General features: G+C 39.3%; 44 protein-coding genes and 1 riboswitch. Of the genes, 43 read left to right on the top strand and 1 reads right to left on the bottom strand.

From position 1 onward, the window contains the following. The 25 genes from HMPREF1116_RS11110 to HMPREF1116_RS10995 form a co-directional block, all read left to right on the top strand. Positions 1–673 (top strand): 4-hydroxy-tetrahydrodipicolinate synthase family protein (locus HMPREF1116_RS11110; RefSeq protein WP_000304975.1); only part of this gene is annotated, 673 nt, incomplete at its 5' end. Between the two features lie 107 nt (positions 674–780). After that, positions 781–1,638, top strand: coding sequence for a DNA-processing protein DprA (gene dprA, locus HMPREF1116_RS11105; protein WP_025171313.1), 858 nt, complete (start codon positions 781–783; stop codon positions 1,636–1,638). Positions 1,639–1,756: 118 nt separating this feature from the next. Beyond that, positions 1,757–3,844 carry a type I DNA topoisomerase gene (gene topA, locus HMPREF1116_RS11100; RefSeq protein WP_000179677.1) on the top strand — a complete coding sequence of 696 codons (2,088 nt, stop codon included), beginning with the start codon at positions 1,757–1,759 and terminating at the stop codon, positions 3,842–3,844. Between the two features lie 256 nt (positions 3,845–4,100). Beyond that, positions 4,101–4,460 carry a YbaN family protein gene (locus tag HMPREF1116_RS11090; RefSeq protein WP_001220354.1) on the top strand — a complete coding sequence of 120 codons (360 nt, stop codon included), beginning with the start codon at positions 4,101–4,103 and terminating at the stop codon, positions 4,458–4,460. A gap of 92 nt (positions 4,461–4,552) precedes the next feature. Beyond that, positions 4,553–5,185, top strand: a complete 633-nt coding sequence (locus HMPREF1116_RS11085; RefSeq protein ID WP_000638817.1) for a copper homeostasis protein CutC — start codon at positions 4,553–4,555, stop codon at positions 5,183–5,185. A gap of 43 nt (positions 5,186–5,228) precedes the next feature. After that, on the top strand, positions 5,229–5,885 hold the full coding sequence (locus HMPREF1116_RS11080) for an MmcQ/YjbR family DNA-binding protein (RefSeq protein WP_000461554.1): 657 nt from the start codon (positions 5,229–5,231) through the stop codon (positions 5,883–5,885). Positions 5,886–6,199: 314 nt separating this feature from the next. Then, positions 6,200–7,762 (top strand): 2-isopropylmalate synthase, encoded by a 1,563-nt coding sequence (locus tag HMPREF1116_RS11075; RefSeq protein WP_001261090.1) that lies wholly within the window; start codon positions 6,200–6,202, stop codon positions 7,760–7,762. A gap of 11 nt (positions 7,763–7,773) precedes the next feature. Continuing rightward, positions 7,774–8,811: a 3-isopropylmalate dehydrogenase gene (leuB, locus tag HMPREF1116_RS11070; RefSeq protein WP_000162517.1), complete on the top strand. Its 1,038-nt coding sequence runs from the start codon at positions 7,774–7,776 to the stop codon at positions 8,809–8,811. Continuing rightward, a complete protein-coding gene (locus tag HMPREF1116_RS0102500; protein WP_000772900.1) occupies positions 8,808–9,077 on the top strand; it encodes a DUF1294 domain-containing protein in 270 nt (89 codons plus the stop codon). Before leuB ends, HMPREF1116_RS0102500 begins: the two co-directional genes overlap by 4 nt. A 3-nt stretch (positions 9,078–9,080) precedes the next feature. Continuing rightward, positions 9,081–10,463, top strand: coding sequence for a 3-isopropylmalate dehydratase large subunit (gene leuC, locus HMPREF1116_RS11065; RefSeq protein ID WP_000907589.1), 1,383 nt, complete (start codon positions 9,081–9,083; stop codon positions 10,461–10,463). 9 nt (positions 10,464–10,472) lie between these two features. Continuing rightward, the gene (gene leuD, locus HMPREF1116_RS11060) at positions 10,473–11,066 is read left to right on the top strand and encodes a 3-isopropylmalate dehydratase small subunit (protein WP_000410647.1); all 594 of its coding nucleotides are present in this window, start codon (positions 10,473–10,475) and stop codon (positions 11,064–11,066) included. Between the two features lie 27 nt (positions 11,067–11,093). Continuing rightward, on the top strand, positions 11,094–11,873 hold the full coding sequence (locus HMPREF1116_RS11055) for an L-threonylcarbamoyladenylate synthase (protein ID WP_000160518.1): 780 nt from the start codon (positions 11,094–11,096) through the stop codon (positions 11,871–11,873). Positions 11,874–12,166: 293 nt separating this feature from the next. Continuing rightward, the gene (guaC, locus tag HMPREF1116_RS0102490) at positions 12,167–13,150 is read left to right on the top strand and encodes a GMP reductase (RefSeq protein WP_000931194.1); all 984 of its coding nucleotides are present in this window, start codon (positions 12,167–12,169) and stop codon (positions 13,148–13,150) included. Further along, a riboswitch (purine riboswitch) is annotated at positions 13,143–13,239 on the top strand. Its footprint overlaps the gene before it by 8 nt. 76 nt (positions 13,240–13,315) lie before the next feature. After that, entirely contained in the window at positions 13,316–13,897 is a 582-nt protein-coding gene (locus HMPREF1116_RS11050) for a xanthine phosphoribosyltransferase (protein WP_000770426.1), read from the top strand. After that, complete coding sequence (locus tag HMPREF1116_RS11045) at positions 13,897–15,156, top strand: nucleobase:cation symporter-2 family protein (RefSeq protein WP_000813114.1); 1,260 nt, start codon at positions 13,897–13,899, stop codon at positions 15,154–15,156. Before HMPREF1116_RS11050 ends, HMPREF1116_RS11045 begins: the two co-directional genes overlap by 1 nt. A 93-nt stretch (positions 15,157–15,249) precedes the next feature. Further along, on the top strand, positions 15,250–17,208 hold the full coding sequence (gene ligA / locus HMPREF1116_RS11040; RefSeq protein ID WP_007556036.1) for an NAD-dependent DNA ligase LigA: 1,959 nt from the start codon (positions 15,250–15,252) through the stop codon (positions 17,206–17,208). A gap of 3 nt (positions 17,209–17,211) precedes the next feature. Then, positions 17,212–18,162: a diacylglycerol kinase family lipid kinase gene (locus tag HMPREF1116_RS11035; RefSeq protein ID WP_000656851.1), complete on the top strand. Its 951-nt coding sequence runs from the start codon at positions 17,212–17,214 to the stop codon at positions 18,160–18,162. Positions 18,163–18,194: 32 nt separating this feature from the next. After that, entirely contained in the window at positions 18,195–20,477 is a 2,283-nt protein-coding gene (pulA, locus tag HMPREF1116_RS11030; RefSeq protein ID WP_000283094.1) for a type I pullulanase, read from the top strand. 232 nt (positions 20,478–20,709) lie between these two features. Further along, positions 20,710–21,750 (top strand): DMP19 family protein, encoded by a 1,041-nt coding sequence (locus tag HMPREF1116_RS11025; protein WP_000353921.1) that lies wholly within the window; start codon positions 20,710–20,712, stop codon positions 21,748–21,750. A 374-nt stretch (positions 21,751–22,124) separates the two neighbouring features. Next, complete coding sequence (gene glgB / locus HMPREF1116_RS11020; RefSeq protein WP_000357093.1) at positions 22,125–24,053, top strand: 1,4-alpha-glucan branching protein GlgB; 1,929 nt, start codon at positions 22,125–22,127, stop codon at positions 24,051–24,053. Next, entirely contained in the window at positions 24,043–25,185 is a 1,143-nt protein-coding gene (locus tag HMPREF1116_RS11015; RefSeq protein ID WP_000787265.1) for a glucose-1-phosphate adenylyltransferase, read from the top strand. Before glgB ends, HMPREF1116_RS11015 begins: the two co-directional genes overlap by 11 nt. Then, positions 25,175–26,314 (top strand): glucose-1-phosphate adenylyltransferase subunit GlgD, encoded by a 1,140-nt coding sequence (glgD, locus tag HMPREF1116_RS11010; RefSeq protein ID WP_000687058.1) that lies wholly within the window; start codon positions 25,175–25,177, stop codon positions 26,312–26,314. The genes HMPREF1116_RS11015 and glgD overlap by 11 nt, the downstream gene beginning before the upstream one ends. Next, positions 26,311–27,744, top strand: a complete 1,434-nt coding sequence (glgA, locus tag HMPREF1116_RS11005) for a glycogen synthase GlgA (protein WP_000697310.1) — start codon at positions 26,311–26,313, stop codon at positions 27,742–27,744. The genes glgD and glgA overlap by 4 nt, the downstream gene beginning before the upstream one ends. A gap of 62 nt (positions 27,745–27,806) precedes the next feature. Further along, complete coding sequence (gene serB / locus HMPREF1116_RS11000; RefSeq protein WP_000721284.1) at positions 27,807–28,448, top strand: phosphoserine phosphatase SerB; 642 nt, start codon at positions 27,807–27,809, stop codon at positions 28,446–28,448. 16 nt (positions 28,449–28,464) lie between these two features. Next, positions 28,465–29,580, top strand: coding sequence for a glycerate kinase (locus HMPREF1116_RS10995; protein WP_000706321.1), 1,116 nt, complete (start codon positions 28,465–28,467; stop codon positions 29,578–29,580). On the opposite strand, the gene HMPREF1116_RS10990 is transcribed toward HMPREF1116_RS10995, so the two are convergent. After that, a complete protein-coding gene (locus tag HMPREF1116_RS10990) occupies positions 29,577–30,023 on the bottom strand; it encodes a DUF1694 domain-containing protein (RefSeq protein ID WP_000133025.1) in 447 nt (148 codons plus the stop codon). The genes HMPREF1116_RS10995 and HMPREF1116_RS10990 overlap by 4 nt on opposite strands. Positions 30,024–30,187: 164 nt before the next feature. Here HMPREF1116_RS10990 and eno point away from each other — a divergent pair, with 164 nt between their 5' ends. From eno to lacD, 18 genes are all read left to right on the top strand, one after another. Further along, entirely contained in the window at positions 30,188–31,492 is a 1,305-nt protein-coding gene (eno, locus tag HMPREF1116_RS10985) for a surface-displayed alpha-enolase (RefSeq protein ID WP_000022825.1), read from the top strand. A gap of 250 nt (positions 31,493–31,742) precedes the next feature. Next, on the top strand, positions 31,743–33,083 hold the full coding sequence (gene xseA / locus HMPREF1116_RS10980; protein WP_000417499.1) for an exodeoxyribonuclease VII large subunit: 1,341 nt from the start codon (positions 31,743–31,745) through the stop codon (positions 33,081–33,083). Further along, positions 33,061–33,273 carry an exodeoxyribonuclease VII small subunit gene (locus HMPREF1116_RS10975; RefSeq protein WP_000043228.1) on the top strand — a complete coding sequence of 71 codons (213 nt, stop codon included), beginning with the start codon at positions 33,061–33,063 and terminating at the stop codon, positions 33,271–33,273. Before xseA ends, HMPREF1116_RS10975 begins: the two co-directional genes overlap by 23 nt. Continuing rightward, a complete protein-coding gene (locus HMPREF1116_RS10970; protein ID WP_001041145.1) occupies positions 33,270–34,145 on the top strand; it encodes a polyprenyl synthetase family protein in 876 nt (291 codons plus the stop codon). The genes HMPREF1116_RS10975 and HMPREF1116_RS10970 overlap by 4 nt, the downstream gene beginning before the upstream one ends. After that, the gene (locus HMPREF1116_RS10965; protein WP_001041049.1) at positions 34,138–34,953 is read left to right on the top strand and encodes a TlyA family RNA methyltransferase; all 816 of its coding nucleotides are present in this window, start codon (positions 34,138–34,140) and stop codon (positions 34,951–34,953) included. The genes HMPREF1116_RS10970 and HMPREF1116_RS10965 overlap by 8 nt, the downstream gene beginning before the upstream one ends. After that, entirely contained in the window at positions 34,946–35,377 is a 432-nt protein-coding gene (locus HMPREF1116_RS10960) for an arginine repressor (RefSeq protein ID WP_001034387.1), read from the top strand. The genes HMPREF1116_RS10965 and HMPREF1116_RS10960 overlap by 8 nt, the downstream gene beginning before the upstream one ends. Before the next feature lie 6 nt (positions 35,378–35,383). Further along, positions 35,384–37,051: a DNA repair protein RecN gene (recN, locus tag HMPREF1116_RS10955; RefSeq protein ID WP_000923623.1), complete on the top strand. Its 1,668-nt coding sequence runs from the start codon at positions 35,384–35,386 to the stop codon at positions 37,049–37,051. Next, a complete protein-coding gene (locus tag HMPREF1116_RS10950; RefSeq protein ID WP_000133328.1) occupies positions 37,052–37,780 on the top strand; it encodes a metallophosphoesterase family protein in 729 nt (242 codons plus the stop codon). Positions 37,781–37,858: 78 nt separating this feature from the next. Next, positions 37,859–39,682, top strand: coding sequence for a translation elongation factor 4 (gene lepA, locus HMPREF1116_RS10945; RefSeq protein ID WP_001047197.1), 1,824 nt, complete (start codon positions 37,859–37,861; stop codon positions 39,680–39,682). A 197-nt stretch (positions 39,683–39,879) separates the two neighbouring features. Next, a complete protein-coding gene (locus tag HMPREF1116_RS10940) occupies positions 39,880–40,488 on the top strand; it encodes a hypothetical protein (RefSeq protein WP_000720934.1) in 609 nt (202 codons plus the stop codon). A 199-nt stretch (positions 40,489–40,687) separates the two neighbouring features. Beyond that, positions 40,688–41,164, top strand: coding sequence for a PTS sugar transporter subunit IIA (locus HMPREF1116_RS10935; RefSeq protein WP_000521965.1), 477 nt, complete (start codon positions 40,688–40,690; stop codon positions 41,162–41,164). A gap of 39 nt (positions 41,165–41,203) precedes the next feature. After that, positions 41,204–41,509, top strand: a complete 306-nt coding sequence (locus HMPREF1116_RS10930) for a PTS sugar transporter subunit IIB (protein WP_000590576.1) — start codon at positions 41,204–41,206, stop codon at positions 41,507–41,509. A gap of 44 nt (positions 41,510–41,553) precedes the next feature. Beyond that, the gene (locus HMPREF1116_RS10925; RefSeq protein WP_000351356.1) at positions 41,554–43,029 is read left to right on the top strand and encodes a PTS galactitol transporter subunit IIC; all 1,476 of its coding nucleotides are present in this window, start codon (positions 41,554–41,556) and stop codon (positions 43,027–43,029) included. Positions 43,030–43,131: 102 nt separating this feature from the next. Next, a complete protein-coding gene (locus tag HMPREF1116_RS12035; protein WP_000571452.1) occupies positions 43,132–44,025 on the top strand; it encodes an aldose 1-epimerase family protein in 894 nt (297 codons plus the stop codon). 256 nt (positions 44,026–44,281) lie between these two features. Then, on the top strand, positions 44,282–44,707 hold the full coding sequence (gene lacA, locus HMPREF1116_RS10915) for a galactose-6-phosphate isomerase subunit LacA (RefSeq protein WP_000029280.1): 426 nt from the start codon (positions 44,282–44,284) through the stop codon (positions 44,705–44,707). 148 nt (positions 44,708–44,855) lie between these two features. Beyond that, a complete protein-coding gene (gene lacB, locus HMPREF1116_RS10910) occupies positions 44,856–45,371 on the top strand; it encodes a galactose-6-phosphate isomerase subunit LacB (RefSeq protein ID WP_001216925.1) in 516 nt (171 codons plus the stop codon). Positions 45,372–45,381: 10 nt separating this feature from the next. After that, positions 45,382–46,311, top strand: coding sequence for a tagatose-6-phosphate kinase (locus HMPREF1116_RS10905; RefSeq protein ID WP_000604296.1), 930 nt, complete (start codon positions 45,382–45,384; stop codon positions 46,309–46,311). A gap of 1 nt (position 46,312) precedes the next feature. Beyond that, positions 46,313–47,299 (top strand): tagatose-bisphosphate aldolase, encoded by a 987-nt coding sequence (gene lacD / locus HMPREF1116_RS10900; RefSeq protein ID WP_000244537.1) that lies wholly within the window; start codon positions 46,313–46,315, stop codon positions 47,297–47,299. Positions 47,300–47,464: the final 165 nt, after the last annotated feature.

Raw genomic sequence — 47,464 nt, 5'->3', positions numbered from 1 at the left:
ACGTGACTCTATTGAGTTCGTCAAAGAGGTAGCAGAGTTTGGCGGTTTTGCGGCTGGTCTTGCGATTGTTCCTTACTATAACAAACCATCCCAAGAAGGTATGTATCAACACTTTAAAGCTATTGCAGATGCTTCTGATTTACCCATTATCATCTATAACATTCCAGGTCGTGTAGTTGTAGAAATGACTCCAGATACCTTACTTCGTTTGGCGGAACATCCAAATATCATTGGTGTTAAGGAATGTACCAGTCTTGCCAATATGGCTTACTTGATTGAGCATAAACCAGAAGAATTTTTGGTTTATACTGGTGAAGATGGAGATGCCTTCCATGCTATGAACCTTGGTGCAGACGGAGTTATCTCTGTTGCTTCCCATACAAATGGAGATGAGATGCATGAAATGTTTACTGCAATCGAAGAAAGTGATATGAAGAAAGCGGCAGCTATTCAACGTAAATTTATTCCTAAAGTCAATGCTCTCTTCTCTTACCCAAGTCCAGCACCTGTTAAGGCGGTACTCAACTATATGGGATTCGAAGCTGGGCCAACTCGTCTACCTTTGGTTCCTGCGCCTGAAGAGGATGCTAAACGCATTATCAAGGTTGTTATTGATGGGGATTACGAAGCAACTAAGGCAACTGTCACTGGAGTCCTTCGTCCTGATTACTAAGATAACTAATATAAAAAAACTTCCTAAACAAGTAAAATTGTTGGGAAGTTTTTTTCTTTTTCTACGAATAAATAGATAGAGAGAAAAACAAGGAGTCTATCATGAAAATTAAGATTGATAATTTTGAGATTTATAAGTTGAAACAAGCAGGTCTGAGTAATCAACAGGTTTTAAAGGTACTTCAATATGGAGAAATCTATGATCAAGAATTAACCCTAGAAACGATAGCAGAAGCATCAGAGTGTCGAAACCCAGTGGTTTTTATGGAACGTTATCATAAACTCACCTTCGAAAGTATGGAGAGATTAAGAAGTGACTTTGAAAAATTTCCCTCTTTTTCCATCCTAGACGATGTCTATCCCTTTGCTCTCAGTGAAATCTATGATGCTCCAGTATTGTTATTTTATAAGGGCGATTTAAATCTCTTAAAATTGCCTAAGATTGCGGTTGTAGGCAGTCGCTCTTGTAGTCAAACAGGAACAAAATCGGTCCGTAAGGTTATTGAAGAACTGGAGAATGAGCTGGTGATTGTGAGTGGGCTTGCTAGAGGGATTGATACTGCAGCGCATATGTCAATTCTTCAAGGTGGTGGAAAAACCATTGCAGTCATTGGGACTGGCTTGGATGTTTACTATCCACGTTCTAATAAACGACTGCAGGACTACATCGGTGAATATCATTTGCTACTGAGTGAATATGGATCGGGTGAAGAACCCTTGAAATATCACTTTCCAGCAAGAAATCGAATTATTGCTGGCCTATGTATGGGTGTTATCGTTGCTGAGGCAAAGATGAGATCGGGTAGTTTGATTACCTGTGAGCGAGCTATGGAAGAAGGAAGAGATGTCTTTGCTATTCCAGGTAGCATTTTAGATGGTCGTTCAGATGGTTGTCATCACTTGGTTCAAGAAGGTGCAAAACTTGTTTCAAGTGGTCAGGATGTGCTAGCAGAATTTGAATTTTAAGAACTAGTAAGGCTTTATTGTTTAAACTTTTCTTCTATATATAGGAGTTAAGTCTTGACAGGTTTTTAAAAATGGTTTACACTTTATAAAGTTTATTACTTTGAAAAGGTGTGATACTGTGGCTACGGCAACAAAGAAAAAAAAATCAACAGTTAAAAAAAATCTAGTAATCGTGGAGTCGCCTGCAAAGGCTAAAACGATTGAAAAATACCTGGGTAGAAATTATAAGGTTTTAGCCAGTGTTGGTCATATTCGTGATTTGAAAAAATCCAGTATGTCAGTCGATGTAGAAAATAATTATGAACCCCAATATATCAATATTCGTGGGAAAGGTCCTCTGATCAATGACTTGAAAAAAGAAGCGAAAAAAGCCAATAAAGTCTTTCTCGCAAGTGACCCGGACCGCGAAGGAGAAGCAATTTCTTGGCATTTAGCTCATATTCTTAATCTAGATGAAAATGATGCTAACCGTGTTGTTTTCAACGAGATTACCAAGGATGCGGTAAAAAATGCCTTTAAAGAACCTCGTAAGATTGATATGGATTTGGTGGATGCCCAACAAGCCCGTCGTGTCTTGGACCGCTTGGTAGGTTATTCTATTTCACCAATTTTATGGAAAAAGGTCAAGAAGGGCTTGTCAGCTGGCCGTGTTCAGTCTGTTGCGCTCAAGTTAATCATTGACCGTGAAAATGAGATCAATGCTTTTCAACCAGAAGAATATTGGACTATTGATGGAGTCTTCAAAAAGGGCACTAAGCAATTCCAAGCATCCTTCTATGGAATGAATGGCAAGAAGATGAAATTGGCTACCAATGAAGAGGTCAAAGAAGTCTTGTCTCACCTGACCAGCAAAGACTTTAGAGTGGATCAGGTGGATAAAAAAGAACGCAAACGAAACGCTCCACTCCCTTATACTACCTCAACTATGCAGATGGATGCAGCTAATAAAATTAATTTCCGTACTCGAAAGACCATGATGGTTGCCCAGCAACTCTATGAAGGGATTAATATTGGTACGGGCGTCCAAGGTTTGATCACCTATATGCGTACAGACTCGACTCGTATCAGTCCAGTTGCTCAAAATGAAGCTGCAAACTACATTAACGAACGTTTTGGCAGTAAGTATTCTAAGCATGGCAGCAAGGTAAAGAATGCGACTGGTGCACAGGATGCCCATGAGGCTATCCGCCCATCAAGTGTCTTTAACACGCCAGAAAAAATTGCTAAGTATTTGGATAAAGACCAACTTAAGCTTTATACCCTTATCTGGAATCGCTTTGTAGCGAGTCAGATGACGGGTGCTATCTTTGATACCATGGCTGTGAAGCTCTCTCAAAATGGAGTTCAATTTGCAGCGAATGGTAGTCAGGTTAAATTTGATGGTTACTTGGCTATTTACAATGATTCAGATAAGAATAAGATGTTGCCGGATATGGCAGTTGGTGATGTCGTCAAGCAGGTCAATAGTAAACCTGAGCAGCACTTCACTCAACCACCAGCTCGATATTCGGAAGCAACACTGATTAAGACCTTGGAAGAAAATGGTGTTGGACGTCCATCAACTTATGCACCCACTATTGAAACCATTCAAAAGCGTTATTATGTGCGTTTGGCAGCCAAGCGTTTTGAACCGACAGAATTGGGAGAAATTGTCAATAAACTGATTGTTGAATACTTCCCAGATATCGTCAATGTAACCTTTACAGCTGAAATGGAAGGTAAACTGGATGATGTCGAAGTTGGAAAAGAGCAGTGGCAACGAGTCATTGATGAATTTTACAAACCCTTCTCTAAAGAGGTTGCCAAAGCCGAAGAGGAAATGGAAAAAATCCAAATCAAGGATGAGCCAGCAGGATTTGATTGTGAAGAGTGTGGCAGTCCGATGGTCATTAAACTTGGTCGTTTTGGTAAGTTCTATGCTTGTAGCAATTTCCCAGATTGCCGTCATACACAAGCTATCGTGAAAGAGATTGGTGTTGAGTGTCCAAGCTGTCATCAAGGTAAGATTATTGAACGAAAAACTAAGCGTAATCGTATCTTTTATGGTTGCAATCGCTATCCAGAGTGTGAGTTCACTTCTTGGGACAAGCCTGTTGGACGAGATTGTCCAAAATGTGGCAACTTCCTCATGGAGAAAAAAGTCCGTGGTGGCGGTAAGCAGATCGTTTGTAGCAATGGTGATTACGAAGAAGAAAAAATCAAATAAAAAAATGAGTCCTGAAAGTAAATTTCAGGCTCTTTTGATTAGTGCTTGACAAAATTCATCATTGTATGCGAAACTAGAAGAAGATTATTTTATACTCAATGAAAATCAAAGAGCAAACTAGGAAGCTAGCCGCAGGCTGCTCAAAGCACTGCTTTGAGGTTGTAGATAGAACTGACGAAGTCAGTAACATATATACGGTAAGGCGACGCTGACGTGGTTTGAAGAGATTTTCGAAGAGTATTAACTAGGAGAAGTTATGCGTATTATCTATCTGATTATTGGATTTCTGTCATTAGCTCTGGCTATTGTTGGAGTTGTCTTGCCCTTGTTGCCCACGACTCCTTTTCTTTTGTTGTCTATTGCTTGTTTTTCCAGAAGTTCCAAGCGTTTTGAAGATTGGCTTTATCATACCAAACTTTATCAGACTTACGTGGCGGACTTTCGTGAGACCAAGTCTATTGCGCGTGAACGTAAGAAAAAAATTATTGTATCGATTTATATCTTAATGGGAATTTCCATTTATTTCGCTCCGCTTTTGCCAGTAAAAATTGCTTTAGGATGTTTAACAATATTTATAACCTATTATCTCTTTAAGGTGATTCCAGATAAAGAATAGCTAAAAAAGTAATGATTTTCCTTGATAAAAAGTAGGGGTTACTTAAAACAATATGATATAATAATATCAAATAAATCGTCAAGGAGTATCAAATGATTTACGAATTTTGTGCTGAAAATGTAACCTTGCTTGAAAAGGCTATGCAGGCTGGAGCTCGCCGTATTGAGCTCTGTGATAATTTAGCTGTTGGTGGAACGACACCAAGTTATGGAGTAACTAAGGCAGCTGTTGAGCTGGCAACTAACTACGATACGACTATTATGACTATGATTCGTCCACGTGGTGGCGACTTTGTTTACAATGACCTCGAGATTTCTATTATGCTCGAGGATATTCGTCTAACTGCTCAGGCAGGTAGCCAAGGGGTCGTCTTCGGTGCTTTAACAGCAGATAAGAAATTGGATATGGCCAACCTTGAAAAGTTGATCGCTGCATCTAAAGATATGGAGATTGTCTTCCATATGGCTTTTGATGACTTAAGTGACCAAGATCAACTTGAAGCTATTGATTGGCTTAGTCAAGCTGGAGTGACACGTATCTTGACGAGAGCTGGTGTATCTGGAGATTCGTTAGAGAAACGATTTGCTCATTATCATAGAATTCTAGAACACGCTGCAGGAAAAATTGAAATTTTACCTGGTGGAGGGATTGACATGGATAACCGTCAAACCTTTATTGACCAACTGGGTGTGACACAATTACATGGAACTAAGGTCGTCTTTTAATAAATAGAAAGGAACTGCTAGCTTTTGGTAGTAGTTTTCGCTTATGTTTGAAATTTTTAAAGCTTATCAGTTTAATAGTAAAAAGGCTAAAGAGTATGGATTTGTAGAAAATCAAGGCGTATGGAACCATAGTTCGACTATCTTGCACGGAGATTTTCTCATGATGGTTACAGTTGAGGATGGAGACTTAAGTTTTCAAGTTTATGACCAAGAAACTGGCGATCTTTATCCTCAAGTTCATATGACCAGTATGAGAGGTACGTTTGTTGGAACTGTTCGAGAGGCTTGTTTAGAAGTTCTTTATGACATTCGAAAGGCCTGTTTTGACGTGCAGGGATTTCTCTGTCCTCAGACCAAGAGAATCATGGCACTCGTTCAAGAAAAGTATGGAAATCAATTGGAATATCTATGGGAGAAATCCCCTGATACAGCTGTTTTGCGCCATGAGGGCAATCAAAAGTGGTATGCTGTTTTGATGAAAATCTCTTGGGATAAGCTTGAAAAGGGCAGAGAAGGACTAGTGGAAGCAGTCAATCTCAAACATGATCAAGTATCTGATTTGTTGGTAAAAAAAGGGATTTATCCAGCCTTTCATATGAACAAGCGCTATTGGATAAGTGTGCCACTTGATGACAGTTTATCAGATGAAGAGCTGCTAGAATTGATCGAAAAAAGTTGGAACTTGACCTTGAAAAAGTAATTAGATTTACTTGATTTTTCAAATACTTTCAATTAGCAAAATATTCTTTACTGAAGAAATTTTCAGAAAATATTGGATTTTTTCTTGACATGTGTTTTTTCCTATGCTAAAATACTAAACAAGATATCAAACGAAGGAGAAAGTCAAACATGAAAACAGCTAAGTTTAATCAATTTGCTTTGTTGTTGAGGTACTCGGACTAGTGCAAAAGCATTAGTCCTGTTTGGCTTACCAAGCGGGAGTAAATCAACATCTCGCTTGGAACTCCGAGCGAGATGTTTTTTTAAAACCGAATTTAGAAAAGGGGAAATCTTATGAGAACAGTTGAATTTCTAGATACTAGCCTTCGAGATGGTGAGCAGACACCAGGTGTTAATTTTTCGATCAAGGAAAAGATTGCCATTGCAAGACAACTGGAAAAATGGGGAATTTCGGCAATTGAAGCTGGTTTTCCAGCAGCTAGTCCAGACTCATTTACTGCAGTTCAGGAAATCGCAAAAGTCTTGAAGAAAACAGCGGTGACTGGTTTAGCTCGCTCTGTTAAATCAGACATTGACGCTTGTTATGAAGCACTGAAGGAAGCTAAGTATCCACAAATCCATGTTTTTATCGCTACTAGTCCTATTCATCGTGAATTTAAGTTGAATAAAAGCAAAGAGGAAATATTGGAAGCTATTAAAGAGCATGTTTCCTATGCATGTAGTAAATTTGAAGTGGTAGAATTCTCTCCTGAAGATGCGACTAGAACTGAGCTGGATTTCCTCTTACAAGTCGTTCAAACAGCGGTAGACGCAGGTGCAACCTATATCAATATTCCTGACACGGTTGGTTTTACCACACCAGAGGAATATGGGAATATCTTCAAGTATCTGATTGATAATGTTAAAACCGACCGTCAGATTATCTATTCACCTCACTGTCACGATGACCTTGGAATGGCAGTTGCAAATAGCCTTGCTGCTGTTAAGAATGGTGCGGGGCGTGTTGAAGGAACCATTAACGGTATTGGAGAACGAGCTGGGAATGCTGCTTTAGAAGAAATAGCGGTGGCCCTCAATATTCGCCAAGATTATTACCAAGCAGAGACAAGTATCGTCCTAAATGAAACAATTAATACGTCCGAAATGGTCTCTCGCTTCTCAGGAATTCCAGTTCCAAAAAACAAGGCGGTTGTTGGAGGAAATGCCTTCTCTCACGAATCAGGTATTCACCAAGACGGTGTTCTTAAAAATCCTCTCACTTATGAAATCATTACACCTGAATTGGTTGGTGCCAAGAGCAATAGTCTTCCGCTTGGTAAATTGTCTGGTCGCCATGCCTTTGTTGAAAAACTGAGAGAGCTAGCCCTAGACTTTACAGACGAAGATATCAAGCCACTCTTTGCTAAGTTCAAGGCCTTGGCAGATAAAAAGCAAGAAATCACAGATGCTGATATTCGAGCTCTGGTAGCTGGTACCATGGTTGAAAATCCAGAAGGCTTCCACTTTGATGACTTGCAACTTCAAACCCATTCTGAAAATGATATTGAAGCGACAGTTAGATTAGCTAATTTTGATGGTGAGAAAGTTGAATTTAATGCGACAGGTCAAGGTTCTGTTGAAGCTATTTTCAACGCTATTGATAAATTCTTTAATCAATCTGTTCGCTTGGTATCCTATACGATTGATGCGGTAACTGATGGGATTGATGCCCAGGCACGTGTATTGGTAACTGTTGAAAACAGAGATACAGAGACTATCTTTAACGCAGCTGGACTTGATTTCGATGTGTTGAAGGCTTCGGCTATTGCCTACATTAATGCCAATACCTTTGTTCAAAAAGAGAATACTGGTGAGATGGGAACAACAGTTTCCTATCGCGACATGCCTACCGTATAAAGGAGAAAGCTATGACAAAGAAAATAGTGGCCCTAGCAGGTGATGGTATCGGCCCAGAAATCATGGAAGCTGGTTTAGAAGTTCTAGCATCTATATCTGAAAAAACAGGCTTTGACTACGAGATAGACAGACGACCTTTTGGAGGGGCTGGTATTGATGCTGCAGGACATCCCTTGCCAGACGAAACGCTCAAGGCTTCTAGAGAAGCGGATGCTATTCTACTCGCTGCAATCGGTAGTCCTCAGTATGATGATGCTCCAGTTCGACCCGAACAAGGGCTTCTGGCCCTTCGAAAGGAACTTAATCTCTATGCCAATATTCGTCCGGTTAAAATCTTTGAGAGTCTCAAGCATTTGTCACCTCTGAAGCCAGAACGAATAACTGGTGTTGACTTTGTAGTAGTACGTGAGTTGACAGGAGGAATTTACTTTGGTGATCATATTCTTGAAGAAAAAAAAGCGCGTGATATCAACGATTATAGTTATGAGGAAGTAGAACGAATTATTCGTAAGGCATTTGAAATTGCAAGAAGTCGGAGAAAAGTTGTTACCAGTATCGATAAGCAAAATGTTTTGGCAACATCAAAACTATGGCGGAGAGTTGCTGATGAAGTCGCAAAAGATTTTCCAGATGTAACTTTGGAACACCAGTTGGTCGACTCAGCTGCCATGCTCATGATTACAAATCCAGCTAAGTTTGATGTTATCGTGACAGAGAATCTTTTCGGAGATATCTTATCTGATGAATCAAGCGTTCTATCTGGTACACTCGGGGTTATGCCATCAGCCAGCCACTCTGAAGATGGTCCGAGTCTTTATGAACCGATTCACGGTTCAGCACCTGATATTGCTGGACAAGGCATTGCCAATCCTATTTCCATGATTTTATCAGTCGCTATGATGTTGCGAGATAGCTTTGGACGTTATGAGGATGCGCAGCGTATCGAACATGTTGTAGAAGAAACTTTAGCTGCTGGAATTTTAACAAGAGATATAGGAGGACAGGCTTCGACTAAGGAAATGACAGAAGCCATTATCGCAAGACTATGAAACTAAACGAAGGAATTACTTTTGCCCTCCTGATTTGGAATCTCATCATTTTCTTGATATATGGCATTGATAAATCTAAAGCCAAAAGAGGTGATTGGCGAATCCCAGAAAAATATTTATTATCATTTGCATTTTTTTGTGGTGGTTTTGGGGCCTGGTTGGCAGGACTCACTTTTCATCACAAGACTAGAAAATGGTATTTTAAAACAGTTTGGTTTCTAGGAATGGTGACCACGTTAGTAGCTTTATATTTTGTATGGAGGTAATGAATGGCAGGAAAATCAATTATTGATAAATTATGGGACCTCCATGTGATCACAGGAGAAGAGGGACAACCTCAGCTTATGTATGTGGATCAACACTATATTCACGAGGTGACCAGTCCTCAGGCTTTTCAAGGATTGCGAGACGCAGGACGCAGATTGAGACGACCAGACTTGACATTTGGGACCTTTGACCACAATGTACCGACAGTTAATATCTACGATATTCGAGATGTGATATCCAAGGCTCAAATTGATAAGTTGGCAGAAAATGTTGAGGAATTCGGGATTGAACATGCGGCCCATGGTTCTGAAAAACAGGGCATCGTTCACATGGTTGGTCCAGAAACAGGACGAACACAACCAGGAAAATTCATCGTCTGTGGTGATAGCCATACAGCAACCCATGGAGCCTTTGGAGCGATTGCATTTGGAATTGGAACTAGTGAGGTTGAACATGTCTTTGCAACTCAAACCATTTGGCAGGTCAAACCCAAGAAAATGTTGGTGGAATTCACAGGAGTTCCTCAAAAAGGAGTCTATTCCAAGGATTTCATTTTAGCCTTGATTGCTAAGTACGGTGTTGCTTGTGGTGTTGGCTACGTGGTGGAGTATCGAGGTCAGGCTATTGATGCTTTGAGCATGGAAGAGCGAATGACCATCTGCAATATGTCTATCGAGTTTGGATCCAAGATGGGAATTATGAATCCAGACCAAACCACCTATGACTATCTTAAGGGGCGCGAGTGTGTTCCAAAGGATTTTGACGCAGCAGTTGCTGACTGGAAAAGGCTGGTTAGTGATAACGATGCCGTCTATGACAAGGTTATCCGTATGGATGTTTCAGAATTGGCTCCTATGGTGACCTGGGGCACCAATCCAGCTATGGGTGTTGACTTTGATAGTAGCTTCCCAGAAATAAAGGATATGAATGATGAACGTGCTTATCATTACATGGATTTACAACCAGGTCAGAAACCAGCAGATATCCAACTAGGCTATGTCTTTATTGGTTCTTGTACCAATGCTCGACTTAGCGATTTGCAACTGGCAGCGCGATTTGTCGAAGGGAAGAAAATTGCTCCCAACCTGACAGCAATCGTGGTACCTGGTTCTCGACCAGTCAAGCGAGCTGCTGAAAAGTTGGGCTTGGATAAGGTTTTCCAAGATGCAGGCTTTGAGTGGAGAGACCCAGGTTGCTCCATGTGCCTAGGAATGAATCCTGACAAGGTACCAGATGGTGTTCACTGCGCCTCAACTAGCAATCGTAACTTTGAAGATAGACAGGGATTTGGAGCGAAGACCCATCTTTGTAGTCCAGCAATGGCAGCTGCGGCAGCTATCGAGGGACGTTTCGTAGATGTTCGGAAAATGCCTGAAGCCCAGTAAGGAGAGGATATGGAAAAATTTACAGTTTATACAGGAACAACGGTTCCTCTTATGAATGATAATATTGATACCGACCAAATCCTACCCAAGCAGTTTCTCAAGTTAATTGATAAGAAAGGATTTGGTAAGTACCTCATGTATGCTTGGCGTTATCTGGATGATCGGTATACTGAGGACCCAGACTTTGTCTTTAACCGACCTGAATATCGCAAGGCGACTATCCTCATCTCAGGGGATAACTTTGGGGCTGGATCTTCTAGAGAGCACGCAGCATGGGCACTAGCAGACTACGGTTTTAAGGTCGTGATTGCAGGATCTTTTGGAGATATTCATTACAATAATGAACTCAATAATGGTATGTTGCCTATTATTCAACCTAGGGAAGTTAGAGAAAAACTCGCCCAGCTCCAACCAACTGACCAAGTGACGGTTGACTTGGAACAACAAAAAATCATCTCACCTATTGGAGAATTCTCCTTTGAAATCGATAGCGAATGGAAACACAAGCTCTTAAATGGTTTGGATGATATCGGTATTACCTTGCAGTATGAAGACTTGATTGCTGCATATGAAAAACAACGCCCAGCCTATTGGCAGGATTAGAATAAATATAGAAAAGGAAATAGAACTATGACAAAACACATTCAATGGAACGGAACACTTTCACAAGAAGGCTATGAAATCTTAAAAGGTGAGGGCGGATGTATCGTTTGCCCTACAAAAGTTGGTTACATCATCATGACTAGCGACAAGGCAGGACTTGAGCGCAAGTTTGAAGCCAAAGAACGTAATCGTAATAAACCAGGAGTAGTTCTCTGTGGTAGCATGGATGAGCTTCGCGCTTTAGCGCAGCTAAATCCTGAAATCGAAGCCTTCTATCAAAAACATTGGGATGAAGACATTCTTCTTGGTTGTATCCTTCCATGGAAACCAGAAGCCTTTGAAAAATTGAAAGCTTACGGTGATGGTCGTGAAGAACTCATGACCGATGTGCGTGGAACTAGCTGTTTTGTTATCAAGTTTGGGAAAGCTGGTGAACAATTAGCTGCCAAACTTTGGGAAGAAGGCAAAATGGTATATGCTTCATCTGCAAACCCTTCAGGAAAAGGAAATCGAGGTAAGATTGAAGGAATCGGTGAACGTATCGAAGGAGCAGTGGATCTTGTTATTGAAGCAGACGACTATGTTGCATCTATCCAGCCAGATAAAACAGTTGAAACACGCTATGAACAGGGCGTGATGGTGTCTATGGTCGATAAAGACGGCAAACTCATTCCAGAACAAGGTGGAGCACGTTCAACTTCTCCGGCACCAGTTGTGATTCGTAAAGGGCTTGACATTGATAAAATCATGATGCACCTGTCAGATACCTTTAACTCATGGGATTATCGTCAAGGTGAGTATTATTAAAATAAGAAATAAGTCTAGTGTTAAGAGGTGAGAAAGCCTCTACGCTGGGCTTTTTTTAATCTTCAAAAACATTTTATAGAAGGTATCATTAAGGCAGTGAAATTTCAGACATAAGGTATCTAAATGTCTACTTATTATCTAAATCAAGAATTATAAACACGAACATTATTTGTTTTCGGTCATTACAATTGACAAAACACGGACATTATTGTAAACTTGTTAGAGTAATTGTCTGGAAAAGACGAGGCTATTCCTAACTTTAGGAAGGTCTAAACAAGAGAAATGAGAGAAATATGTTAAACGAATTTCCGATCTTTGACTATGAAGATATTCAGCTAATCCCTAACAAGTGTGTTCTTAAAAGTCGTGCAGAGGCTGACACGCAGGTAACTTTAGGGAAGCATACCTTTAAATTACCAGTTGTTCCTTCCAATATGCAAACAATCCTAGATGAAAATGTTGCTGAACAACTTGCTAAGGGTGGATATTTCTATATTATGCATCGTTTTGATGAAGAAGGACGCATTCCTTTTGTCAAACGTATGCACGATCAGGGCTTGATTGCTTCAATCTCGGTAGGTGTTAAAGACTACGAGTATGATTTTGTGAGTCAATTAAAGGCTGATGCACCAGAGTACATCACCATTGATATTGCTCATGGTCATGCAGACAGCGTGATTTCAATGATTCAGCACATCAAGAAAGAATTACCTGATACTTTTGTCATCGCTGGTAATGTTGGTACTCCAGAAGCCGTGCGTGAACTTGAAAATGCTGGTGCAGATGCTACTAAGGTCGGAATCGGTCCAGGTAAGGTATGTATTACTAAGGTAAAAACTGGTTTTGGTACTGGTGGTTGGCAGTTAGCAGCCCTTCGCTGGTGTGCTAAAGCTGCGCGTAAACCGATTATTGCCGATGGTGGTATCCGTACACATGGTGATATTGCCAAGTCAATCCGCTTTGGTGCGAGCATGGTCATGATTGGTTCACTGTTTGCAGGGCATATCGAAAGTCCTGGTAAAACAGTTGAAGTTGATGGTAAACAATTTAAAGAATACTATGGTTCAGCCTCAGAATACCAAAAAGGTGCTTATAAGAATGTCGAAGGTAAGAAAATTCTTCTTCCTGCCAAAGGACATTTGCAAGATACCTTAACAGAGATGGAACAAGATTTGCAAAGTTCGATTTCTTATGCTGGAGGTCGAAAGGTAGCTGATCTTCGTCACGTTGACTATGTCATTGTGAAAAACTCTATCTGGAATGGTGACGCTCACTAATATTACTATTACTTATTTATGCCACGAATTGGCGTGGCGTTTCTACAAGGTACCGTAAATACCTAACAATGAGTAAGCTGCAGAGATAAAAGGATAGGTGTTAAATCTATTTCTTTGTTTCCTAGAGGCTTACTTGGTAAGTCTCTTTTTATTTCGGAGGTTATTGTGAAATTATTAGAAGAACGAATTTTAAAGGACGGAAACGTCCTTGGTGAGAATATTCTTAAGGTGGATTCCTTCTTGACCCACCAAGTTGATTATTCCTTGATGCGCGAGGTTGGTCGTACCTTTGCAGAGCATTTTAAAAATGCTGGTATTACCAAAGTCGTGACCATTGAAGCGTCAGGAATTGCCCCAGCCCTTTATGTGGCTGAACAGTTAGATGTACCTATGATTTTTGCTAAGAAGGCAAAAAATATTACGATGAATGAAGGAATTTTGACTGCTGAGGTTTATTCTTTCACTAAACAAGTAACTAGTACCGTATCTATTGCAGGTAAGTTCTTATCTCCTCAAGATAAAGTATTGATTATTGATGATTTTTTGGCTAATGGTCAAGCAGCTAAAGGTTTGATTCAGATCATTGAACAGGCTGGTGCTACAGTTGAAGCTATCGGAATTGTGATTGAAAAATCCTTCCAAGATGGTCGTGAACTGCTAGAAAAATCAGGTCATCAAGTAGTATCACTCGCGCGATTAGAGCGTTTTGAAAATGGAAAAGTTATCTTTAAGGAGGCAGATATCTAATGAAACAACAGGAAAACCACTCACAGGCAGCCGTTCTTGGTTTGCAACACTTGCTAGCCATGTACTCAGGTTCAATCCTGGTACCAATCATGATTGCAAGTGCTTTAGGGTATTCAGCTCAACAGTTGACCTATCTTATCTCAACAGATATCTTTATGTGTGGGGTTGCAACTCTCTTACAATTGCAACTCAATAAACATTTTGGTGTTGGTTTGCCTATTGTTCTTGGGGTAGCCTTCCAGTCTGTTGCTCCTCTTATCATGATCGGTCAGAGTCATGGTAGTGGTGCTATGTTTGGAGCTTTGATTGCTTCAGGGATTTATGTTATCCTGATTTCTGGTATCTTCTCTAAGGTTGCCAATCTTTTCCCTGCTATCGTAACCGGTTCTGTTATCACAACTATCGGATTGACCTTGATTCCAGTTGCCATCGGAAATATGGGAAATAACGTTGAAAAACCTACTGGACAAAGTTTAGCTTTGGCAATGATTACAGTTCTCATTATTCTTTTGGTTAATATCTTTACCAAAGGATTTATCAAATCTATTTCCATTTTGATCGGTTTGATTGCCGGTACCATTATTGCTGCAACTATGGGCTTGGTTGACTTCTCTCCAGTAGCAGAAGCTCCACTCGTTCATATCCCAACTCCATTCTACTTCGGTGCTCCACAATTTGAGATTTCTTCTATTGTAATGATGTGTATCATCGCTACTGTATCTATGGTAGAATCAACTGGTGTGTATCTTGCCCTTTCTGATATTACTAAAGATCCAATCGATAGCACTCGTCTTCGTAATGGTTATCGCGCTGAAGGTCTCGCTGTTCTGCTTGGTGGACTTTTCAACACCTTCCCATATACAGGATTTTCACAAAACGTTGGTTTGGTGAAACTTTCAGGTATTCGTACTCGTTTGCCAATCTACTACGCAGCTGGTTTCCTTATCTTACTTGGTCTCTTGCCTAAGTTTGGTGCCTTGGCTCAGATTATTCCTAGCCCTGTTCTTGGTGGAGCTATGCTCGTCATGTTTGGTTTTGTATCTCTCCAAGGGATGCAAATCTTGGCGCGTGTAGACTTTGAGCACAATGAACACAACTTCCTCATTGCAGCGGTTTCTATCTCTGCTGGGGTGGGGTTGAACGGAAGCAATCTCTTCAATACTTTACCGACTGAATTACAAATGTTCTTTTCAAATGGTATTGTTATTGCAAGTACAGTAGCCATCGTCTTGAATGCTATTTTGAATCGTAAAAAATAAAAATAAATGAGAAGTGATAGAAATATCCTTCTCGTTTTCTTTTTTAGAGCTTGAGTATTGTTTATAGAGTCCTTTTTATGGTAAAATGGTTCTATGAATGAAAGAATGAAAGATCTCGTTGAACTGCTCAATCGCTATGCGACAGAGTATTATACAAGTGATAATCCATCTGTATCTGATAGTGAGTATGACCGTCTTTATCGTGAACTGGTAGAGTTAGAAAAAGCTCATCCTGACCAAGTCTTACCAGAAAGTCCGACACATCGTGTTGGTGGAAAGATTCTTGATGGATTTGAGAAATATAGTCATCAGTATCCTCTTTATAGTTTGCAGGATGCTTTTTCACGTGAAGAACTAGACGCCTTTGATGCGCGTGTTCGTAAAGAATTGGATGATGTTACTTATATTTGTGAGTTGAAGATTGATGGTTTATCGATTTCCTTGACTTATGAGCAGGGAATTTTTGTTGCTGGAGCAACTCGAGGTGATGGCTCCATTGGTGAAAACATCACTGAAAATCTTAAACGGGTGAAAGACATTCCTTTATCATTATCTGAAAAAATAGATATAACAGTTCGTGGTGAATGTTATATGCCGAGAGCTTCTTTTGACCAGGTCAATAAATCTCGTCAAGAAAATGGGGAGCCCGAATTTGCTAATCCACGAAATGCAGCTGCAGGAACCCTTCGCCAGTTAGATACAGGAGTAGTAGCCAAACGTAATCTTGCAACTTTCCTTTATCAGGAAGCTAGTCCTTCAACTCGGGATAGTCAAGAGAAGGTTTTGAAACATTTAGAACAATTAGGCTTTGTTGTTAATCAAAGACGTCTATTAGCTCATAGTATGGACGAGGTTTGGGCGTTTATTCAAGAAATTAGTCAAGAAAGAGATCAGTTGCCTTATGATATCGATGGAGTTGTGATTAAGGTCAATGATCTAGCTGGTCAGGAGCAACTAGGATTTACAGTCAAAGCACCCAAATGGGCAGTAGCATATAAATTCCCAGCAGAAGAAAAAGAAGCGAAACTTCTTTCTGTTGACTGGACTGTTGGCCGTACTGGAGTTGTGACTCCGACTGCTAATCTTACTCCAGTGCAACTTGCAGGTACAACTGTAAGTCGTGCAACCCTTCATAATGTTGACTATATCGCTGAAAAGGATATCCGTAAGGATGACACAGTCATTGTCTATAAGGCAGGGGATATCATTCCAGCTGTTCTACGAGTGGTAGAATCCAAGCGAGTGTCAGAGGAAAGACTAGATATTCCAACAAACTGTCCAAGTTGTGACAGTAAGCTTTTGCATTTTGATGATGAGGTTGCCCTTCGTTGTATTAATCCACGTTGTCCAGCTCAGATCAAGGAAGGCTTGACGCACTTCGCATCGCGTGATGCTATGAATATTTCTGGCCTTGGTCCATCTATCGTTGAGAAACTATTTGCTGTCAATTTGGTTAAGGATGTTGCAGATATTTATCGCTTGACTGTGGAAGATTTGCTTTTGCTAGATGGTATCAAGGAAAAATCTGCTCAAAAGCTCTACCAGGCTATTCAAGCATCCAAAGAAAATTCTGCTGAAAAACTCTTGTTTGGTTTAGGGATTCGCCATGTAGGAAGTAAGGCAAGTCAGTTGCTTTTACAAAACTTCCACTCAATCGAATCACTAGCACAAGCCAATCCTGAAGAAATTGCAAGTATCGAAAGTTTGGGAAGTGTCATTGCTCAAAGCCTACAGACCTATTTTGCTACAGAGGGTTCTGAAATCCTTTTAAGGGAATTGAAAGAATCAGGTGTTAATCTAGACTACAAAGGACAGACAGTTGCAGCAAATGCAGCCTTGTCTGGTCTAACTGTCGTATTGACAGGAAAGCTAGAGCGTCTTAATCGCTCAGAAGCTAAAAATAAATTAGAAAGTCTAGGAGCCAAGGTTACTGGTAGTGTGTCGAAAAAAACAGATCTTGTTGTAGCAGGAGCAGATGCAGGAAGCAAGCTCCAAAAAGCACAAGAACTGGGAATAGAGATTCGTGATGAAGCTTGGATTGAGAGTTTGTAAGCTATGAAAGAAGAAAAAAAACGCGCACGTCTCATTTATAATCCGACCTCAGGCCAGGAAATAATCAAGCAAAATATCGCAGAAGTTCTAGAAGTATTAGAGAGCATAGGCTATGAAACCAGTGCTTTTCAGACCAAACCTGAACACCTGTCAGCCCAGAAAGAAGCAGAAAGAGCTGCAAAAGCTGGCTTTGATTTGGTTTTAGTAGCGGGTGGTGATGGCACTATCAATGAAGTGGTTAATGGAATTGCACCGCTGGAACATCGTCCAAAGATAGCCATCATTCCTACTGGAACTACCAATGACTATGCAAGAGCATTGAAAATCCCTATGGGGGATCCAGTTGCTGCAGCGAAGATCATTGCAAAAAATGAAACCAAGCAAATTGATATTGGTCGTGCCTTTGGCGATAAGTATTTCATCAATATTGCTGCGGCAGGAGCTCTTACAGAGTTAACCTTTAGTGTTCCGAGTGAACTTAAGACGCGTCTGGGTTATCTGGCCTATGTTGCTAAAGGCATCGAGATGTTCCCAAAATCCAAAGCCCGTCCTGTTCGTATTTACCATGATTGGGGCATTTTTACAGGAGAAGTTTCTCTTGTCTTTGTTGCCTTGACCAATTCTATTGGTGGATTTGAGCAATTTGCACCTGATACCAAACTGGATGATGGTAATTTCACGCTTATTCTCGTAAAGACGGATAAAATACTAGATATGTTGAGTCTGCTAGTTCAAGCCATGAACGGAGGCCAACACATATCAGATGTCAATGTTGAATATCTGAAAACTAGTAAACTCCGAATTGAAACTTTGGATCAGGAAGAGCCGTTTATGCTTAATCTTGATGGAGAATACGGTGGTGACACACCAGTAGATTTGGAAGTGTGCCATAATCACATTGAGTTTTTTGTGAATTGTGAGGCGATTGATCAAGAAATTATTAGTAACATATAAAATCAAATTTAATTTAGAAATTAGGGAGAACTATGTACAATTATCCTGTACTTATTCATTATCATCGTAAGGATGAAGCCTACGAGGTTTGCAGTTTCAGTAAAAAAACAGTAGATTCAGTAGAGCTTATCAAAGAAGAAGAATATTTTGGAGCTAAATTTTCACTGACTCAATCGAGTGAAGTAGCACTTGAAACCATGACTTTTAGCGTTGAAAAAGACGGTGTCAGCAAAGAGTATCCTATTCGCTTCAATTACTATCCACTTTTGACAGAGGTTTGGATTTTGGATGGAGACGATACCGTTTATTATTCTGAAAATCCAGCCATTGCCAGTCCACACTATAAGGACCAAAATCCTTTTGCCTTTGACAAGGCAATCAATAGTGCTAGTTTTGACCACCACTGGGGTTATCAAGGAGAGTTGGGATGTCAAGTTTCTGAAACTGAAACAAGATTTAGCCTATGGGCACCAACCGCTACATCTGTCCAAGTAGTAGTCTATGAATCTGCAAGTAACGACGCACCTATCCTTAAAACCTTTGAAATGGAGCGAGGAAATAGTTACTCTTATAGTCACAAGTATAATACCATTGGTGTTTGGAGTTTATCAGTTCCAGAAAGCTTAGCAGGTCGTGCTTACCACTACCAAATTGACTTTCCTCATCACCAGTCATTAACTCGTGATCCATATACAATAGCGACAAGTCCTGATGGAAAACGTTCAGCCATTGTCTCAAACCAAGATCGTCAGGTCGAAGGTTTTGAGGTTAAGCATGGTACAGAAGCAACTTGGCGTTTGGAAAATCCTTGCCAAGCAGTCATTTATGAAATGCACATCCGTGATTTGACTAAGTCTGAAACATCTGGTGTTGCGCCAGAATTAAGAGGAACCTTCTTAGGTGCAGCGCAAACTGGAACAGTTAACCAATATGGTCAATCCACTGCGTTTGATTACATCAAAGAACTTGGTGTCAATTATGTTCAGCTGCAACCAATTGCTGACCGTCATAAAGAATACGACGCAGATGGAAATGTAACTTATAACTGGGGATATGATCCACAAAACTATAATGCTCCAGAAACTAGTATGTCTACAAATCCAAATGATCCAGGTCAAGCTATCCGTGATTTGAAAGCCATGGTCCAAGCTTATCACGATGCTGGTATCGGTGTTATTATGGATGTTGTTTACAATCATACCTTCTCAACGGTGGATGCACCATTCCAAACAACGGTTCCCGATTATTATTATCGAATGAACCATGACGGAACCTACCAAAATGGAACAGGAGTCGGTAACGAAACTGCCAGTGAGCATGAAATGTTCCGTAAATATATGATTGATTCTCTTCTCTACTGGGTAAAAGAATTCAATATTGACGGTTTCCGGTTTGATTTGATGGGAATCCATGATGTCAAAACTATGCAGATGATTCGTTGGGCTATGGACGAAGTCGATCCTAAAATCATCCTTTATGGAGAAGGATGGGATATGGGAACTGGTCTTGCTCCTTATGATAAGGCTAAGAAAGACAATGCCTACCAGTTACCAAACATTGGATTCTTTAATGATAATCAACGTGATGCGGTCAAAGGTTGTGAAGTCTATGGCTCTATCAAATCTGGCTTCGTCAGTGGAGCAGGTACTGAGCCGATCCTCGCAAAGGCTATTCTTGGAAGTCGAGAGCTCGGTTCTTATCTCAGTCCAAACCAGGTTCTTAACTATGTAGAAGCCCACGATAACTACAATTTGCATGATTTACTTAGAACCCTTCATCCATCGGAGAGCGAAAAACGTATCATGAAGAAAGTAGAAACAGCGACAGCCATGAACTTTCTCATGCAAGGGATGGCCTTCATGGAGCTGGGGCAAGAGTTTGGTCGTACCAAGCTTGTAGCTACAGGAGAAAATGGTGAGTTAACTCATGCAGATCGTGAGCGAGCAATGAATAGTTACAATGCGCCTGATAGCGTCAACCAAGTCAACTGGGATTTGATCAATGAGCGTCAAGATAGCATCGAGTTTGTACGTCAGATTATCAGTCTTAAAACACAAACTAGTGCCTTTTCATACCCTACCTATGAAGAAGTCTACCGTCATGTCTTTGTTCACACAGCCATTGAAAATAGTGGTTGGATTGTCTATGAGATTCATGGTGGCGAAGAGCACTTCTTGGTTGTATTCAATGCTAAAGGGGCTTCCTATTACTATGAAAATGCAGGAAACCTAGAAATGTTAGTAACCAATAGCCGTTCTAACCAAGAAAATGCCATTGACGATGTCAGTGTGGCAGTTATGAATGTTTTATCGTAAGTCTTAGATTGAAGATTGACACAATGAAGTGTAGGGCAAAACTATTTTACAGAGTCCAATAAATGAACAAAAGTATTTCAAAGACTCATTTCTACTAAAATGTGAGGTCGGGATTTTTTATCTCGGCCTATACTTCTAGAAAGTTTATCTTGGAGACGATAGAAAAAGCAGAAGTTTCATTACAAATTGAATTAAAATTATAAAAGTTCATTAGTTTTAGTGGGAGATACCTATGGATATCAATATAATTACGCTGGAAACATTTATCACATTAAATGAATCGGAGAAAGTTCAGTGTCTTAAAGACATTAAGCATAACTTCCAATTCGAGAAAGTAATAGAAATTCTTTTAGAGCTTGGCTTAGAAAATTTAAGTGGACTAGTCCTTAGTGAACTAGCCAAAGTCTATAATAATTGGAGTCAATTCGAAGAAGCCAAAAGAGTTTTAGAGATGGTTTCTGAAGAAGATAGGGATGCTATTTGGTATTATCGAAATGGTTTTACCCATTGGCGTTTATCTAGTGATCCGAACAAGGACTTTGAAACTGAAGCTAATCAGGCTCTAGATTTATTAGAAAATGCTATCAAAAATGTTTCTTCCCCAACAAGTTCAGTCATTGAATGGTGTATTGAGTTGGTTAAAGTAGGTTCTCTAAAGGAAGTTTTTGAAGGCAAGCCAACAGACTATCCCCTGCTACAGAAATACTATTTTGAAGATGTTAATGAAACAAATCAAGAAATGAAAACTGCACAGAATAAGAAATTATACAAGAATATTAAGATAGAAGATGTTCAAAATGCAGAAGACTCTTGGGATATTATTAAACCAGTATACGAAACTGTTAACATCTATAACACCTATAAAGACTATCTCGATTCTGCAAAAATCTTTACTTTAGAACAAAGATACCTTCTGGCAATTATCTGGTATTTTATCGAAGTAAACAATGGAGGTCACTATCAATTTTTCGATAATTCGACAGGGATTGTCTGGAAAGATACTTTAAAGGGCTTCGAACTATTTGGAATGAAGGAGCATGCTGCTAATTTCAAAAATCTCCTTGCATACTTTGGTGGAACTATCTCCTTTGTTAGAGAAGAAAGATCGGAGCTGCTAGCACAGATGGAAGAAGAGTATGGCGATGATTTTTATGAGAAATTGGATGAAGCAGATAATTTTGTCTATGATTATGATGGAAATGAGAATGAGCTAAGTTTTATCAAAAAATATCCAGAGAAATTCATTTTTCATGGAAGTGCAGATAAATTGTAAAGAATAGTAAATAAAGAAAGAGCAGATTGGAAGATCTGCTCTATTTTTTGGGAGAAATCCCTTGTTTCTGAATAGTTGCAATCTAAATTGAATGTTATAAACTCAATATTTACGGATTTTCAATGTATTTTTCAAAAATATAAGGCTAAAAATTGCTTAAATCCGAATATTTTGTTACTATTATATAAAAATGTAAGAAAATGAAAAGAGGCGAAGATAAATTGGAAAATTAAAATGATTTTCCCAGGACGCATCAGAGAATTATTTTCAGATTTTCAAAATAATTTTTAAAAATATAGTAATTTACTTGAAACTTCTCTTAAAAGGTAGTATAATAAAACAAAGAAAACGCTTTCAATTAAAAGGGGGATTCAATGGATAAATTTGAGGCTTTAAGAACTTTTACTAGTGGCGAAAATTTCCATCTTCAACACTATTTAGGAGCTCATCGTGAAGAAAGAAACGGTGAGTATGGCTATACTTTCCGTGTCTGGGCGCCAAATGCGCAAGCTGTCCATTTAGTTGGTGATTTTACTAACTGGGTTGAAAATCAAATCCCCATGGTTCGTAATGAATCTGGAGTTTGGGAAGTTTTTACAACTTTAGCTCAAGAGGGACATATTTATAAATATCATATTACTCGTGCTAATGGTCATCAGCTCATGAAGATTGATCCCTTGGCAGTACGCTATGAGGCTCGTCCTGGAACAGGAGCAGTTTTAACAGAAATTTCTGAGAAAAAATGGAAGGACGGTCTCTGGTTAGCTCGCAGAAAACGTTGGGGCTTTTTCGAGAGACCGGTCAATATCTATGAGGCACATGCAGGATCTTGGAAGAGAAATCCTGATGGAACACCTTATAGCTTTGCTCAACTCAAAGAAGAGCTTATTCCTTATCTCGTTGAGATGAACTATACTCACATCGAGTTTATGCCTTTGATGGCTCACCCTCTTGGATTGAGTTGGGGCTATCAGCTCATGGGTTACTTTGCTTTAGAACATGCTTATGGACGTCCAGAAGAGTTTCAAGACTTCGTTGAGGAATGTCATATCAACAATATCGGAGTAATTGTGGACTGGGTACCTGGACACTTTACAATCAATGACGACGCTTTGGCATACTACGACGGTACACCAACTTTTGAATACCAAGATCATAATAAGGCTAACAACTACGGTTGGGGAGCACTCAACTTCGACCTCGGTAAAAATGAAGTCCAATCTTTCTTGATATCTAGCATTAAGTTCTGGATTGATTTCTATCACCTAGATGGTATTCGTGTAGATGCTGTAAGTAATATTCTCTATCTAGATTATGACAATGCTCCATGGACACCAAATAAAGACGGTGGCAATCTCAACTATGAAGGATATTATTTCCTACAACGTTTGAATGATGTTATTAAGCTAGCGCATCCGGATGTTATGATGATTGCAGAGGAGTCTTCTTCAGGTACCAAGATTACTGGTATGAAGGAAATGGGTGGACTTGGATTTGACTACAAGTGGAACATGGGTTGGATGAATGATATCCTACGTTTCTACGAAGAAGATCCAATTTACCGCAAGTATGACTTTAATCTTGTGACCTTCAGCTTCATGTATGTCTTTAATGAAAATTATCTCCTACCATTCTCACATGATGAGGTTGTCCACGGTAAGAAGAGTATGATGCATAAGATGTGGGGTGATCGTTACAATCAGTTCGCTGGTTTGAGAAACCTCTACACTTATCAAATTTGTCACCCTGGTAAGAAATTACTCTTCATGGGTAGCGAATTCGGTCAATTCTTAGAGTGGAAATCAGAAGAGCAATTAGAGTGGTCTAACCTAGAAGATCCAATGAATGCCAAGATGAAATACTTTACATCACAGTTGAATCAACTTTATAAAGACCACCGTTGTCTTTGGGAAATTGATACAAGTTACGATGGTATTGAAATCATTGATGCGGATAATAGAGATCAGAGTGTTCTTTCCTTTATCCGTAAGGGCAAGAAAGGCGAGATGCTAGTCTGTGTCTTCAATATGGCACCGGTTGAACGACCTGATTTCACAATCGGTCTTCCTGTTGCAGGTATTTATGAAGAAATTTGGAATACAGAGTTAGAACAATGGGGTGGTGTGTGGAAAGAGCATAACCAAACTGTTCAAACTCAAAAAGGATTGTGGAAGGATTATGAGCAGACTTTGACATTTACCTTGCCAGCTATGGGAGCAAGTATTTGGAAAATCAAACGTCGCATAAAACCTACTAAGAAAGTCGCTAATAAAACTCAAAAAGGAGTAGAAAATGAAGAATGAAATGCTAGCTTTAATCCTTGCTGGTGGGCAAGGAACTCGTCTCGGTAAACTCACTCAAAGCATTGCTAAACCTGCCGTGCAATTTGGTGGGCGCTACCGTATCATTGACTTTGCTCTTTCAAACTGTGCCAACTCTGGTATCCATAATGTTGGGGTTATTACACAGTATCAACCACTAGCTCTCAACAGCCACATTGGTAATGGTTCTAGTTGGGGTCTAGACGGTATTGACACAGGTGTTTCTATCCTTCAACCCTACTCTGCAAGTGAAGGAAACCGTTGGTTTGAAGGTACAAGTCATGCCATTTACCAAAATATCGACTATATCGACAGCATCAATCCTAAGTATGTTTTGATCCTTTCAGGTGACCACATCTACAAGATGGACTATGATGATATGCTCCAATCACACAAGGACAATAATGCCAGTTTGACAGTAGCTGTCTTGGATGTTCCACTTAAAGAAGCTAGCCGTTTTGGTATCATGAATACAGATGCTAATAATCGTATTGTTGAATTCGAAGAAAAACCTGCCCAACCAAAATCAACTAAGGCATCAATGGGGATTTATATCTTTGACTGGAAACGTCTTCGTAACATGCTAGTTGCTGCTGAGAAGGCCAACCTAGACATGTCAGACTTCGGTAAAAATGTTATTCCAAACTATCTTGAAACTGGTGAAAGTGTCTATGCTTATGAATTCAATGGATACTGGAAGGACGTTGGTACTATCGAATCACTCTGGGAAGCAAATATGGAATACATCTCTCCAGAGAATGCTCTAGATAGTCGTAACCGTCAATGGAAAATTTATTCTCGTAACCTTATCGCTCCACCAAACTTTATTGGAGAACATGCTCATGTAGAAGACTCTCTTGTAGTGGATGGCTGTTACGTAAATGGTACAGTAAAACACTCTATCCTTTCTACAGCTGCTCAAGTTCGTAAGGGAGCAGAAGTTGTTGATTCTGTCATCATGAGTGGAGCAGTTATCGGTAGAGGAGCTAAAATTACACGTGCAATCATCGGTGAAGGAGCAGTCATTGCCGATGGTGTAGAAATTGATGGTACAGAAGAAGTACAAGTAGTCGGATATAATGAAGTAGTGGGGGTAGCAACAGATGAAGATTGATAAATATTCAGCGATTTTAGGAAATACCGTTGGTTTCCATGATATGTCAACCTTGACAAGTAACCGTCCAGTGGCAACTTTACCATTTGGAGGAAAGTATCGTTTGATTGACTTCCCACTCTCAAGTTTAGCAAATGCTGGTGTTCGTAGTGTCTTTGGAATCTTCCAACAAGATAATATCAGCTCAGTTTTCGACCACATTCGTTCAGGTCGTGAGTGGGGCTTGAATACACTACTTAGTCACTACTATTTAGGTATTTACAATACACGTGTAGAAAGTAGCACAGTCGGTAAAGAGTACTATCAACAACTTTTAACTTACCTAAAACGTTCAGGTTCAGACCAAACCGTTTCCTTGAACTGTGATGTTTTAGTGAATATCGATCTCAATCAAGTTTTCCATTTGCATAATACAACAAAATCACCAATTACAGTTGTTTATAAGAAATTGCCTAAGAAGGTCATTTCAGAAGTAAATGCAATCCTTGATATTGATGAAACTGACCACGTACTTTCACACAAACTCTTTGATAAAAAATCAAATCAAGATTACTACAACATGTCAACAGATATCTTTGTTGTAGATACTCAATGGTTGATTAAACGTTTAGAAGAAGAAGCTCAAAAAGAATATCCAGAAAAATTACGTTATGTTCTTCGTGATTTAGCAGCTAAAGAAGGTGCTTTTGCATATGAATACACAGGATACCTAGCAAATATTCATTCAGTAGAAACATACTACCAAGCTAATTTAGATATGCTTGATCAGCATAAATTCTACTCTTTGTTCTCGCCAAATCAAAAGATTCACACTAAAGTTAAAAACGAAGAGCCTACTTACTATGCACCGGGTTCAAAAGTAAACACTTCTCAATTTGCTTCTGGTAGTATCGTTGAAGGCGAAGTGATTAAATCTGTTATTTCGCGTAATGTTCGTATCAATAAAGACAGCTTGGTTAAAGAATCTCTTATCTTCCCTCGTGTTGTCGTTGGAAAAGGTGCACAAGTTGAGTATGCAATTGTTGATAAGGGTGCTGAAATAGCTGAGGGAGTTGTTATTCGAGGTACAGCAGAAAACCCTGTTGTCATCAAAAAAGGCGAAAAAGTAACAGAGGATGTCCTTTCATGAAAATTTTATTTGTAGCAGCAGAGGGCGCTCCCTTTTCAAAAACAGGTGGATTGGGAGACGTTATCGGAGCACTTCCAAAATCATTAGTAAAAGCTGGGCATGAGGTTGCTGTTATCTTACCCTACTATGACATGGTAGAAGCTAAGTTTGGTAATCAGATTGAAGATGTCCTTCAATTCGAAGTCTATGTTGGTTGGCGCAGACAATTTTGTGGAATTAAGAAAACTGTTTTAAACGGTGTTACCTTCTACTTTATCGACAATCAATATTATTTCTTCCGTGGGCATGTTTATGGAGATTTCGATGATGGTGAACGTTTTGCCTTCTTCCAACTTGCTGCCCTTGAAGCTATGGAGCGTATTGGATTTATCCCTGATGTCCTCCACGCTCATGACTACCATACAGCAATGATTCCTTTCTTGTTGAAGGAAAAGTACAGATGGATTCAAGCCTACCAAGGAATCAAGACTGTTTTGACCATTCATAACTTGGAATTTCAAGGTCAATTCTCTGAAAGTATGCTTTGGGACTTGTTTAGAGTTGGATTTGAGCGCTACGCTGATGGAACAGTTCGTTGGAATGATTGTCTTAACTGGATGAAGGCAGGTATTCTCTATGCAGATCGTGTATCAACCGTGTCACCGAGTTATGCTTATGAGATCATGACTACAGAGTTTGGTTGCGGTATTGATCAAATTCTTCGTATGGAATCTGGTAAGGTTTCAGGTATTGTTAATGGTATAGATACAGATTTGTACAACCCAGAGACGGATGCTTTACTTGACTATCATTTTAATAAAAATGATCTGTCAGGAAAGGCTCAAAATAAAGCAAAACTTCAAGAAAAAGTTGGTCTTCCAGTACGTTCTGATGTACCAATGATTGGTATTGTATCTCGCTTAACTCGTCAAAAAGGTTTTGATGTGGTAGTTGAGAGCTTGCATCGAATACTTCAAGAGGATATTCAAATCGTTCTTTTGGGAACTGGAGATCCAGGATTTGAACAAGCCTTCTCTTGGTTTAGTCAAGTATTCCCAGAAAAACTTTCTGCCAATATCACTTTCGATGTGAAATTAGCTCAAGAGATCTATGCAGCATGTGATATTTTCCTCATGCCAAGTCGCTTTGAACCGTGTGGACTTTCACAAATGATGGCCATGAGATATGGAACCCTTCCTTTGGTAAATGAGGTTGGTGGTCTTAGAGATACTGTTCAAGCCTTTAATCCAATTGATGGAACAGGTACAGGCTTTAGTTTTAATAACCTAACTCCATACTGGCTCAACTGGGCCTTGCAAACAGCTCTGGATGTTTATCATAACCATCCTGATGTTTGGAAGAACATGCAAGTTCAAGCTATGGAATGTGATTTCTCTTGGGATACAGCCTGCAAGTCATATCTTGATTTGTATCATAGCTTAGCAAACTAAATAGTTAAAATCGTATGATACCTTCATACGATTTTTTGAGATTCTGAAAGTAAGGCAATTATATGAAAAAAATTAAAGGACTCTGTGTACTGGATGTTGATGGGACACTGATAGAAGAGGAAGTTATTGATTTGTTGGGGAAAGAAGCAGAATGTGAAGAAGAAGTAGCTCTACTGACTGCCCAAGCTATGAGAGGAGAACTTGATTTTGAAGAAAGCCTGAGAAAACGTGTTTCTTTATTACAAGGACTATCTGTAGATACTTTTGATAAGATTTATCATGAACTACACCTTAGTAAAAATGCTGCGCAATTTATTAACACTCTACAAAAAAATCAGATAGAAGTGGGTTTAGTTTCGGGTGGATTTACACCTGTTGTTGAAAGATTAGCAAAAGATTTAGGGATTTCATTATTCGCTGCTAATCAACTGGAAATCAGAGATGGTTATTTAACTGGAAATCTTGTTAGTCCTATTATCAGCAGAGAAGTTAAAAAAGAAACCCTAGTAAGATGGGCTGATGAATTAGAGGTACCAATTGATAGAACAATTGCTATTGGAGATGGAGCTAATGATTTAGCAATGTTGAAGAGAGCTGGAATCGGAATTGGCTTCTGTGCTAAAGAAATCGTGAAAGAGGAAATTCCCCTTCAAATTGAAGAAAGAGATTTAACAAAAGTATTGAAGCTGATAGATTTCCTTTGATTAGAAAGATGAGTGTATGAAAATTGTTATAGCACCAGACTCTTTTAAGGAGAGTCTCCCTGCAAGTGAAGTAGCTAAAGCTATTAAACGAGGCCTTAAAAAGGCTCTACCTGAATCGAAATGTTTGCTCTTACCTGTTGGCGATGGAGGGGAAGGAACAGTGGATGCCATTAAAAATTCACTTGGTCTTGTAGAAAAAACTGCTTTAGTGACAGGTCCCTTTGGAGATGAGGTTCAAATGACATATGTTCAAAAAGGAGAACTTGCTCTGTTCGAGGTAGCTGATTTAGTAGGTCTTGCTAAAATTCCTATTGAAAAACGAAATCCACTGAAGATTCAAACAAAGGGGATTGGTCAACTGATCCTATATTTAATCGAACAAGGAATGAAAGAAATCTATATAGGAGTTGGTGGGACATCCAGTAACGATGGTGGTATTGGAATTGCCTCAGGACTCGGATATCAGTTTTATGATGAAAACGGGATGGAACTTGAGGCTTGTGGCCAGTCCTTATTTGAAATTAGTAAGACTTTGGACAAAAATGTCGTTACCATCCCTGCTGATGTGCGTATCAAAATCTTAGCAGATGTGACCAATCCACTCTGTGGAACTCACGGTGCTACCTATACATTTGGAAAGCAAAAAGGATTAAATCCAGCTCAATTTCAAAAAGTTGATGATGCTATTGAAAACTTTTACCACAAAGTTGCACCTGAAATGTTAAAATTGGATGGTGCTGGAGCAGGTGGCGGTATTGCAGCTGGCTTGTGTGCCTTTGCTGGAGCAGAGATTGTATCTGGTATTCAAACCTGTCTAGATATAATCAATTTTGATAAAAATGTTGCAGATGCAGATCTAGTTATTGTTGGTGAAGGTAGGTTAGATTCTCAAAGTTTATCTGGTAAGGCGCCAATTGGAGTAGCAAAAAGAACACCAGATGGTGTTCCAGTTATTGCTATTTGTGGTAGTTTAGCTGAGGATTTACCTCCTTTACCATTTGAGAATGTCATAGCTGCTTTTTCAATATTAGAAAAAAGCGAACCATTAGAAGATAGTTTAAAAAATGCAGCTATCTATTTAGAAGATACAGCTGCAAACATTGGTCAAATTTTAGCTTTGAAGAAAAATTAACCAAACCACTTTTTCCAAAGAGAAGTAGGAGCTTTTTTCATCTCTTTTTCCTGCCATAAGTCTGAAAAGGCCTTTCTGAGGTCTTTTTCACTTGTTTGAACAGGGGCATCGCGATGGATAACTAGGCCAAAAGGAGAAGAGTTATGATCTTCAGAAACGATGGTCGCTTGGCAGTCAGCATCTTTGGATTGTTTTAGATAAAAAACTTGTTTATCAAACTCTACCTGAGGAGAAATTTTGACAAATAGAGGTTGAGTCTCTTTTCTAAAGGTTTCTAAAATTGTTAAAAATCCATTTTTAAATTTATCATCATCAGCTGTTTCAAGGTCTGCATAGCCAAGGACACGTTCTTCAAAGGTACCGAGGAAACGTCTCTGTTCATCTGGATTTAGTTTAAGACCACCATGGGCCTTTTCTAGGATTTGTTTAGATACATCAGTCATAAAAATAGTATATCATAAAATAAAGGAGAAAACAGATGAAAGAAAGCGATTACTTTATAAACTTAAGGAAAATTTGCACAAAGATAACGTTTTTCCTTGAAAAAGGAGTCTTTTTAAGGTATCATAGAGGTGTAAAAAATTTAACTCAATAAGGAGAGTAAAAAATGTCAATTATTACTGATGTTTACGCTCGCGAAGTCCTAGACTCACGCGGTAACCCAACACTTGAAGTAGAAGTTTACACTGAATCAGGTGCTTTCGGACGTGGTATGGTTCCATCAGGAGCTTCTACTGGTGAACACGAAGCAGTTGAACTTCGTGATGGTGACAAATCTCGTTACGGTGGTCTTGGTACACAAAAAGCTGTTGACAACGTAAACAACATCATCGCTGAAGCAATCATCGGCTACGATGTACGTGACCAACAAGCTATCGACCGTGCTATGATCGCACTTGACGGAACTCCTAACAAAGGTAAATTGGGTGCTAACGCAATCCTTGGTGTGTCTATCGCTGTAGCTCGTGCTGCTGCTGACTACCTTGAAATCCCACTTTACAGCTACCTTGGTGGATTTAACACTAAAGTTCTTCCAACTCCAATGATGAACATCATCAACGGTGGTTCTCACTCAGATGCTCCAATCGCTTTCCAAGAATTCATGATCGTACCTGCTGGTGCACCAACATTCAAAGAAGCTCTTCGTTGGGGTGCTGAAATCTTCCACGCTCTTAAGAAAATCCTTAAATCTCGTGGTCTTGAAACAGCCGTAGGTGACGAAGGTGGATTCGCTCCTCGTTTCGAAGGAACTGAAGACGGTGTTGAAACTATCCTTGCTGCTATCGAAGCTGCTGGTTATGTTCCAGGTAAAGACGTATTTATCGGATTTGACTGTGCATCATCAGAATTCTACGATAAAGAACGTAAAGTTTACGACTACACTAAATTCGAAGGTGAAGGAGCTGCTGTTCGTACTTCTGCAGAACAAATCGACTACCTTGAAGAATTGGTAAACAAATACCCAATCATCACTATCGAAGATGGTATGGACGAAAACGACTGGGATGGATGGAAAGCTCTTACTGAACGTCTTGGTGGTAAAGTTCAATTGGTTGGTGACGACTTCTTCGTAACAAACACTGCTTACCTTGAAAGAGGTATCGCTGAAGGCGCTGCTAACTCAATCCTTATCAAAGTTAACCAAATCGGTACTCTTACTGAAACATTCGACGCTATCGAAATGGCTAAAGAAGCTGGTTACACTGCCGTTGTATCACACCGTTCAGGTGAAACTGAAGATTCAACAATCGCTGATATCGCAGTTGCAACTAACGCAGGACAAATCAAGACTGGTTCACTTTCACGTACAGACCGTATCGCTAAATACAACCAATTGCTTCGTATCGAAGATCAACTTGGTGAAGTAGCTGAATACCGTGGATTGAAATCATTCTACAACCTTAAGAAATAAAATAGTTCAGTGAACTATTTTATCCCGAACCTTGAAACTCAAAAGTTCGGTCGTTGATTTAACAACGTTTTAAGCCCCTCGGATTTTATCCGAAGGGTTTTTTTTCTGTTCGAGGGGCAAAAATATTAAGAAATAATTTCGCACATAAATTCCCTGTATTTTCACTATTCTAGGTGGAAATTAAAGATTTTTAAGCATATTTTTGGTATAATAATACCTAGGAAAAACTAGAGAAAAGAAGGAGGTAGAGATGGAAAAGTATTTATCGGTTACAACTTTGACCAAGTATTTAAAAATGAAATTCGATAAAGACCCCTACTTGGAACGGGTATATTTAACTGGTCAAGTCTCTAACTTCCGTAAGCGTCCAACCCATCAGTATTTTTCTCTTAAAGATGACCGAGCGGTTATTCAGGCGACAATTTGGTCGGGGGTCTACCAACGTTTGGGATTTGACTTGGAAGAAGGGATGAAGATCAATGTGGTTGGTCGTGTCCAAGTCTATGAGCCAAGTGGAAGTTATTCGATTATCATTGAAAAAGCTGAACCAGATGGTGTCGGTGCCTTAGCTATCCAATTTGAACAACTTAAGAAGAAACTGGCAGAAGAAGGTTTGTTTCAAGAGCGATTTAAACAATCTTTACCACAATTTTCAAAAAAAATAGGTGTGGTGACCAGCCGTAGTGGAGCTGTTATCCAGGATATCATTACAACTGTAAGCAGACGCTTCCCTGGTGTGGAAATTGTCTTATATCCTACTAAAGTTCAAGGTGAGGGTGCTGCAAAGGAGATTGCTCGTAATATAACTCGAGCCAATGAACGTGAGGATTTAGATGTTCTGATTATTGGTCGTGGGGGAGGTTCCATTGAAGATCTTTGGGCCTTTAACGAAGAAATTGTAGTTCGAGCAATTTTTGAATCTCGTTTACCGATTATTTCGAGTGTAGGTCATGAAACAGATGTCACCTTGGCTGATTTTGTTGCTGACAAGAGAGCAGCAACACCGACAGCAGCGGCTGAACTTGCGACACCAGTAACTAAGTTAGATCTTTTGACCTATCTTCAGAATCAAGAAAAACGCATGACTACAGCGGTTAAGCATAGTTTGTCAAAGAAACAAGAAGCATTGAGAATCCTCAGTCAATCGGTCATCTTCAGACAACCAGAGCGTTTATATGACGGTTATCTACAACGCTTGGATCAGTTACAGCTGCGACTGAAGCAAGGATTGAATGCTGAATTGGTTCGTAATCAACAAAAGGTGCAAGAACAAGTCCACCGTTTGGAACAATTATCACCAATTATTAAAATCCAGCGTTATCAGGATCATATCCAGCAATTAAAGAAACTTCTGCGTAGCCAGATGGCTGTGACCTATGATGCAAAAGTAGCAGAAGTAAAACGCCTATCAGAAGCTCTCCTTATGCTAGATACTAGTCGAATTGTAGCCAGAGGTTATGCAATTGTCAAAAAAGGAGAAGTCGTAGTCGCTTCTGCGAAAGTTTTGAAAGAAAATGACCAAGTATCACTGTTGATGCGGGACGGTCAAGTAGAATTAGAGGTAAGAGATGTCAAAACAAAAGAAATTTGAGGAAAATCTAGCAGAACTTGAAACGATTGTTCAAAGTTTGGAAAATGGGGAAATTGCTCTAGAAGATGCTATTTCGGCTTTTCAAAAGGGAATGCTCTTGTCAAAAGAATTGCAGGCAACACTTGATAAGGCTGAAAAGACCTTGGTCAAGGTGATGCAAGAAGATGGAACAGAAAGTGAACTGGTATGAACAAGCAGGAAAAACTAGCTTTGGTCGAGTCAGCTCTTGAAGACTTTTATGGCAACCAACAATTTGCGTCCAGTTTAAGAGAAGCGGTTCTCTATTCCGTCCATGCTGGTGGTAAAAGGATTCGTCCTTATTTGCTTTTAGAAGTTTTGGACTCCTTGCAAGTGCCTATCACTCAGGAACATGCTCAAGTTGCAGCGGCACTAGAAATGATTCATACAGGAAGTTTGATCCATGATGATCTTCCTGCTATGGATAATGATGATTTTCGTCGGGGGCGTTTGACCAACCATAAGGTGTATGGTGAAGCTCTAGCCATTTTAGCAGGGGATGCGCTTTTTTTGGATCCCTATGCTTTAATTGCTCAAACTGATTTGCCTAGTCAAACCAAGGTTGATTTAATAGCTAATTTATCCCTTGCTTCTGGAAGTATGGGAATGGTAGCTGGTCAAGTGTTAGATATGGAAGGCGAAGGAAAACACTTGAATTTAGAGGAACTTCAGACTATCCATGCTAATAAGACAGGTAAACTTTTAGCCTTTCCTTTCCAAGCGGCTGGAATCATTGCTGGATTGGATGAAAATCTTCAGAAACAGCTTAAAACAGTTGGCGAGTTGATTGGGCTTGCTTTCCAAGTGAGAGATGATGTGCTTGATGTTACCGCTAGCTTTGAGGAAATTGGAAAAACACCCCAGAAAGACTTGCAGGCCGAAAAGTCAACCTATCCTGCCTTGTTAGGATTAGATCAGGCGATAGCGTTTTGCAATCAAACTTTGGATCAAGCTACTGCGAAACTAGAAGAGATTAGTCAAGTTGTGAGTTTTGATAAGGAGCCAATTGTGAAAATAGTAGAAAGTTTGAGAATCAATGGCTAAGGAAAGAGTAGATGTACTAGCTTACAAACAAGGTTTATTTGAAACGAGAGAACAAGCCAAACGAGGTGTTATGGCAGGTTTGGTAGTCGCTGTTTTAAATGGCGAACGATTTGATAAACCAGGAGAAAAAATTCCTGATGATACAGAGTTGAAACTCAAGGGTGAGAAACTTAAGTATGTCAGTCGTGGTGGCTTGAAACTTGAGAAGGCGCTAGATATTTTTGGTCTATCAGTTGAGGGACAAACGACCATTGATATCGGAGCTTCAACAGGTGGTTTTACTGACGTCATGTTGCAAAATGGTGCTAAACAAGTTTTTGCAGTTGATGTTGGTACTAACCAACTGGCATGGAAATTACGCCAAGACCCTCGTGTTGTCAGTATGGAGCAGTTTAATTTCCGTTATGCGGAAAAAACTGATTTTGAACAGGAACCAAGTTTCGCAAGTATCGATGTCAGTTTTATTTCCTTAGGCCTTATTTTGCCGGCTTTGCACCGTGTTTTAGCTGATCAAGGTCAGGTTGTTGCTCTAGTTAAGCCTCAATTTGAGGCTGGTCGAGAACAGATTGGTAAAAATGGAATTATCAGAGATGCCAAAGTTCACCAAAATGTTTTAGAATCAGTTACTAAAATGGCAGTTGATGAAGGATTTTCAGTCTTAGGATTGGATTATTCTCCTATTCAAGGTGGTCATGGGAATATCGAGTTTTTAGCCTATTTGCGAAAAGAAAATCACGCAATCAATCAGGTTACTTCTGAAATAGAAAAAATAGTGGAGAAAGCACATAGGGAATTTAAAGATGAATAAAAAAGAGAGACTTGAGAAGATTAGAAAATTTGTTACAGATTATCAAATCGGCACACAGGAAGAAATCGTTGAACACTTGAGAGAAGCGGGTATCTCTGCTACTCAAGCAACAGTCTCCCGAGATATTAAAGAATTAGGTATTGTAAAAATTCCATTGAAAGACAATACTTACATTTATGAATTACCAAAATCAATCGTTAGAAGCTTGCAGTTGGCAGAAAATAATATTATTCATGCTGAACGCATGGGATATATGATTAATTTGCAAGTCATTCCAGGAAATACTATTTTCGTCAAGAGTCAGTTGATGACTGTTTTTTCTGACCAAATTTTTAGCTGTATTGCTGATGATGATTCCATCTTGATGGTATTGAGAAGTGAAGAAACAGCCAAGGATATTTTTGAGCAAGTTAAAAATTGGTAGGATTATATGTTACTGGAAATTTCGATTAAAAATTTTGCTATCATCGAATCAATTTCTTTGAACTTTGAACAAGGGATGACAGTTTTAACCGGTGAAACAGGTGCGGGTAAATCAATCATTATTGACGCTATGAATATGATGTTAGGAGCTCGAGCTACAACAGAAGTTATTCGTCATGGGGCTCCAAAAGCGGAAATTGAAGGTCTTTTTTCAATTGAAAGTAACCGCGCGCTAGAAGAAATTTTTGATGAACAAGGATTAGAATTGAGTGATGAAATCATTATTCGTCGCGAAATTTTACAAAACGGTCGGAGCATCAGTCGTGTCAATGGACAGATGGTTAATCTTTCAGTATTAAGGACGATTGGTCAACAGCTAGTTGATATCCATGGTCAACATGACCAAGAGGAGTTAATGCGCCCACATCGACATATCCAGATGTTGGATGAGTTTGGGGAAGCCTCTTTCTTTGAATTAAAAGAAGCCTATCAGACGAGCTTCGATAATTACCGCCGTATGCGCAAGCAAGTGCTTGACATCAAAAAAAATCAGCAGGAACACAAGGCTCGAATTGAAATGTTGGAATTTCAGATGGCTGAGATTGAAGCAGCTAATTTGAAAGCTGGTGAAGATATTGCCCTTAATCAAGAAAGAGACAAACTTCTTAACCATAAACATATCGCCGATACTTTAACAAATGCTTATAGTATGCTTGATAATGAAGAATTTTCAAGCCTTGCAAATGTTCGTTCGGCCATGAATGATATGGAAAGTCTTGAAGAGTTCGATCCAGAGTATCGTGAGATTTCAAACTCCCTTTCTGAATCCTATTATGTTCTAGAAGATATCACCAAGCGCTTGGAATCCATTATTGATGATTTAGATTTTGATGGTAATCGTTTGATGCAGGTTGAAAGCCGACTAGATTTAATTCACACCATTACCCGTAAGTATGGTGGTAGTGTCGATGATGTCCTTGAATACTTTGCCAAGATTACAGACGAATACAATCTTCTAACAGGAAATAATCTATCTTCTGAAGATATGGAAATCGAACTCAAGAAACTTGAAAAAAATCTTGTGGATCTAGCAGGTCAAGTTGCTCAAGCTCGCCATAAAATAGCGCAGGACTTAGAAGCTGAAATCAAGCAAGAATTGCAAGACCTATACATGGAGAAAGCACAATTTCAAGTTCGTTTTAGTCAAGGAAAATTCAGTCGTGAAGGTAATGAGAGTGTTGAATTTTACATTTCAACCAACCCTGGAGAAGATTTTAAACCATTAGTAAAAGTAGCTTCTGGTGGAGAGTTGTCTCGTTTGATGTTAGCTATCAAGTCCGCTTTTTCTCGTAAGGAAGGCAAGACCAGTATCGTCTTTGATGAGGTGGATACGGGAGTTTCAGGTCGTGTAGCTCAAGCCATTGCACAAAAGATTCATAAAATTGGGCAGCATGGTCAAGTATTAGCTATTTCTCACCTTCCTCAAGTTATTGCGATTGCAGATTATCAGTTCTTCATCGAAAAGATTAGCAATGAACATTCAACCGTTTCAACAGTTCGCTTGTTGACAGTTGAAGAAAGGATTGAAGAAGTCGCTAAGATGTTGGCTGGAGAGAATGTGACAGAAGCAGCATTGACTCAAGCGAGAGAATTATTACAAAGTAAGGAGAAATAAATGACAGACTATTATGTAATTGGTGATGTCCACGGAAAAGCTGGAATGTTAGAAGATTTACTTAAAACATGGGATGGTAAGACTCAATTACTCTTTCTTGGAGATTTGATTGATAGAGGAGAAGATAGTCGCCGAGTTCTAGAAATGGTCAAAGACTTGGTCGACAATCAGGGAGCTATCTGCTTATCAGGAAACCATGAGTATATGTTTTTAACTTGGTTGGATAACCCTGAAGAAAGCTATGACCACTATCGTCGAAATGGTGGAGATACAACTATTAATTCTATTTTGGGGCGCCCACTGGATGCACCAGTAGATGGAGTAGCAGATGCAAAGCGTGTTGAAACAGAAGCAGCAGACTTAGTGGAATTTATTCGTCAGATGCCTTTTGTCATTGAAACAGATAAGTATATCTTTGTTCATGCCGGTATTGATTTGACTTTGGATGATTGGCATGATACTACCGATTATAAGAAGGTATGGCTCAGAAAACCATTTCATGAAGCAGCCAATCATACTGGAAAAACCATTGTCTTTGGACATACACCAGTCTATGGTTTGTTGGATCAAAAACCTGGTACATCTGAACTTTGGATGACAGAAGACGGTAAGATTGGAATGGATGGAGGAGCTGTTTACGGCGGTGTCCTTCATGGGATTATCTTTACCGACCAAGGTATGACAGAACATTACTTCATTGAAAATGACGGCTTTGTTGCTGAAGATTAGTACTCCTAACAGGGTATGGTCTTGTCAAAATGTTAAAAACAATTTATAATTAATAGATACCCTGAAAGGAAGAGAATGATGAACTTAGAAGAATTGAAAAAACGACAGGAGAAGATTCGTAACTTCTCTATTATCGCCCATATTGACCATGGAAAGTCAACACTAGCAGACCGTATTTTGGAAAAGACAGAGACAGTTTCCAGTCGTGAAATGCAGGCCCAACTTCTTGATAGTATGGACCTTGAACGTGAACGTGGAATTACTATCAAGCTTAATGCTATCGAGCTTAATTATACGGCTAAAGATGGTGAGACTTATATCTTCCACTTGATTGACACACCTGGACACGTGGACTTTACCTATGAGGTTTCACGTTCCCTAGCTGCCTGTGAAGGTGCTATTTTGGTCGTTGATGCTGCCCAAGGGATTGAGGCTCAAACACTGGCAAACGTCTATCTTGCTTTGGATAATGATTTGGAAATCCTTCCAGTTATCAATAAAATTGACCTACCAGCAGCAGATCCAGAGCGCGTGCGTACAGAAATCGAAGATGTCATTGGCCTAGATGCTAGCGAAGCAGTATTGGCTTCAGCCAAGGCGGGTATCGGTATCGAAGAAATTCTCGAACAAATTGTCGAAAAAGTACCAGCACCAACTGGTGACGTGTCAGCACCATTGAAAGCCTTGATTTTCGACTCAGTTTATGATGCCTATCGTGGAGTTATCCTCCAAGTTCGTGTCATGGATGGAGTAGTCAAACCTAGCGATAAGATTCAGCTCATGAGCAATGGTAAAACTTTCGATGTAACTGAAGTCGGAATTTTCACACCTAAAGCAGTTGGGCGTGATTTCCTAGCAACGGGTGACGTTGGTTATATCGCGGCTTCTATCAAGACTGTTCAGGACACACGTGTCGGTGATACAGTAACCTTGGCGACAAATCCAGCGACCGAACCACTTTCAGGATACAAGCAGATGAATCCAATGGTTTTCGCAGGTCTCTATCCAATCGAGTCAAATAAATACAATGACCTTCGTGAAGCTCTTGAAAAATTGCAACTAAATGATGCTAGCTTACAGTTTGAACCAGAAACATCCCAGGCTCTTGGATTTGGTTTCCGTTGTGGTTTCCTTGGACTTCTTCATATGGATGTTATTCAGGAACGTTTGGAACGTGAGTTTAACATCGACCTTATTATGACAGCTCCGTCTGTTATCTACAAGGTTAATCAGACTGATGGTGAGTCTATGGATGTGTCTAACCCATCCGAGTTCCCAGATCCTACAAAGATTGCAACTATCGAAGAACCATATGTTAAGGCACAAATCATGGTACCGCAAGAATTCGTCGGAGCAGTAATGGAATTAGCTCAGCGCAAACGTGGTGACTTTGTGACTATGGATTATATCGATGACAATCGTGTTAATGTTATCTATCAAATCCCACTAGCTGAGATTGTCTTTGACTTCTTCGATAAACTCAAATCTTCGACACGCGGTTATGCAAGCTTTGATTACGAATTGTCAGAGTATCGTCCATCTAAACTGGTGAAAATGGATATCCTTCTTAATGGTGATAAGGTGGATGCTCTTAGCTTTATCGTTCACAAGGACTTTGCTTATGAACGTGGAAAACTCATCGTTGATAAGCTCAAGAAAATCATTCCTCGTCAACAGTTTGAGGTACCGATTCAGGCAGCTATTGGACATAAGATTGTGGCTCGTACAGATATTAAAGCCCTTCGTAAGAACGTGCTTGCCAAGTGTTATGGTGGTGACGTATCTCGTAAACGTAAACTCCTTGAAAAACAAAAAGCTGGTAAGAAACGTATGAAAGCTATCGGTTCTGTAGAAGTACCACAAGAAGCCTTCCTCAGCGTCTTGAGCATGGATGAAGAATAGTCGCTATGTGAGAATAGCATTGATTTTAAGAAATCGATCAGTTGATTTAGATTGAAGAAAAGTCCATTTTGGACATTTTTCTTCAATCCTTTTCTTTGGTTTGAATCACACGGTTACTTTTGTAAAGTGTCAAAATACAGTATTTTTTTGACACTTTTCCCTTCATAATTTAAAATAGAAGTGAAAGGAGAGTTATCATGAAAAAAATAATAACTTTATCTACACTTTTACTTTGTAGTCTTAGTCTAATTGCTTGTAGCAATTCAGAGAAGAAAAACGAGGTAAAGACAGAAGCATCTTCAAGTGTTCAGGAAGCTTCAAGTCAAGAGTCTAGTTCATCGCAAAAACAGACAGAAGAGACGCAAGTAGTGGGTTCAGATGATTATGGCTATGTAAAAATTCCTAAATCATGGGTTCATTTCAAAGAAATTGAAGGTGGAGATGACATTCAGTACTGTGATGGGACGGATGTCAATATTGTAACTCTCAATACCTTTAAACCAGAACAGTTTGGTATTAGTGAAAGTGAGTACGCTGCGCTTGAAACTGTTCAAATCTCAACTAGTATTTATGAATCTAAACAGAAAAGTCAAGACTTTTCCAAGGTATGGGGGTCAAAATCAACTATCGGTGGCTATGAGGCCTATGTAGTAAACTGTATTGCTAAAAATGGTAAATACTTAATTATCTGGGTATTTAAATCTGATGATGGTAAGTTTAGATATGTTTCTCTGGAAGGTGTTCCAGAGGTATTAAAAAATCTTCTTCCAATGGTGGAAGAAAGTTGGACCAATAAAAAGAGTTAACATCGTGAAAACAGGAGTACTTCCTGTTTTTTTGTTTTACTTATTAAGAAATTTATAAAAAATATGTTTGAAATCATTAAATGTTTAATTCGTAAACAAAAAAAATAAATATCAAACAAAATACAACAAAAAACATTGACAACGGTTTCATATAGTGTTATACTTGTACCATAAAAGTTAAATATGAAGGGAGAAGGTCATGGGATTAGATCATTTCTTTGACAAGGACCTAGTCTTTTGCTTAGAAGCAGATAATCAAGAGCAACTTTTCGATCAAGTTGCAACCCTACTGGAAGAAAAGAAAGTTGTTACAGAGACCTATCGATCGGCCTTGATTGAACGTGAAAAATCGTTCCCAACTGGTTTGGATATGGAGTTTTTAGGGAAGGATTTGCCTAACGTAGCTATCCCTCATACTGATACAATTCATAATCTAACTGAAAATGTTGTCGTGGTTCGTCTGGAAAAACCAGTCACGTTCCACAATATGATTGCACCTGATAAGGAAGTAGAAGTATCATTACTCTTCTTTATCATCAACAATTCAAGTTCAAGTCAAACAAATATACTTGCACAGTTGATGGACTTCTTTACAGGCAATGGTCATCTTGAAGCGCTGTCTAAGATTACGGAACCTGAAGCTTTGTTCCAATATATCTCAGAAGCGACTGCTTAATTTGTTAATAATTTTTATATAAAAACGGAGGAAATCCAAATGATTAAAATTCTTGCTGCTTGTGGTGCAGGTGTTAACTCAAGCCACCAAATTAAAAGTGCTCTTGAAGAAGAACTTTCTAACCGTGGGTACGATGTTCAATGTGATGCTGTTATGGTAAAAGATGTCAATGAAGACTTGATTAAAGGTTATGATATCTTCACACCAATCGCTGCTACTGATTTAGGTTTTGAACCAGGTATCCCAGTTGTTGAAGCAGGACCAATCTTGTTCCGTATTCCAGCTATGAGCGCTCCAGTTTATGACAATATTGAAGCAGCTATCAAAGAACATGGTCTAAGTTAATTATTAATTTGTAAATATTCCATAAAAATAAAGGGAGGAAAATTATGGATATCATTATCGAACTAGCCAATAAGCTGTTCAAACCTATCTTGGAAATGGGTGGACCGATCATCATGCTGATCATTTTGACAGTATTGGCTCTACTTTTTGGAGTGAAATTCTCCAAAGCGCTTGAAGGTGGTATCAAACTTGCCATCGCTCTTACTGGTATCGGTGCTATCATTGGTATGTTAAATGGTGCTTTCTCAGCGTCTCTTGCAAAATTCGTTGAAAACACTGGTATTCAATTGAATATTACCGACGTTGGTTGGGCACCACTTGCTACAATCACTTGGGGTTCAGCTTGGACACTTTACTTCTTGCTTGTGATGTTGATCGTCAACATTGTCATGCTTGCAATGAAGAAAACTGATACACTTGACGTCGATATCTTTGATATCTGGCACTTGTCTATCACAGGTCTTTTGATTAAATGGTACGCTGACAACAATGGAGTTAGCCAAGGAGTTTCACTCTTCATCGCGACTGCAGCAGTTGTTCTTGTTGGGGTTCTTAAAATCATCAACTCTGACTTGATGAAACCAACATTTGATGACCTTCTTAACGCACCAAGTTCATCACCAATGACTTCAACTCACATGAACTACATGATGAACCCAGTTATCATGGTTTTGGATAAGATTTTTGATAAACTCTTCCCAGGTCTTGATAAATACGACTTTGACGCTGCTAAATTGAATAAACGAATCGGTTTCTGGGGATCTAAATTCTTCATCGGTTTCATCCTTGGTATCGTTATCGGTTTGATGGGAACTCCACATCCAGTTCCTGGTGTTGAAGGTGCTGATAAATGGGAACTTGTTATTAAAGGTTGGTTGTCACTTGGTTTGACTGCCGGTGTCTGCTTGGAGCTCTTCTCATTGATCGGTTCATGGTTTATCGCAGCCGTAGAACCACTTTCACAAGGTATTACAAACGTTGCTACTAAACGTCTTCAAGGACGTAAATTCAACATTGGTCTTGACTGGCCATTTATCGCTGGTCGTGCTGAAATCTGGGCTTGTGCCAACGTACTTGCACCAATCATGTTGGTTGAAGCAGTGCTTCTTTCAAATGTCGGAAATGGTATCTTGCCACTTGCTGGTATCATCGCAATGGGTGTAACTCCAGCTCTCTTGGTAGTTACTCGTGGTAAATTGCTCCGTATGATTATCTTCGGAACACTCTTGTTGCCACTCTTCCTTCTTTCAGGTACACTTATCGCACCATTCGCAACAGAACTTGCTAAAGGTGTAGGTGCCTTCCCAGAAGGTGTAAGCCAAACTCAATTGATTACTCACTCAACTCTTGAAGGACCAATCGAAAAACTATTTGGTTGGGCAATTGGTAATGCTACAACTGGTGATATCAAAGCTATCCTTGGCGCATTAGTATTCCTAGTATTCTACGTTGGTATCTTTGCATGGTACAGAAAACAAATGATCAAACGTAATGAAGAATACGCAGCAAATGCAAAATAATTCGCTCCTAAAAATGTAAATTGTAAAAACTAGGTTGTCAGTTTCCAAATCTGGAGTCGACAGCCTAGTTTTTTAGGTCTTAAATAAATGGAGGTAATTCTAATGATTGAATTAAAAACAGAACAGCTAAGTGTACAGTTTCAAACTTTTGGTGGTGCACTTTCTTCAATAAAAGATAAAGATGGAATTGAGTATTTGTGGCAGGGAGATCCAACTTACTGGAGTGGACAAGCACCTGTTTTATTTCCAATCTGTGGATCCGTTAGAAATGATACTGTCTTGTATGAGCATGAAGATGGTAGTCAAGTAGCAGGTAAAATTCCACGTCATGGTTTGGTTCGAAAAAAAGAATTTGAATTAGTAGAACAAACAGAGAACTCTGTCACCTTTGCTATCGAAGATGACCAAGAAATGTATGAGAACTATCCCTATCATTTTCGTCTAGAAATAACTTATACTGTTACTGGAAAGACTATTCGTACACAGTATCAAGTTACCAATAAGGAAACAGATAAGAAAATGCCTTACTTTATTGGTGGACATCCAGGATTTAACTGTCCTTTATTTGATGATGAAGCTTATGAAGACTACTATCTTGAATTTGAAAAGCCAGAAACTTGTACAGTTCCAAAACCATTCCCAGAAACAGGGATGTTGGATTTTCAAGATAGAAGTAGCTGGTTAAAAAATCAAAAAGAATTGGATCTAAACTATGATTTCTTTAGCTATGATGCTGTGACGTTAGATGAGTTAGCCTCTCGCTCTGTTTCCTTACGATCACGTAGGCATGATAAGGGATTAAAACTAGACTTTAAAGAGTTTCCAAACCTCATCGTTTGGTCAACGCTCAATAAAGGTCCCTTCCTTGCTTTGGAACCATGGTCAGGTTTGTCAACATCACTTGAAGAGGGCGATCATCTAGAAGACAAGAAAAATGTTCGAATCTTAAATCCAGGTCAAAGTGATCAAATTGGTTTTGATATAGAAATTTTCTAAAAAATAAACAAAAACAAACATAAACTGTTGACTTTTTTAAACAATAGTAGTATATTATGTTTAGAAAGAACAATTTGTGTTTGTTTTAACAAGTTATTCTTCCAATTTCTCCAAGGAGAAGTTACAAAGAGTGATTAGATGAATCATTCTTAAACTAAATAGTCAACAAAAACTACCAGTAACTACTTGGTGATGGTCATTTTCTTTCCATAACCAAAATATTTTTACTGGTCTATATAAAAAAGGAGTATACAATATGTCTATTGTTATTGGTGCAGATGCTGCAGGTTTGAGATTGAAAGAAGTCGTTAAAGATTTCTTGGAAAAAGAAAACTTCCACGTTGTGGATGTTACAGCTGAAGGTCAAGACTTCGTTGATGTAACTCTTGCAGTTGCTGAAGAAGTTAAAAAAGAAGAACAAAATCTTGGCATTGTCATTGATGCTTATGGTGCTGGTCCATTTATGGTTGCAACTAAAATCAAAGGAATGGTTGCAGCAGAAGTATCTGACGAACGTTCAGCCTATATGACTCGTGGTCACAACAACTCACGTATGATTACTATGGGTGCTCAACTCGTTGGTGACGAATTGGCTAAAAACATTGCTAAAGGCTTTGTAAATGGTAAGTATGACGGCGGTCGTCACCAAATCAGGGTCGACATGTTGAACAAAATGTGCTAATACTCTTCAAAAATCAAGATAATCTGTCGTCAGCTCACTTTAGCTAACCTCAGTTATACTCGCAGCTCGCTTCCTAAGCTAATCTTGATTTTTCTTGAGTAAGGATAAATGATATTAGATTTATATAATTAATCGGAGGGAATAACTAATGAGAATTGCAATTGGATGTGACCACATCGTAACTAATGAAAAAATGGCGGTTTCAGAATTTTTGAAATCAAAAGGACATGAAGTCATCGACTTTGGTACTTATGACCACGCTCGTACTCACTACCCAATCTTTGGTAAAAAAGTTGGTGAAGCAGTAGTTAGTGGCCAAGCTGATCTTGGTGTATGTATCTGTGGTACTGGTGTCGGTATCAATAACGCTGTTAACAAAGTTCCAGGTGTTCGTTCTGCTTTGGTTCGTGATATGACAACAGCTCTTTATGCAAAAGAACAATTGAATGCCAACGTTATCGGATTTGGTGGTAAAATCACTGGTGAATTGCTTATGTGCGATATCATTGAAGCTTTCATCAACGCTGAATACAAACCATCTGAAGAAAATAAAAAATTGATCGCTAAAATCCAACACGTTGAAACTCATAACGATCATCAAACGGATGCCAACTTCTTTACAGAATTCCTTGAAAAATGGGATCGCGGTGAATACCACGACTAAGAGGTGACTCATGATTTTAACAGTCACAATGAACCCATCCATTGATATTTCCTATCCTTTGGATGAATTAAAAATTGACACTGTCAACCGTGTTGTCGATGTTACGAAAACAGCGGGTGGTAAAGGTCTCAATGTTACACGAGTTCTATCAGAATTTGGTGATTCTGTAGTCGCAACTGGACTTGTTGGTGGTAAACTAGGTGATTTTCTAGTAGAAAATATTGATGATAAAGTCACCAAGCGTTTCTTCTATATCCAAGGAGAAACCCGTAACTGTGTCGCAATTCTACATGGAGAAAATCAAACAGAAATCCTAGAAAAAGGTCCTAAAGTTCAAGAACAAGAAGGTCAAGATTTCTTGGCTCATTTCAAGGAACTTTTAGAGACTGTAGAGGTAGTAGCCATTTCAGGTAGTCTACCAGCAGGACTTCCTGTTGACTATTATGCTAGTCTAGTTGAACTTGCCAACCAAGCTGGTAAACCTGTTGTCTTGGACTGTTCTGGAGCTGCACTTCAGGCGGTTCTTGAATCTCCACATAAACCAACGGTTATCAAACCAAATAATGAAGAATTGTCTCAACTTTTAGGAAGAGAAATTTCTAAAGACTTGGATGAATTAAAAGAAGTCCTTCAAGAACCACTATTTGATGGAATCGAGTGGATTATCGTTTCGTTAGGTGCTAATGGTGCCTTTGCAAAACACGGGGACACTTTCTATAAAGTGGATATTCCAAAAATTCAAGTTGTAAACCCAGTTGGTTCTGGCGATTCTACTGTTGCAGGTATTGCTTCAGGTCTTTTCCATAAAGAATCTGATCAAGAATTGCTGACTAAGGCGAATGTCCTTGGTATGCTAAATGCTCAAGAAAAAATGACCGGTCATGTCAATATGGCTAACTATCAAAGCCTATATGACCAACTAGTAGTGAAAGAGGTATAAAATGGTTTTAACAGAAAATAAACGTGCATGTTTGGAAAAACTCTCTGATGAGAATGGTATCATCTCAGCTCTTGCTTTTGACCAACGTGGTGCTTTGAAACGCCTTATGGCTCAATACCAAACAGAAGAGCCAACAGTAGCTCAAATGGAAGAACTTAAAGTCTTGGTAGCAGATGAATTGACAAAATACGCTTCATCTATGCTTCTTGACCCTGAATATGGTCTTCCAGCAACAAAAGCACTTGCTCCAAATGCAGGTCTTCTCCTCGCTTATGAAAAAACTGGATACGATACAACAAGCACAAAACGCTTGCCAGACTGCTTGGATGTTTGGTCTGCAAAACGTATCAAGGAACAAGGTGCAGATGCTGTTAAGTTCTTACTTTACTATGACGTAGATAGCTCTGACGAACTCAACCAACAAAAACAAGCCTACATTGAACGTATCGGTTCTGAGTGTGTAGCTGAAGATATTCCATTCTTCCTTGAAATTTTGGCTTACGATGAAAAGATTGCGGACGCAGGTTCTGCTGAATACGCTAAAGTAAAACCACACAAGGTTATTGGTGCGATGAAGGTCTTCTCAGAACCACGTTTTAACATCGATGTCTTGAAAGTGGAAGTTCCAGTTAACGTGAAATACGTTGAAGGATTTGGCGATGGAGAAATCGTTCATACACGTGAAGAAGCAGCTGCTTTCTTCAAAGCACAAGACGAAGCAACTAACCTTCCATACATCTACTTGAGTGCTGGTGTATCAGCTAAACTCTTCCAAGAAACTCTTGTATTTGCCCACGAATCAGGTGCAAACTTCAATGGTGTTCTTTGTGGACGTGCAACATGGGCTGGATCTGTTGAAGCTTACATCAAAGATGGAGAAGCAGCTGCTCGCGAATGGCTTCGTACAACTGGTTTTGAAAACATCGATGAACTTAACAAGGTTCTTCAAACAACAGCTACTTCATGGACTGAACGTGTAGAAGCATAGATCAGAAATAGAAGGAATTACTTTTGTTAAGAAAATATTTATGGATTCTTGACAAAGGTGTTTGTAAATCATACAATAAAACCATAGGACGTGAATGCGCTTTCTATGGTTTGTTTACTTAATTGAAATAGAAAAAGGAGAGAAGGATGAAAGCATACACAGAAC

It is taken from the genome of Streptococcus sp. SK140 (assembly GCF_000259525.1).
In the GTDB taxonomy this organism is placed as follows: Bacteria; Bacillota; Bacilli; order Lactobacillales; family Streptococcaceae; genus Streptococcus.
This window is presented reverse-complemented; position numbering and strand designations above follow the sequence as displayed.

Excerpts from the sequence above, each read along its gene's own strand:
- HMPREF1116_RS11090 (WP_001220354.1), top strand. The coding sequence starts at position 4,101 with ATGCGTATTATCTATCTGATTATTGGATTTCTGTCATTAGCTCTGGCT.
- HMPREF1116_RS11085 (WP_000638817.1), top strand. The coding sequence starts at position 4,553 with ATGATTTACGAATTTTGTGCTGAAAATGTAACCTTGCTTGAAAAGGCT.
- HMPREF1116_RS11080 (WP_000461554.1), top strand. The coding sequence starts at position 5,229 with ATGTTTGAAATTTTTAAAGCTTATCAGTTTAATAGTAAAAAGGCTAAA.
- HMPREF1116_RS11075 (WP_001261090.1), top strand. The coding sequence starts at position 6,200 with ATGAGAACAGTTGAATTTCTAGATACTAGCCTTCGAGATGGTGAGCAG.
- leuB (WP_000162517.1), top strand. The coding sequence starts at position 7,774 with ATGACAAAGAAAATAGTGGCCCTAGCAGGTGATGGTATCGGCCCAGAA.
- HMPREF1116_RS0102500 (WP_000772900.1), top strand. The coding sequence starts at position 8,808 with ATGAAACTAAACGAAGGAATTACTTTTGCCCTCCTGATTTGGAATCTC.
- leuC (WP_000907589.1), top strand. The coding sequence starts at position 9,081 with ATGGCAGGAAAATCAATTATTGATAAATTATGGGACCTCCATGTGATC.
- leuD (WP_000410647.1), top strand. The coding sequence starts at position 10,473 with ATGGAAAAATTTACAGTTTATACAGGAACAACGGTTCCTCTTATGAAT.
- HMPREF1116_RS11055 (WP_000160518.1), top strand. The coding sequence starts at position 11,094 with ATGACAAAACACATTCAATGGAACGGAACACTTTCACAAGAAGGCTAT.
- guaC (WP_000931194.1), top strand. The coding sequence starts at position 12,167 with ATGTTAAACGAATTTCCGATCTTTGACTATGAAGATATTCAGCTAATC.
- HMPREF1116_RS11045 (WP_000813114.1), top strand. The coding sequence starts at position 13,897 with ATGAAACAACAGGAAAACCACTCACAGGCAGCCGTTCTTGGTTTGCAA.
- ligA (WP_007556036.1), top strand. The coding sequence starts at position 15,250 with ATGAATGAAAGAATGAAAGATCTCGTTGAACTGCTCAATCGCTATGCG.
- HMPREF1116_RS11035 (WP_000656851.1), top strand. The coding sequence starts at position 17,212 with ATGAAAGAAGAAAAAAAACGCGCACGTCTCATTTATAATCCGACCTCA.
- pulA (WP_000283094.1), top strand. The coding sequence starts at position 18,195 with ATGTACAATTATCCTGTACTTATTCATTATCATCGTAAGGATGAAGCC.
- HMPREF1116_RS11025 (WP_000353921.1), top strand. The coding sequence starts at position 20,710 with ATGGATATCAATATAATTACGCTGGAAACATTTATCACATTAAATGAA.
- glgB (WP_000357093.1), top strand. The coding sequence starts at position 22,125 with ATGGATAAATTTGAGGCTTTAAGAACTTTTACTAGTGGCGAAAATTTC.
- HMPREF1116_RS11015 (WP_000787265.1), top strand. The coding sequence starts at position 24,043 with ATGAAGAATGAAATGCTAGCTTTAATCCTTGCTGGTGGGCAAGGAACT.
- glgD (WP_000687058.1), top strand. The coding sequence starts at position 25,175 with ATGAAGATTGATAAATATTCAGCGATTTTAGGAAATACCGTTGGTTTC.
- glgA (WP_000697310.1), top strand. The coding sequence starts at position 26,311 with ATGAAAATTTTATTTGTAGCAGCAGAGGGCGCTCCCTTTTCAAAAACA.
- serB (WP_000721284.1), top strand. The coding sequence starts at position 27,807 with ATGAAAAAAATTAAAGGACTCTGTGTACTGGATGTTGATGGGACACTG.
- HMPREF1116_RS10995 (WP_000706321.1), top strand. The coding sequence starts at position 28,465 with ATGAAAATTGTTATAGCACCAGACTCTTTTAAGGAGAGTCTCCCTGCA.
- HMPREF1116_RS10990 (WP_000133025.1), bottom strand. The coding sequence starts at position 30,023 with ATGACTGATGTATCTAAACAAATCCTAGAAAAGGCCCATGGTGGTCTT.
- eno (WP_000022825.1), top strand. The coding sequence starts at position 30,188 with ATGTCAATTATTACTGATGTTTACGCTCGCGAAGTCCTAGACTCACGC.
- xseA (WP_000417499.1), top strand. The coding sequence starts at position 31,743 with ATGGAAAAGTATTTATCGGTTACAACTTTGACCAAGTATTTAAAAATG.
- HMPREF1116_RS10975 (WP_000043228.1), top strand. The coding sequence starts at position 33,061 with ATGTCAAAACAAAAGAAATTTGAGGAAAATCTAGCAGAACTTGAAACG.
- HMPREF1116_RS10970 (WP_001041145.1), top strand. The coding sequence starts at position 33,270 with ATGAACAAGCAGGAAAAACTAGCTTTGGTCGAGTCAGCTCTTGAAGAC.
- HMPREF1116_RS10965 (WP_001041049.1), top strand. The coding sequence starts at position 34,138 with ATGGCTAAGGAAAGAGTAGATGTACTAGCTTACAAACAAGGTTTATTT.
- HMPREF1116_RS10960 (WP_001034387.1), top strand. The coding sequence starts at position 34,946 with ATGAATAAAAAAGAGAGACTTGAGAAGATTAGAAAATTTGTTACAGAT.
- recN (WP_000923623.1), top strand. The coding sequence starts at position 35,384 with ATGTTACTGGAAATTTCGATTAAAAATTTTGCTATCATCGAATCAATT.
- HMPREF1116_RS10950 (WP_000133328.1), top strand. The coding sequence starts at position 37,052 with ATGACAGACTATTATGTAATTGGTGATGTCCACGGAAAAGCTGGAATG.
- lepA (WP_001047197.1), top strand. The coding sequence starts at position 37,859 with ATGAACTTAGAAGAATTGAAAAAACGACAGGAGAAGATTCGTAACTTC.
- HMPREF1116_RS10940 (WP_000720934.1), top strand. The coding sequence starts at position 39,880 with ATGAAAAAAATAATAACTTTATCTACACTTTTACTTTGTAGTCTTAGT.
- HMPREF1116_RS10935 (WP_000521965.1), top strand. The coding sequence starts at position 40,688 with ATGGGATTAGATCATTTCTTTGACAAGGACCTAGTCTTTTGCTTAGAA.
- HMPREF1116_RS10930 (WP_000590576.1), top strand. The coding sequence starts at position 41,204 with ATGATTAAAATTCTTGCTGCTTGTGGTGCAGGTGTTAACTCAAGCCAC.
- HMPREF1116_RS10925 (WP_000351356.1), top strand. The coding sequence starts at position 41,554 with ATGGATATCATTATCGAACTAGCCAATAAGCTGTTCAAACCTATCTTG.
- HMPREF1116_RS12035 (WP_000571452.1), top strand. The coding sequence starts at position 43,132 with ATGATTGAATTAAAAACAGAACAGCTAAGTGTACAGTTTCAAACTTTT.
- lacA (WP_000029280.1), top strand. The coding sequence starts at position 44,282 with ATGTCTATTGTTATTGGTGCAGATGCTGCAGGTTTGAGATTGAAAGAA.
- lacB (WP_001216925.1), top strand. The coding sequence starts at position 44,856 with ATGAGAATTGCAATTGGATGTGACCACATCGTAACTAATGAAAAAATG.
- HMPREF1116_RS10905 (WP_000604296.1), top strand. The coding sequence starts at position 45,382 with ATGATTTTAACAGTCACAATGAACCCATCCATTGATATTTCCTATCCT.
- lacD (WP_000244537.1), top strand. The coding sequence starts at position 46,313 with ATGGTTTTAACAGAAAATAAACGTGCATGTTTGGAAAAACTCTCTGAT.